The sequence below is a fragment of the Pseudomonas sp. v388 genome (assembly GCF_003935425.1).
Lineage (GTDB): Bacteria > Pseudomonadota > Gammaproteobacteria > Pseudomonadales > Pseudomonadaceae > Aquipseudomonas.
This window is the reverse complement of sequence record NZ_RHQN01000008.1, coordinates 226823-284153: the sequence shown is the minus strand read 5'-3', so window position 1 is coordinate 284153 and position 57331 is coordinate 226823. Positions and strand designations below refer to the sequence as shown.

The 57331-nt window shown below is 62.3% G+C and carries 50 protein-coding genes and 1 tRNA gene (2 of these 51 cut by a window edge); 31 read left to right on the top strand and 20 right to left on the bottom strand.

From position 1 onward, the window contains the following. On the top strand, positions 1–1835 hold the 3' portion of the coding sequence (locus EGJ27_RS19685) for a response regulator (protein ID WP_371920874.1). It extends 181 nt beyond the left edge of the window; 1835 of the gene's 2016 nt are visible here — the last part of the coding sequence; the start codon falls outside the window, past its left edge; it ends in the stop codon at positions 1833–1835. Between the two features lie 22 nt (positions 1836–1857). Here the strand turns inward: EGJ27_RS19685 and EGJ27_RS19680 are convergent, their stop codons facing one another. The 5 genes from EGJ27_RS19680 to EGJ27_RS19660 all read right to left on the bottom strand — a co-directional run bounded on the left by EGJ27_RS19680 (position 1858) and on the right by EGJ27_RS19660 (position 8505). Continuing rightward, positions 1858–2235, bottom strand: coding sequence for a response regulator (locus EGJ27_RS19680; protein ID WP_125832404.1), 378 nt, complete (start codon positions 2233–2235; stop codon positions 1858–1860). Between the two features lie 98 nt (positions 2236–2333). Further along, a complete protein-coding gene (locus EGJ27_RS19675; protein WP_125832403.1) occupies positions 2334–3515 on the bottom strand; it encodes a hybrid sensor histidine kinase/response regulator in 1182 nt (393 codons plus the stop codon). Then, a complete protein-coding gene (locus EGJ27_RS19670; protein WP_125832402.1) occupies positions 3509–4123 on the bottom strand; it encodes a chemotaxis protein CheB in 615 nt (204 codons plus the stop codon). Before EGJ27_RS19670 ends, EGJ27_RS19675 begins: the two co-directional genes overlap by 7 nt. Further along, positions 4120–4941 (bottom strand): protein-glutamate O-methyltransferase CheR, encoded by an 822-nt coding sequence (locus EGJ27_RS19665; protein ID WP_125832401.1) that lies wholly within the window; start codon positions 4939–4941, stop codon positions 4120–4122. Before EGJ27_RS19665 ends, EGJ27_RS19670 begins: the two co-directional genes overlap by 4 nt. Before the next feature lie 48 nt (positions 4942–4989). Continuing rightward, positions 4990–8505: a response regulator gene (locus tag EGJ27_RS19660; protein ID WP_125832400.1), complete on the bottom strand. Its 3516-nt coding sequence runs from the start codon at positions 8503–8505 to the stop codon at positions 4990–4992. A 348-nt stretch (positions 8506–8853) separates the two neighbouring features. On the opposite strand from EGJ27_RS19660, the gene EGJ27_RS19655 reads away from it, so the two are divergent. Both EGJ27_RS19655 and EGJ27_RS19650 read left to right on the top strand, forming a co-directional pair. After that, positions 8854–9213, top strand: a complete 360-nt coding sequence (locus tag EGJ27_RS19655) for a response regulator (protein ID WP_125832399.1) — start codon at positions 8854–8856, stop codon at positions 9211–9213. A gap of 46 nt (positions 9214–9259) precedes the next feature. Next, positions 9260–10531, top strand: coding sequence for a glycosyltransferase (locus EGJ27_RS19650; protein ID WP_256672888.1), 1272 nt, complete (start codon positions 9260–9262; stop codon positions 10529–10531). Between the two features lie 60 nt (positions 10532–10591). On the opposite strand, the gene cobF is transcribed toward EGJ27_RS19650, so the two are convergent. Further along, entirely contained in the window at positions 10592–11350 is a 759-nt protein-coding gene (cobF, locus tag EGJ27_RS19645; RefSeq protein ID WP_125832398.1) for a precorrin-6A synthase (deacetylating), read from the bottom strand. A gap of 75 nt (positions 11351–11425) precedes the next feature. Here cobF and EGJ27_RS19640 point away from each other — a divergent pair, with 75 nt between their 5' ends. The 8 genes from EGJ27_RS19640 to EGJ27_RS19605 all read left to right on the top strand — a co-directional run bounded on the left by EGJ27_RS19640 (position 11426) and on the right by EGJ27_RS19605 (position 20942). Next, the gene (locus EGJ27_RS19640) at positions 11426–12331 is read left to right on the top strand and encodes an AraC family transcriptional regulator (RefSeq protein WP_125832397.1); all 906 of its coding nucleotides are present in this window, start codon (positions 11426–11428) and stop codon (positions 12329–12331) included. Between the two features lie 240 nt (positions 12332–12571). Beyond that, positions 12572–13894: a sugar ABC transporter substrate-binding protein gene (locus EGJ27_RS19635; protein ID WP_125832396.1), complete on the top strand. Its 1323-nt coding sequence runs from the start codon at positions 12572–12574 to the stop codon at positions 13892–13894. 75 nt (positions 13895–13969) lie between these two features. Next, positions 13970–14902, top strand: coding sequence for a carbohydrate ABC transporter permease (locus tag EGJ27_RS19630; RefSeq protein ID WP_125832395.1), 933 nt, complete (start codon positions 13970–13972; stop codon positions 14900–14902). Between the two features lie 10 nt (positions 14903–14912). Continuing rightward, a complete protein-coding gene (locus tag EGJ27_RS19625; RefSeq protein WP_125832394.1) occupies positions 14913–15746 on the top strand; it encodes a carbohydrate ABC transporter permease in 834 nt (277 codons plus the stop codon). A 99-nt stretch (positions 15747–15845) separates the two neighbouring features. After that, positions 15846–16949: an ABC transporter ATP-binding protein gene (locus EGJ27_RS19620; RefSeq protein ID WP_125832393.1), complete on the top strand. Its 1104-nt coding sequence runs from the start codon at positions 15846–15848 to the stop codon at positions 16947–16949. A 20-nt stretch (positions 16950–16969) separates the two neighbouring features. Continuing rightward, positions 16970–18451: a mannitol dehydrogenase family protein gene (locus EGJ27_RS19615; protein WP_125832392.1), complete on the top strand. Its 1482-nt coding sequence runs from the start codon at positions 16970–16972 to the stop codon at positions 18449–18451. A gap of 31 nt (positions 18452–18482) precedes the next feature. Then, positions 18483–19970, top strand: a complete 1488-nt coding sequence (gene xylB / locus EGJ27_RS19610) for a xylulokinase (protein ID WP_125832442.1) — start codon at positions 18483–18485, stop codon at positions 19968–19970. A gap of 27 nt (positions 19971–19997) precedes the next feature. Next, complete coding sequence (locus tag EGJ27_RS19605; protein WP_125832391.1) at positions 19998–20942, top strand: carbohydrate kinase; 945 nt, start codon at positions 19998–20000, stop codon at positions 20940–20942. 134 nt (positions 20943–21076) lie between these two features. On the opposite strand, the gene EGJ27_RS19600 is transcribed toward EGJ27_RS19605, so the two are convergent. Continuing rightward, positions 21077–23962, bottom strand: a complete 2886-nt coding sequence (locus EGJ27_RS19600) for an EAL domain-containing protein (RefSeq protein WP_177523060.1) — start codon at positions 23960–23962, stop codon at positions 21077–21079. A gap of 330 nt (positions 23963–24292) precedes the next feature. Between EGJ27_RS19600 and EGJ27_RS19595 the strand changes: the two genes are divergently transcribed. Further along, positions 24293–24670, top strand: coding sequence for a hypothetical protein (locus EGJ27_RS19595; RefSeq protein ID WP_125832390.1), 378 nt, complete (start codon positions 24293–24295; stop codon positions 24668–24670). 152 nt (positions 24671–24822) lie between these two features. Here the strand turns inward: EGJ27_RS19595 and EGJ27_RS19590 are convergent. Both EGJ27_RS19590 and EGJ27_RS19585 read right to left on the bottom strand, forming a co-directional pair. Next, positions 24823–24899 (bottom strand) — tRNA-Val (locus EGJ27_RS19590). Positions 24900–25152: 253 nt separating this feature from the next. Then, a complete protein-coding gene (locus EGJ27_RS19585) occupies positions 25153–28623 on the bottom strand; it encodes an indolepyruvate ferredoxin oxidoreductase family protein (protein ID WP_125832389.1) in 3471 nt (1156 codons plus the stop codon). 171 nt (positions 28624–28794) lie between these two features. Here EGJ27_RS19585 and EGJ27_RS19580 point away from each other — a divergent pair, with 171 nt between their 5' ends. The 3 genes from EGJ27_RS19580 (at position 28795) to EGJ27_RS19570 (ending at position 31529) form a co-directional block, all read left to right on the top strand. Further along, positions 28795–29262, top strand: coding sequence for an Lrp/AsnC family transcriptional regulator (locus tag EGJ27_RS19580; RefSeq protein ID WP_125832388.1), 468 nt, complete (start codon positions 28795–28797; stop codon positions 29260–29262). Between the two features lie 492 nt (positions 29263–29754). After that, positions 29755–30288 carry a DUF4880 domain-containing protein gene (locus EGJ27_RS19575; protein ID WP_125832387.1) on the top strand — a complete coding sequence of 178 codons (534 nt, stop codon included), beginning with the start codon at positions 29755–29757 and terminating at the stop codon, positions 30286–30288. A gap of 104 nt (positions 30289–30392) precedes the next feature. Further along, positions 30393–31529, top strand: a complete 1137-nt coding sequence (locus tag EGJ27_RS19570) for a M14-type cytosolic carboxypeptidase (RefSeq protein WP_125832386.1) — start codon at positions 30393–30395, stop codon at positions 31527–31529. A 30-nt stretch (positions 31530–31559) separates the two neighbouring features. Here EGJ27_RS19570 and EGJ27_RS19565 read toward each other — a convergent pair whose 3' ends face one another. Continuing rightward, positions 31560–32771, bottom strand: coding sequence for an MFS transporter (locus EGJ27_RS19565; RefSeq protein ID WP_125832385.1), 1212 nt, complete (start codon positions 32769–32771; stop codon positions 31560–31562). Positions 32772–32905: 134 nt separating this feature from the next. On the opposite strand from EGJ27_RS19565, the gene EGJ27_RS19560 reads away from it, so the two are divergent. Further along, positions 32906–33457 (top strand): TetR/AcrR family transcriptional regulator, encoded by a 552-nt coding sequence (locus EGJ27_RS19560; protein WP_125832384.1) that lies wholly within the window; start codon positions 32906–32908, stop codon positions 33455–33457. A gap of 118 nt (positions 33458–33575) precedes the next feature. After that, positions 33576–34886: a leucine-rich repeat-containing protein kinase family protein gene (locus tag EGJ27_RS19555; protein WP_125832383.1), complete on the top strand. Its 1311-nt coding sequence runs from the start codon at positions 33576–33578 to the stop codon at positions 34884–34886. A gap of 105 nt (positions 34887–34991) precedes the next feature. Here EGJ27_RS19555 and EGJ27_RS19550 read toward each other — a convergent pair whose 3' ends face one another. Beyond that, entirely contained in the window at positions 34992–35696 is a 705-nt protein-coding gene (locus tag EGJ27_RS19550) for a YebC/PmpR family DNA-binding transcriptional regulator (protein WP_125832382.1), read from the bottom strand. Positions 35697–36025: 329 nt separating this feature from the next. Here EGJ27_RS19550 and EGJ27_RS19545 point away from each other — a divergent pair, with 329 nt between their 5' ends. After that, complete coding sequence (locus tag EGJ27_RS19545; RefSeq protein WP_158619370.1) at positions 36026–37939, top strand: type VI secretion system Vgr family protein; 1914 nt, start codon at positions 36026–36028, stop codon at positions 37937–37939. Here EGJ27_RS19545 and EGJ27_RS19540 read toward each other — a convergent pair. Both EGJ27_RS19540 and EGJ27_RS19535 read right to left on the bottom strand, forming a co-directional pair. Then, positions 37926–38699, bottom strand: coding sequence for an enoyl-CoA hydratase (locus EGJ27_RS19540; RefSeq protein ID WP_125832380.1), 774 nt, complete (start codon positions 38697–38699; stop codon positions 37926–37928). The two genes, EGJ27_RS19545 and EGJ27_RS19540, sit on opposite strands and share 14 nt — an antisense overlap. Before the next feature lie 95 nt (positions 38700–38794). Further along, positions 38795–39988 carry an acetyl-CoA C-acyltransferase gene (locus tag EGJ27_RS19535; protein ID WP_125832379.1) on the bottom strand — a complete coding sequence of 398 codons (1194 nt, stop codon included), beginning with the start codon at positions 39986–39988 and terminating at the stop codon, positions 38795–38797. Between the two features lie 207 nt (positions 39989–40195). On the opposite strand from EGJ27_RS19535, the gene EGJ27_RS19530 reads away from it, so the two are divergent. Then, the gene (locus tag EGJ27_RS19530) at positions 40196–40675 is read left to right on the top strand and encodes an LEA type 2 family protein (RefSeq protein WP_125832378.1); all 480 of its coding nucleotides are present in this window, start codon (positions 40196–40198) and stop codon (positions 40673–40675) included. A 13-nt stretch (positions 40676–40688) separates the two neighbouring features. Here EGJ27_RS19530 and EGJ27_RS19525 read toward each other — a convergent pair whose 3' ends face one another. Continuing rightward, the gene (locus tag EGJ27_RS19525) at positions 40689–40943 is read right to left on the bottom strand and encodes a hypothetical protein (RefSeq protein ID WP_125832377.1); all 255 of its coding nucleotides are present in this window, start codon (positions 40941–40943) and stop codon (positions 40689–40691) included. 162 nt (positions 40944–41105) lie between these two features. On the opposite strand from EGJ27_RS19525, the gene EGJ27_RS19520 reads away from it, so the two are divergent. Continuing rightward, positions 41106–41423: a YqjD family protein gene (locus EGJ27_RS19520; RefSeq protein ID WP_125832376.1), complete on the top strand. Its 318-nt coding sequence runs from the start codon at positions 41106–41108 to the stop codon at positions 41421–41423. Between the two features lie 57 nt (positions 41424–41480). Here the strand turns inward: EGJ27_RS19520 and EGJ27_RS19515 are convergent, their stop codons facing one another. After that, positions 41481–41858, bottom strand: coding sequence for a hypothetical protein (locus EGJ27_RS19515; protein WP_125832375.1), 378 nt, complete (start codon positions 41856–41858; stop codon positions 41481–41483). Positions 41859–42132: 274 nt separating this feature from the next. Between EGJ27_RS19515 and EGJ27_RS19510 the strand changes: the two genes are divergently transcribed. The 8 genes from EGJ27_RS19510 (at position 42133) to EGJ27_RS19475 (ending at position 49106) form a co-directional block, all read left to right on the top strand. Then, complete coding sequence (locus EGJ27_RS19510; RefSeq protein WP_125832374.1) at positions 42133–43200, top strand: M4 family metallopeptidase; 1068 nt, start codon at positions 42133–42135, stop codon at positions 43198–43200. A gap of 19 nt (positions 43201–43219) precedes the next feature. Then, the gene (locus EGJ27_RS19505) at positions 43220–43525 is read left to right on the top strand and encodes a protealysin inhibitor emfourin (protein ID WP_125832373.1); all 306 of its coding nucleotides are present in this window, start codon (positions 43220–43222) and stop codon (positions 43523–43525) included. A 266-nt stretch (positions 43526–43791) separates the two neighbouring features. Beyond that, complete coding sequence (locus EGJ27_RS19500) at positions 43792–44421, top strand: paraquat-inducible protein A (RefSeq protein WP_125832372.1); 630 nt, start codon at positions 43792–43794, stop codon at positions 44419–44421. After that, a complete protein-coding gene (locus EGJ27_RS19495; protein ID WP_125832371.1) occupies positions 44418–45038 on the top strand; it encodes a paraquat-inducible protein A in 621 nt (206 codons plus the stop codon). The genes EGJ27_RS19500 and EGJ27_RS19495 overlap by 4 nt, the downstream gene beginning before the upstream one ends. Next, entirely contained in the window at positions 45025–46698 is a 1674-nt protein-coding gene (locus tag EGJ27_RS19490; RefSeq protein WP_125832370.1) for an intermembrane transport protein PqiB, read from the top strand. Before EGJ27_RS19495 ends, EGJ27_RS19490 begins: the two co-directional genes overlap by 14 nt. Beyond that, positions 46695–47318: a membrane integrity-associated transporter subunit PqiC gene (locus tag EGJ27_RS19485; RefSeq protein WP_125832369.1), complete on the top strand. Its 624-nt coding sequence runs from the start codon at positions 46695–46697 to the stop codon at positions 47316–47318. Before EGJ27_RS19490 ends, EGJ27_RS19485 begins: the two co-directional genes overlap by 4 nt. Before the next feature lie 332 nt (positions 47319–47650). After that, entirely contained in the window at positions 47651–48100 is a 450-nt protein-coding gene (locus EGJ27_RS19480; protein WP_125832368.1) for a helix-turn-helix domain-containing protein, read from the top strand. 196 nt (positions 48101–48296) lie between these two features. Beyond that, on the top strand, positions 48297–49106 hold the full coding sequence (locus EGJ27_RS19475) for a class I SAM-dependent methyltransferase (RefSeq protein WP_125832367.1): 810 nt from the start codon (positions 48297–48299) through the stop codon (positions 49104–49106). 96 nt (positions 49107–49202) lie between these two features. Here EGJ27_RS19475 and araH read toward each other — a convergent pair whose 3' ends face one another. The 5 genes from araH to EGJ27_RS19450 all read right to left on the bottom strand — a co-directional run bounded on the left by araH (position 49203) and on the right by EGJ27_RS19450 (position 54662). After that, positions 49203–50168, bottom strand: a complete 966-nt coding sequence (gene araH / locus EGJ27_RS19470; RefSeq protein ID WP_177523059.1) for an L-arabinose ABC transporter permease AraH — start codon at positions 50166–50168, stop codon at positions 49203–49205. Between the two features lie 39 nt (positions 50169–50207). Next, positions 50208–51731, bottom strand: coding sequence for an L-arabinose ABC transporter ATP-binding protein AraG (gene araG / locus EGJ27_RS19465; protein WP_125832365.1), 1524 nt, complete (start codon positions 51729–51731; stop codon positions 50208–50210). A 77-nt stretch (positions 51732–51808) separates the two neighbouring features. Further along, entirely contained in the window at positions 51809–52813 is a 1005-nt protein-coding gene (locus EGJ27_RS19460) for a substrate-binding domain-containing protein (protein WP_125832364.1), read from the bottom strand. 127 nt (positions 52814–52940) lie between these two features. Next, entirely contained in the window at positions 52941–53759 is an 819-nt protein-coding gene (locus EGJ27_RS19455; RefSeq protein WP_125832363.1) for an SDR family oxidoreductase, read from the bottom strand. A gap of 30 nt (positions 53760–53789) precedes the next feature. Further along, positions 53790–54662, bottom strand: a complete 873-nt coding sequence (locus tag EGJ27_RS19450; RefSeq protein ID WP_125832362.1) for an SMP-30/gluconolactonase/LRE family protein — start codon at positions 54660–54662, stop codon at positions 53790–53792. 310 nt (positions 54663–54972) lie between these two features. Here EGJ27_RS19450 and EGJ27_RS19445 point away from each other — a divergent pair, with 310 nt between their 5' ends. The 3 genes from EGJ27_RS19445 to EGJ27_RS19435 form a co-directional block, all read left to right on the top strand. Further along, on the top strand, positions 54973–56121 hold the full coding sequence (locus EGJ27_RS19445) for an aldose epimerase family protein (protein ID WP_125832361.1): 1149 nt from the start codon (positions 54973–54975) through the stop codon (positions 56119–56121). Positions 56122–56241: 120 nt separating this feature from the next. Then, positions 56242–56583, top strand: coding sequence for a hypothetical protein (locus tag EGJ27_RS19440; protein WP_125832360.1), 342 nt, complete (start codon positions 56242–56244; stop codon positions 56581–56583). A 99-nt stretch (positions 56584–56682) separates the two neighbouring features. Further along, positions 56683–57331, top strand: the 5' portion of a protein-coding gene (locus EGJ27_RS19435) for a putative DNA modification/repair radical SAM protein (RefSeq protein ID WP_125832359.1). Its footprint extends 572 nt past the window's final position; only the first 649 of its 1221 coding nucleotides appear in the window; the start codon lies at positions 56683–56685; its stop codon lies beyond the right edge, outside the window.

Below are 57331 nucleotides of genomic sequence, written 5' to 3'. Positions count from 1 at the left end.
TCGAGCCACTGCGGGGTTATCTGGCCGCGCAGCCGGCGTGGTCGGACCTGCCTATCGTGCTGTTGACTCATCATGGCGGCAACGACCAGACCCCCATTGCGCATCTGGCCAACCTGCTGGGCAACGTGACCTTTCTGGAACGCCCCTTCCACCCGGTCACGCTGGTCAGCCTGGTGTCGACCGCCGTGCGCGGTCGCAGGCGCCAGTACGAAGCCCGTGCGCGCATGGAAGACCTGCTCGAAGGCGAGCGCCGCCTGCAGAACGCCCTCAAGGCCGGTCGCCTGGGCTCCTGGCAGCTGGAAGCGGACGCCCTGGAGCTGTCATGCTCGGCCATCAGCAAATCCCATTACGGCCGCGAAGACCATGAGCCGTTCGCCTATCACGACTGGCTTGCGGCGGTGTATCCGGAAGACCAGCCGCGCATGCAGTCGGCGTTGCAGCGCAGCCTGGACACCGGCATCGATTACGTCATCGAGTACCGTAACGTGTGGCCCGACGGTTCGCTCAACTGGGTGGACGTGCGTGCCCGGGCGATTCTCGGCAAGTTCGGCAAAGTCCTGGCGCTGGCCGGCGTGACCTCGGATATCACCGAGCGCAAGCAGGCCGAGGCACAACTGCGCAGCCTCAACGAAACCCTTGAGCAGCAAGTGGAAGAGCGAACCTCGCAGTTGCAGCACAAGGACGAGGTGCTGCGCCAGTCGCAGAAAATGGAAGCGGTGGGCCAGCTCACCGGCGGTATCGCCCATGACTTCAACAACATGCTGACCGGTATCATCGGCAGCCTGGAGTTGATCCGGCGGCGTCTGGCACGGGGCCGCACGGCAGACCTGGACAACCTGATCGACCTGGGCGTGACTTCGGCCAACCGTGCCGCCTCCCTCACCCACCGCCTGCTGGCGTTTTCGCGCCGCCAGTCGCTGGATTCCAAGCCGGTGGAAATGAATCATCTGATCACGGCGATGGGCGAGCTGATCCGGCGCAGCATCAACGAAAACATCAAGCTGGAAATGCACCTGGCCGACCAGCTGTGGACGGCAGTCGCCGATTCCAATCAGCTGGAAAATGCCCTGCTCAACCTGGTGCTCAACGCCCGCGACGCCATGCCCGGTGGCGGCCTGTTGCTGGTCGAAACCTCCAACCAGCGCCTGGACACCAGTTTCACCAACGCCCATGAAAACCTGTTGCCCGGCGACTACGTGCTGCTGAGCGTCAGCGACACTGGCAGCGGCATGCCGGAAAGCGTGATCAATCGCGCGTTCGACCCGTTCTTTACCACCAAGCCCATCGGTCAAGGCACCGGCCTTGGCCTGTCGATGATCTACGGCTTCAGCAAGCAATCCCACGGTCATGTGGCGATTCAGAGCGAAGTGGGTCGCGGCACGACGGTTCAGCTGTACCTGCCGCGCTTCCAGGGTGACGTGGTCGAAGACGAAGAGCATTTCCAGAGCAATGCGCTGCAGGCCAAGGAAGGCGAAACGGTGCTCATCGTCGAGGACGATCCGGCGGTGCGGGCGCTGGTCAGCGAAGTGCTGAGCGAGCTGGGTTATCTGTTCATCCAGGCCGAAGACGCGCTGAGCGCCATGCCGGTGCTCGAGTCGGAACAGCGTATCGACCTGATGATCAGCGATGTCGGGCTGCCCGGCATGAATGGTCGCCAACTGGCGGAAATCGCGCGCCAGTTACGCCCTGAACTCAAGGTGCTGTTCATTACCGGCTATGCCGAGCACGCCACCGTTCGCGGAGGGTTCCTCGACACCGGGATGCAGATGATCACCAAACCTTTTGCCTTCGATCACCTGACCGCCAAGGTCCGGGAGATGATCGAAGAAGTCTGAGGCCGGCGCCAGTGTCGCCGGCTCAGGCCAGCAGGTCCTGGATCTGCGAATGCAGGGTTTCCATGGTGAAAGGCTTGGCCAGGATCGGTGCCTTGGCGGCGATGGGGCTGCCCGACTCGACGATTTCCGCCGGATAGCCACTGATGAAGATGACTTTCAGCTCGGGCCGCAGCATGACAGCGGGCTCGGCAATCTGCACGCCGGAAATACCGCCCGGCAGGCGGTAGTCGGTGATCATCAGGTCAAGATGGGGTTTGGTCGCCAGAATCTCGAAGGCCTGCTCACCGTTCTCGGCTTGCAACACCCGATACCCTTCGCCCGACAGGTAGTCGGACAACAACATCAATATCAGTGGCTCGTCTTCGACGATCAGTACGACATTTTCTGCATCAGCACTCATTGAACTGCCTTTGATCTAAATAGCTGCCAATACGACCACGACCCGCATCGTAGGTTGCGCGTATTATCCGATAAATCCACAAACCTTGTAGGTTTGTCTTACAACGGCAGGCAGACCCTGAACGTCGAGCCGTTTCCAACCTCGCTTTCCACCTCGATGCGGCCGCCGTGGGCCAGCACGATCTGCTCGGAGATGAACAAGCCCAAGCCCAGGCCGGCCGCCACATGGTTGGCGGACACTCGCTCGAACTGCTGGAAAATGCGCTTCTGGTTCTCCGGCGTGATGCCGATGCCCTGGTCCGTGACCTCGACGCAGGCCCGGCCGGTCTCGGCATAGACGCGCACACTGATCGGCTTGTGTGCGCCGTAGCGCAGCGCATTGGTAAGCAGATTGGACACCACCTGCTCGATGCGGAATTCGTCCCACACGCCGATCACCGGCTCGTCGGCCGACAGGGAAATGGAAGACTCGGCCGCTGCGATCTGCGCCGCGTAGTTTTCCAGCAACTGACGGACCAGTTCACTGAGATCGAACGGATTGGTGCGGATCGACAGCTTGCCGGTGCGGATGCGCGAGACGTCGAGCATGTCTTCGATCAAGCGGATAAGGCTCTGGATCTGCCGTTCGTCCCGTTCGACCATGGCGTGCAGCTTGTCCATGGTGAACGCGGCGGTATTGTTCTTGGCCAGATGCAGCTTGCGCAGCTGGGTTTCCAGAATCAGGCCATTGAGCGGCGTACGCACTTCGTGGGAAACGATGGACATGAAGTCGTCGCGCATACGCACCGCATGTTCCAACTCGGCCTGGGTCGCCTGCAGGCGGTTCAGCAGAACTTCCTGTTCGCGGCGGCTGCGCTCCAGTGCCTCGACCTGCAACTTGACCGCCTTGCGCTGGCGGTACAGGTCGACAAAGACATTGACCTTACTCTTGACCGCATGGATATCCAGCGGCTTGTGCAGAAAATCCACCGCACCGCTTTCATAGCCCTTGAACGCATAGTTCAGTTCGCGCCCCGCCGCGCTGACGAAGACGATGGGGATGCTCTTGGTCTTTTCGGTGCTGCGCATCAGTTCGGCCAACTGGAAGCCGTCCATGCCGGGCATCTGCACATCGAGAATGGCCAGCGCGAATTCGTGCTGCAACAGCAACGACAAGGCCTCATCGGCCGACAGCGCCTTGAACACCGTGCGATCTTCGCGCTTGATCAGCGCTTCGAGGGCCAGCAGGTTTTCCGGCAGATCATCGACGATCAGCAGTTTTGCCTGGATGTCATTTAGCATGCGATTCGTTCCAGCTCGACCAGCAATTGGCCTATATCGTTCAAAGGCAGAAGGTAGTCCGGTGAATGCAGTGCCAGCGCGGCTTCGGGCATGGTGCGCGCCTGAGCCTGGGTCGGATCCTGGATCACGGTAAAACCGCCGTAGGTCTTGATCTGCGCCAGTCCTTGCGCTCCATCGTTGTTGGCGCCGGTCAGCAACACCCCGGCCAGCGCCGGCCCGTAGGCATCGGCGGCGGAGGCGAACAGAATGTCGATGCTGGGCCGCGAGTAAAACACCCGGTCTTCCTGGCTCAGGGAAAAGCTGCGGTCGTTCTCCACCGACAGATGGTAACCGGCCGGCGCGAAGTACAAGGTGCCCGGCTCGATGCTTTCCTTGTCGTTGCCCTCCTTCACCGGCATGCGCAGCCGACTGCCGAACACGTGGGCCAACTGGCTGCGGTGATCGTCAGGCAGATGCAGAACGGTAATGATCGGCAACCGGAACCCGATCCTGATGGCGCTGAAGATCTTCAACAGCGCTTCCACGCCGCCGGCCGATGCACCGACAACGATCGCCTCGACCCTGGGCAGCGGCTGTGCAGACGATTCCGGACTGAAAGATGTCCTCATGATTTACGGTAGATCCGTTCAGGCTTGACCAGGGTTTCGAACGCGCCGCTATAGGCCGAAAAATCCAGCGTTTCCTTGCTGCCCAGCGCCAGGAAGCCACGGTGGCACAGGGAGTCGTGAAACAGGCCGAAGGCGCGGTTCTGCAACTTCTTGTTGAAATAGATCAGCACATTGCGGCAGGAAATGAACTGGGTTTCGGAAAACACACTGTCGGTCGCCAGGCTGTGATCGGCGAAGGTCACGTTGTCCCGCAGCGTCCTGTCGAAGATCGCGTACTCATAGGCCGAGGTGTAGTAGTCGGAAAAGTCCCGCTGCCCGCCCGCGGCCAGGTAATTGTGGTGATACGCCCGCACGTTCTCCATGGAGAAAATTCCCTGCTTGGCTTTTTCCAGCGAGGTGGGATTGATATCGGTGGCATAGATGATAGTGCGTTCCAGCAGACCTTCCTCACGCAGCAGGATGGCCATGGAATACACCTCTTCGCCCGTGCTGCAGCCGGCGATCCAGATCTTGATCGACGGATAGGTGCGCAGCAGCGGCACCACTTCTTCGCGAATCGCACGAAAGTGTGTCGGGTCGCGGAACATTTCGCTGACCGGGATGGTGAGCAATTGCAGCAGCTGCATGAACATGGCCGGATCGTGCAGCACCCGCTCCTGCAAGGCGGAGATGGTGCTGCAATCGAACTGGCGCAGAGCATGCGAGACGCGTCGTTTGATCGACGCGCCTGAATAATCGCGGAAGTCGTAGCTGTATTTGAGGTAGATCGCCTCAATCAACAGCCGCAACTCGATGTCAGCGTTTCGATCCACGTGCATGCAGGACCCTGAAGTTGAGCAAAAGATGCTGGCTTTGGCCGCGAGGGTTCAAATACGTTCCATTTTTGGCAGCCAGACGCGTATCAATGAAAACAGCCGGTCCAGATCGATCGGCTTGGCCAGGTAATCGTTGGAGCCGGCCTGCAGGCAGCGCTCCTGATCGTCCTTCATGGCCTTGGCCGTCACCGCGATGATCGGCAGCTTGCGCCAGCGCGGGTCCTTGCGGATCTCGGCGGTCGCTTCATAACCGTCCATCTCCGGCATCATCACGTCCATCAGCACCAGGTCGATATCCGGGATCTCGTTGAGCCGGGCGATGGCTTCCAGGCCGTTGCGGGCAATTTCCACCACCGCGCCCTTGTGTTCCAGAGCACTGGTCAGGGCGAAGATGTTGCGCACATCGTCATCCACCACCAAGATCTTGCGCGCCTCGAACACCTTGTCGCGGCTGCGGGCCGTCTTGAGCATCTTCTGCCGTTCGTTGGAGAGCTGCGATTCGACCTTGTGCAGGAACAGCGTGACTTCGTCGAGCAGGCGTTCCGGCGAGCGCGCACCCTTGATGATGATTGAGCGTGAATATTTCATCAGCTCGGTTTCTTCATCGCGGGTCATGTTGCGCCCGGTGTAGACGATCACGGGCGGGAACGCGCAGATCTCTTCGGTGGACATGCGCTTGAGCAGCTCGTCGCCGTGCATGTCCGGCAGCTTGAGGTCGATGATCATGCAGTCGTAAACGTTGTCGCGCAGCAGGTCGAGACCTTCCTGGGCCAGGCCCACGGCGGTAATCTCGATGTCGTCGTCGCCGATCAGCCGCGCGATGCTGTCACGCTGCAGGGCGTCGTCCTCCACCAGCAGGATGCGCTTGACCTTCTGGGTCAGCTTGGCTTCCAGCTTGGCGAACACGTCCTTGAGTTCCTCGCGGGTCGTGGGCTTCACGGCGTAACCGATGGCGCCCATGTGCATCGCGGCTTCCTGGCGGTCTTCGACGGAAATCACGTGGACCGGGATATGCCGGGTCACCGCCAGTTCCTTGAGGCGCTGCAGCACGGTCAACCCGGAATGGTCCGGCAGGCGCATGTCCAGCAGGATCGCGTCGGGGGTGAACTGCGCCGCCAGGTTGAAGCCTTCGTCAGCGGCGTGCGCCACCAGGCACTGGTAACCCAGTTCGTGGGCCAGGTCGTAGAGAATGCCGGCGAACGCGATATCGTCCTCGATGACCAGGATGCGGCGCTTGCCGGACACCGGCTGGTCGCGGTCGTCGGCGACGGACGGCTGCGTTTCACTGCGCGGTGCTTCGTGCACCACCGGCGCCGGCACGACGGCGACCGGCACCCGAATGGCGGTGGCAACCACGGCCGGCGGCGGGGTCGGGACCGGCTCGGCGCCGGATTCGCCCTGTTCGACGTAGGTTTCAGGCAGAACCAGAGTGAAGATGCTGCCCTGGCCGGGCGCGCTGGTGACGCTGATCGAGCCGCCCAGCAAAGCCGCCAGATCGCGGGAAATAGACAGCCCCAGGCCGGTGCCGCCATAGCGGCGATTGGTGGTGCCGTCGGCCTGACGGAACGCCTCGAAGATGCTTTGCTGGTGTTCTTCGGCAATGCCGATACCCGAGTCGCGCACGGTGAACGCGATGCCCGCGCCCGGCTGCCGCGAAACGATCATGCTGACCGACCCGGTTTCGGTGAACTTGATGGCGTTGGACAGCAGGTTCTTGAGGATCTGCTCCAGGCGCTGGCGGTCGGTGTGCAGCAGGGTCGGCGCGCCGGGTTGCAGCTCGACGCCGAACTCCAGGCGCTTCTCGGCCGCCAGCGGCTGGAACATGCTGCGCAGGCCCTCCACCAGACGCGAAACGCTGCTGGTTTCCGGGCGCACTTCCAGCTTGCCGGCTTCGACCTTGGAGATATCCAGAATGTCGTTGATCAGGTTCAGCAGGTCGTTGCCTGCCGAATAGATCGACTCGGCAAACTTGACCTGCTCGCCGGTGAGGTTGTCGGTCGGGTTTTCGGCCAGCAGTTTGGCGAGAATCAACGAGCTGTTGAGCGGGGTGCGCAGCTCGTGGGACATGTTGGCGAGGAATTCGGACTTGTATTTGCTGGAGCGCTGCAGCTCATCGGCACGGGCCTGCAGCTCAACCTGAGCGATGCTCAGTTCTTCGTTGTTGCGGTCCAGCGCGTCGCGCTGATCGGCCAGGGCCTGGCTCTGCTCGGCCAATTGTTCGTTGGTCTGCTCCAGTTCGGCCTGCTGGGTTTCCAGATTGACCTGCGATTCCTTGAGGATTCGCGACTGTTCTTCCAGTTCTTCGTTCGCGGTGCGCAGCTCTTCCTGCTGAACCTGCAACTCTTCGTTGAGCTGCTGGGTTTCGGTGAGCACTTCCTGCAAACGCTGGCGATAGCGGGCCGCGTCGATGGACGTACCGACGTTGTCGGAAATCAGCTCGAGGAATTCCAGGTCGCGCTCGCTGAGCGGGCGCAGGAAACCCAGTTCGATCACGCCGTTGACCAGATCGTCATTGCTGGTAGGCACGACCACCACCGTGCGTGGCGAGCCATCGCCCAGGCCCGAGGCGACCTTGAAGTAATCGACCGGCACATCTTCCAGCGTGATCAGGCGATCCTGCTGGGCAGCCTGGCCGACGATGCCCTCGTCGCTGAAAATCGTCTGTTCCTGCTGTTCCTGTTCCCGCGAGAACCCGTAGGACGCCACCCGCACCAGGCTGCCGTGTTCCTGGCGAACATAGAGCGCGGCCACCACCGCCCCCAGATGGCTGGCGAGGAACTGCAAGGTGTTGCGGCCCAGCATATTGAGCGTCAACTGGCCCAGCACCTGGGCGGCGAGTTCGGTCTGGCCGTTGCGCAGCCAGGCGACCTTTTGCAGGCGCTCGGCATTGAGGTCCTGTTGCTTCATGTTTTCGCTGTAGGTGTCCGACAAAGACAGCAAATCCCTGCGGCCGATGTAGGCCAGGATGCCGCTGACCACCAGGACGAAAATCAGGTACAGCGTGACCGAGGTAATGGTCGTGCGGGTGACTTCGGCGTTGCGGTTGAGCCGCAGCTGCTGCTCCATCTCCACGGCCTGGTCGTAGTGCAGACGGATTTCATCGGTGATGCGCTTGCCGCGCCCGCTCTGCACGGAACTCATGTAGTCGCCGTTGCTGCGGCGCAGCTCGATCATCTCCTGGGCGAAGCGGTTCCACTCTTCCTGCAAAGTGAGCAGGCGTCTGAAACGATCCAGCTGAGTGGTGTTGTCGGCCACCAGCTCCTTGATGCCCGCCAGCTCGGCCATCAGCACCGGCTTGGCAATTTCGTAAGGATCGAGAAAATGCTGGTCGCCGGTCAGCAGGTAACCGCGCATACCGGTTTCCATGTCGATGGACAACTTCATCGCGCGATTGGTGTTATTGATCACGCGGTCGGTGTGTTCGACCCACTGGATCACGGACAGCAGATAGGTGATCAGCAGAATGAAAAATACCGCGCTCAACACACCGACACCTAGCGGTAAACCGACGTTACGCCCGAGCAGTTTACGGAAGCGTTTTTCATCGACAACAGACGTCCGATTCATGAAAAGTCCTTGGCGGGATGATCAAAACCAAGGAGTTTGCCGTAAATCGATGAAAAAGACTTCGATTTCCTACTTAGCATGTTGAAATTTCACACATAAATAGGCGATAAGCACCGCCCATTCGTGATCTGCCACCCGCCGATACCTTGTCGACTCGCCCACAGCGGCGTGGCGCTGGAGAAATGGAACTTCCGGGCATGTTTCATTTACTGATGCAGGACCCCTACAGAAAATCGGCGACCGGCATCAGCCACGGCCAATGACCGCGACAGGATGCGCACCGATTTGCAGTGCCTGCGCGGCTTCGTCGAGCAGCCGTTATTTATTTTGAGTGAGAGGAAATCAACCATGCCTGAAGCAGCCAGTACCATCCTGGTGGTTGAAGACGACAATATCGTGCGCATGCTGATCGTGGATGTGCTCGAAGAGCTGGAATACCAGGTGCTCGAGGCCGCCGACGCCGCTCAGGCCCTGGCATTCGTCCGGGCGCCGGACACCACCATTGATCTGATGATGACCGATCAGGGCCTGCCGGACATGAAAGGCACCGAGCTGGCCGGCCAGGTACGCGAACTGCGCCCGCAACTGCCGGTGTTGTTTGCCAGCGGCTATTCGGAGAACATCGACGTGCCCGACGGCATGTACTCGATCGGCAAGCCGTTTTCCATCGACGCTCTTCGTGACAAGGTTAAAAGCATTCTTGGTTAAGCCTGACCCGCAACACCCCGGCCAGACGCCGCGCCCGGCCACACGCCTGCTGATCATCGGCTACGTGTGGCCCGAACCCCGCTCATCGGCGGCCAGCGGCCACGTGATGCAATTGATTCGGTGTTTCCTCGAGCAGGACTGGCAGGTTACCTTCGCCAGCCCCGCCACCGAGGGCGAGCACAAGGCCGATCTGGCCGGGCTGGGCATCGATGAAGTACGCATCGAACTCAACAGCAGCAGCTTCGACGCGTTCATCAGCGACCTGCAACCGGACGTGGTGCTCTTCGACCAGTTCATGATCGAGGAACAGTTTGGCTGGAGGGTCGAACAGTACTGCCCGTCGGCCGTGCGAATTCTTGAAACATCCGACCTGCAAAGCCTGCGGCATGCCCGCCATCAGCTTCTCAAAAATCACCTGAGCAATACGCCCCAAGACGCTGATCTGGATGAGCTTTTTGCGCTGGATGGTCATGCACTGTTCAGCGCAATGGCCCCTGGCGATCTGGCGCAGCGGGAGATCGCCGCACTGTACCGCTGCGACCTGAATCTGATGACCTCCGATGTAGAGATCGACCTGCTGACCGGGCTGTTCGGCCTGCCGGCGTCGATCCTGCATTGGTGTCCGTTGATGCTCGACACCCTCCCCGAGCAGGTCGCGCCGTACCATCAGCGCGAGCACTTCCTGACCATCGGCAATTTCCGCCATGCGCCCAACTGGGATGCGGTGCTCTGGATGAAGACCGCCGTCTGGCCGCTGATCCGTCAGCAACTGCCCGGCGCGCAGTTTCATGTCTACGGCGCCTACACCCCGCCCAAGGCCACCGCGCTGCATAACGCGGCGCAGGGCTTTCACGTATTGAACTGGGCCGAGGATGCGCTGGCGGTGATGGCCGCCGCCCGCGTGTGCCTGGCGCCGGTGCGCTTCGGAGCGGGAATCAAGGGCAAGCTGATCGACGCGATGCTCTGCGGTACACCGTCGGTCACCACGCCGATCGGTGCCGAGGCGATGAACGAGCCAGGTCAGCCGTGGCCCGGCTTGATCGGCTCCACTGCGGCACAGATCGCCGAGTCGGCGGTGCGGCTTTATCAGGACCCGGCCCTGTGGAACCAGGCCCAGGCAAACGGCCTCGCCCTGCTCAACGCTCGCTATCGCCATGAACGGCACTGCGCCAGCCTGATCGAACGCATCGAGCAGGTGCGCCGGGATCTGCCCGGGCACCGACTCGGCAACTTCACCGGCACCATGCTGCGCCACCACCACCTCAAGAGCACCAAGTACATGGCGCAGTGGATCGAGGCCAAGAACCGCAAGGATTGAAACAGCGCTAACCGGGCAGGCGCGAGCCTGCCCGCGAACAGGCCGGGATGCCTGCCGAGCCTAGACAGGCTTGCGCAGCAGATAGGTGTCCATGATCCAGCCTTTGGCCAGCCGGGCTTGCTGCCGGCGATGTTTGATCTGTTCGCAGAGCTCATCGAGCTTGCCGGCCAGCAGGATTTCGTCCGGGGTTCCCAGGTAGGCGCCCCAGTAAATCTCCAGACCCTGGCCGAGGAACCGCTCGAAGGTGCAGTGCGCATCGAGCATCACCACCTCGTTCTGCAGCTCTGCCACCGGGCACTGCGCCAGCCTTCGGGCCGGGCTGATGCGCACCGGCTCGCCGATGCGATTGAGAGAAATGCGGTGCCGCGCCGCCAGCGCCTGGACACTGCTGATGCCGGGAATCACCTGATAATCGAACACCGCCCTGCCCCGCGCCAGGATTCTCTGCAGAATCCGCAGCGTACCGTCGTACAGCGACGGGTCGCCCCAGACCAGCAACGCGCCGGTTTCCTCCGGGCCGACGTGCTCGTCGATCAACTGCTCGTACAACCGTGAACGCTGGTCATGCCAGTCTTCCACGCCCTGGGCGTAGACCGGTGCCTGCGCGTCACGCTGCGGGTCGCGAATCTCGACCCAACGGTAATCCTGATGGTCGATATAGCGCCGACAGAGGTCCTCGCGCCAACGGCGCAGGTCATCGGCATCCGGCCCCTTGTCGAGCACGAAAAACACCTGGGTGCGGTTCAGTGCCTTGATGGCCTGTACCGTTATTTGTTCCGGGTCGCCGGCACCAATACCGATCAGCAGGATCTGTTTCATCGGACATACTCTCTGGGCACGGGTATGAGAAGTAAGGCACATTAGCCCACTGGCACTCTTCGAAACGGCCATACGATGATTAAAACAACAAAAGTCACCGACCCTTCCTATGAGCTGATGGACGACCACAACGGGTTGTCGATCATTTACCGCGAGCACGGTTTCCCCTGCCCGCTGGTGCGCTGGCACTTCCACAAGGAATACGAACTGCACCTGATCGTGGCCAGTTCGGGCAAGGTTTTCGTGGGCGACTATATCGGCAATTTCTACCCCGAAAGCCTGTTCCTCACCGGCCCCAACCTGCCGCATAACTGGATCAGCCAGCTTGAGGAAAACGAGGTGGTGGACAAGCGCGACATGCTGGTCAACTTCACCGACGAATTGTTCGAAAGCGGCAATCAGGTCTTCGCTGAACTCAAGACCCTCGCGCCGCTGCTGGAGCGCGCCCAGTACGGTATCGAGTTCCGTTGCAAACGCACCATTCGCCAGGCCATGAAGCTGATGCAGAAAATCGCCGACTCCAGCGGCATCACTCGCCTGGGGCATTTTCTGATCCTGCTGGAACTGCTGGCGACCAGCGACGACTTCCATCTGCTGTCCGCCACCGCAGCGCCGCAGCTGGCCGATGAGCAGAGCGTCGACCGTACCAACCGGGCGGTGGACTATATCTTCGCCAACTACAGCCGTGAATTGCCGCTGGAGGAAGTCGCCGATTACCTGGGCATGAAACCCACGTATTTCTCCCGGGTGTTCAAGCAGGCCACCGGCCGGTGTTTCGTGGAATTCGTCAACCGCTTGCGGATCAGCAAGTCCTGCGAGCTGCTGGCAGACGGCAACAAGCCGGTTACCGATGTGTGTTTCGAGTCCGGTTTCAGCAACATTTCCAACTTCAACCGGCGTTTTCAGCAGCTCAAAGGCATGACCCCTTCGCATTATCGGCGCCTGGCCGTCCAGCGTCTGACCGAGCAAAACCTGTACTGATTCGTCCTGCAGCCAGCCGTATCGTCTACGCTGAAACAGCGCCGAAGCCTGTCGCAGGGTCGTTTGCGGACATGGCCCGGTCCAGGGCCAGTGCAAGAAAGTATCAGTTGGAGTGCAGTGCAGGATTTGTCAATACGCCTGAAGGCCGGTGTAATCAGCCCACATCTTCCTCGCCTCCGGAAGAGACAAAAACAATAACCAACCTTCTATCGCTCATTGGGCATGGAAGAGGAGTGATCAATGAAGACCCCAGCAAGACTTCTGCTCGCAAGTTCCGTCCTCAGCACCTGTTTCCTGGCCAGCGCCACCGCCACGGCCGGCACCGTGACCATCGCCACGGTCAACAACAGCGACATGATCCGTATGCAGCGCCTCTCCAAGACTTTCGAGGAAAAGAATCCCGACATCAAGCTCAACTGGGTAGTGCTTGAAGAGAACGTGCTGCGCCAGCGCCTGACCACCGATATTGCCACCAAGGGCGGCCAGTTCGACGTGCTGACCATCGGCATGTACGAAGCATCACTGTGGGGCGCCAAGGGTTGGTTGCAGGAAATGAAAGACCTGCCTGCTTCCTACGAACTGGACGACGTATTCCCGTCGGTACGTGACGGCCTGTCGGTGGATGGCAAACTGTTCGCCCTGCCGTTCTACGCCGAAGCGTCGATCACGTACTACCGCAAGGACCTGTTCCAGAAAGCCGGCCTGACCATGCCGGAACGTCCGACCTGGACACAGATCGCCGAATACGCCGGCAAACTCACCGACAAGTCCAAGGAACAGTACGGCATCTGCCTGCGCGGCAAGGCCGGCTGGGGCGAGAACATGGCGCTGATCACCACCCTGGCCAACGCCTACGGCGCCCGCTGGTTCGACGAACAATGGAAGCCGCAGTTCGACCAGCCGGAATGGAAGAACGCGCTCAATTTCTACGTCAACACCATGAAGCAGTCCGGCCCGCCGGGCGCGTCGAGCAACGGTTTCAACGAAAACCTCGCCCTGTTCAACAGCGGCAAGTGCGCGATCTGGGTCGATGCCAGCGTCGCCGGCTCGTTCGTCACCGACAAATCCCAGAGCAAGGTCGCCGACAGCGTGGGCTTCACCTATGCGCCGACTGAAGTGACCGACAAAGGCTCGTCGTGGCTGTATTCCTGGTCGCTGGCGATCCCCACCAGCGCCAAGAACAGCAAGGATGCCGCGACCTTCACGCAATGGGCGACTTCCAAGGAATACGCCTCCCTGGTCGCCGAGAAAGACGGCGTGTCGAACGTGCCGCCGGGCACCCGCGCGTCGACCTACAGCGACGCATACAAGCAGGCTGCGCCGTTTGCCAACATCACTCTGGAGTCGCTCAAGGCCGTGACGCCCAAGTCGCCAACCCTCAAGCCGGTTCCCTATGTCGGCATTCAACTGGTGACCATCCCCGAGTTCCAGGCCATCGGCACCAGTGTCGGGCAACAGTTCTCGGCGGCGCTGATCGGCCAGACCAAGGTGGAAGATGCCCTGCGTGCGGCGCAGACCGCCACCGAGCGCGACATGAAACGAGCGGGCTACGCGAAGAAGTAACGCTCAGGACACAGGGCGGGTCGCTGCGGCGTCCCGTCCTCCCGTGCATCGCCGTAACCAGGTCTGGAGCTCCACATGAAAACCTCTGCCCTTCCCACCCGCACCGATGCTTCCGACGAGCCTGAATCGACGGTCGGCCGTCGCCTTAAACCCGGCTGGTTTCTGGTCAGCCCCTCGGTGGCGTTGCTGCTGATCTGGATGATCGTGCCGCTGGGCATGACCATCTATTTCTCGCTGATCCGTTACAACCTGCTGTCACCCGGCGAAAACGAATTCGTCGGCCTGGAAAACTTCGAGTATTTCGTCACTGACACCGGCTTTTTGCCCGGTGCCGGCAACACCCTGCTGCTGGTCGGCAGCGTGCTGGCGATCAGTGTGATTCTCGGCGTACTGATTTCAGCGCTGCTGGAAGCCAGCGAGTTCTTCGGCCGCGGCATCGTGCGCGTGCTGCTGATTTCGCCGTTCTTCATCATGCCGACGGTCAGCGCGCTGATCTGGAAGAACCTGATTTTCCACCCTGTATCCGGCGTACTGGCGGCGGTGTGGAAGTTCTTCGGCGCCGAACCCATCGACTGGTTCGCCCATTACCCGATGCTGTCGATCATTATCATCGTGTCCTGGCAGTGGCTGCCGTTCGCCATCCTGATCCTGATGACTGCCATGCAGTCGCTGGATCAGGAACAGAAAGAAGCCGCGCGCCTGGACGGTGCCGGTCCCATCGCGATCTTCTGGCACCTGACCCTGCCGCACCTGGCCCGGCCCATCGCCGTGGTGGTGATGATCGAGACCATTTTCCTGCTGTCGGTATTCGCGGAAATCTTCACCACCACCAACGGCGGGCCGGGTTTTGCCTCGACCAACCTGGCGTACCTGATCTACATCCAGGCGCTATTGCAGTTCGACGTGGGCATGGCCTCGGCGGGCGGTCTGATCGCCGTGGTCATTGCCAACATCGCGGCCATCATCCTGATCCGGATGATCGGCAAAAACCTCACCGACAAGTCCTGAGGACCCGGCCATGATGACCCTCAAGCAATCCCGCCGCGTACAGAGCGTGCTGCTCGGCACCCTGTCGTGGCTGGTGGCGGCGCTGATCTTCTTTCCGATCTTCTGGATGGTGCTGACCAGCTTCAAGACCGAGATCGACGCCTTCGCCACACCCCCGCAGCTGTTCTTCACACCGACGCTGGAAAACTACCTGCACATCCAGGAGCGCAGCGACTACTTCCACTTCGCCTGGAACTCGGTGGTGATTTCCTTCAGTGCCACGATCCTGTGCATGCTGGTGGCGATCCCCGCGGCCTACTCCATGGCGTTCTTCGAGACCAAGCGCACCAAGAGCACGCTGCTGTGGATGCTGTCGACCAAGATGCTGCCGCCGGTGGGCGTGCTGATGCCGATCTACCTGCTGGCCAAGACCTTCGGCCTGCTGGATACGCGCCTGGCGCTGATCATCATCTACACGCTGATCAACCTGCCGATCGTGGTGTGGATGATTTACACCTACTTCAAGGACATTCCCGGCGAAATCCTCGAAGCCTCACGGCTGGACGGCGCCAGCACGCGCCAGGAAATCTTTCGCGTGCTGATGCCGATCTGCAAGGGCGGACTGGCGTCCACGGCACTGCTGTCGCTGATCCTGTGCTGGAACGAAGCGTTCTGGTCGCTGAACCTGACCTCGTCGGGTGCCGCACCCCTGACGGCGCTGATCGCCTCTTACTCCAGCCCCGAGGGTCTGTTCTGGGCCAAGCTGTCGGCGGTCTCGACCCTGGCCTGCGCCCCGATCCTGATCTTTGGCTGGATCAGCCAGAAACAACTGGTGCGCGGCCTGTCGTTCGGGGCGGTGAAGTAAAGCACACGGCGGGAGCTGACCTTGTGGGAGCGGACCGCCGCCCGGTCCGCTCCCACCTACGAGTCACACAGAATCCAAGAACAAAAACTGGAGCCCGATATGGCTAACCTGACAATCAGAAATCTGCAAAAAGGCTTCGACGGCCACCAGATCATCAAAGGCATCGACCTGGAAGTGAAGGACCGCGAGTTCGTGGTCTTCGTCGGCCCGTCGGGTTGCGGCAAATCAACCTTGCTGCGGCTGATCGCCGGCCTTGAAGAAGTCACCTCCGGCACCATCGAACTCGATGGCCGCGACATCACCCAGGTGACGCCGGCCAAGCGCGACCTGGCCATGGTGTTCCAAACCTACGCCCTGTATCCGCACATGACCGTCGGCAAGAACCTGTCTTTCGCCCTGGACCTGGCCGGTGGCAACAAGGCCGAGATCAAGAAAAAGGTCGATGAAGCGGCGCGCATCCTGGAACTGGGGCCATTGCTGGAGCGCAAGCCCAAGCAACTGTCCGGCGGCCAGCGCCAGCGGGTGGCGATCGGCCGGGCCATCGTGCGCAATCCGAAGATCTTCCTGTTCGACGAACCGCTCTCCAACCTCGACGCCGCACTGCGCGTCCAGACTCGCCTGGAATTGTCGCGCCTGCACAAGGAGCTGCAGGCGACGATGATCTACGTGACTCACGACCAGGTCGAAGCCATGACCCTGGCCGACAAGGTAGTGGTGCTCAATGGCGGCAAGGTCGAGCAGGTCGGCTCGCCGCTGGATCTGTACCACCACCCGGCCAACCTGTTCGTCGCCGGCTTCCTGGGAACGCCGAAAATGGGCTTTCTCAAGGGCAGGGTCAGCCGTATCGACATCCAGGGCTGTGAGGTCGAGCTGGACGCCGGGACACGCATCCACCTGCCGGTGAGCAGTGCCACCCTGAGCGTCGGCGACGCCGTCACCCTTGGAATACGCCCCGAGCACCTGAACATCGCCCAGAGCGGTGATTGCCAGATGCAGGTGGTGGCCGATGTCAGCGAGCGGCTGGGCAGCGACACCTATTGCCATGTGCGCACCCGCTCCGGCGAAGCCTTGACCATGCGGATTCGCGGCGACCTTGCCAGCCAGTACGGCGAGACCCTCAATCTGCACCTCGATAGCGCCCATTGTCATTTGTTCGACGCCCAGGGCCTGGTGATCGCCAAAGCCTTGCAGGTCGCCGCCTGAGCATTTCGGAGAACCGTTTCATGAAACTCGACAAACAGAATCTCGCGAACCTGAGGTCGGACATCGCCCTGCCCGCGTACTCCCCGACCGAAACCCGCCAGGGCATCGCCCATATCGGCGTCGGCGGATTTCACCGGGCGCATCAGGCGTTCTATACCGATGCGCTGATGAACACCGGGCAAGGCCTGGACTGGAGCATCTGCGGCATCGGCCTGCGCCCCGAAGACCGCAACGTGCGGGACGCGCTGGCCGGCCAGGATTACCTCTACACGCTCTTCGAGCTGGGTGATACGCCGGACACCGAAACCCGCATCATCGCCTCGATCAGCGGCATGCTGCTGGCCGAAGACGATCCCCAGGCGCTGATCGACAAGCTCGCCAGCCCCGAGATCCGCATCGTCTCGCTGACCATCACCGAAGGCGGCTACTGCATCGACGACAGCAACGGCCAGTTCATGGCGCACCTGCCGCAGATTCAGCACGATCTGGCCCATCCGGACCGGCCGACCACGGTGTTCGGCTTCCTGTGTGCGGCGCTTGCCCGGCGCCGTGCCGAGGGCACGCCGGCGTTCACCCTGATGTCCTGCGATAACCTGCCGCATAACGGCGCAGTGACGCGTAAAGCACTGCTGGCCTTCGCCGCGCTGCTGGACGCCGACCTGCACGACTGGATCGACGCTAACGTCAGCTTCCCCAACGCCATGGTCGACCGCATCACCCCCATGACCAGCGCCGCCCACCGCCTGAAGCTGGCCGACGAGAAAAACATCGACGATGCCTGGCCGGTGGTCTGCGAGCCGTTCGTGCAGTGGGTGCTGGAAGACAAGTTCGTCAGCGGCCGCCCTGCCTGGGAACAGGTCGGCGTGCAGTTCACCGACGACGTGACGCCTTACGAAGAGATGAAAATCAAGCTGCTCAACGGCAGCCACCTGGCGCTGACGTATCTGGGTTTTCTCAAAGGTTATCGCTACGTCCACGAAACCATGAACGATCCGCTGTTTGTGGCTTACATCCGCGCTTACATGGACCTGGACGTCACGCCGCAACTGGCCTCGGTGCCCGGCATCGATCTGGAAGGCTACAAGGACACACTGATCGAGCGGTTCTCCAATCAGGCGATTGCCGACCAACTGGAGCGGGTGTGTTCGGACGGCTCGTCGAAATTCCCGAAATTCACCGTACCGACCATCAACCGCCTGATCGTGGACCAGGGCAATCTGGAGCGCGCGTCGCTGGTCGTGGCGGCCTGGGCGCTGTACCTCAAGGGCGTGGACGAAACCGGCACCACTTACCGGATCCCCGACCCGCGCGCCGACTTCTGCCAGGCGCTGGTGGCCGACGACGTGCTGATCACCCAGCGCCTGCTGGAAGTCGAGGAAATCTTCGGTCTGGCGATTCCAAGGTCGGCAGAGTTTGTGGCGGCGTTCGAGCAGAACCTGAACAACCTGCGGGAGCTGGGCGTGAGCGGCACGCTGGAAAAACTGTTGGCGAAAAGCCTTTGAGGTGCTTATGAGTTCTGCGAACTCGTCCGCCCTGTTCCTGGGTATCGATTGCGGTACCCAAGGCACCAAGGCCATCGTTCTGGACGCCGAACGCGGACAGGTATTGGGCGAAGGCTCGGCGCCCCACACCCTGATCAGCGACCACCACGGGCGCCGCGAGCAGGACGTGGGCGAATGGATCGCCGCCCTTGAACACGCCACCCGCGCAGCCCTGGCCATGGCCGGCGTTTCCGGGCAGGACATCGCCGGTATCGGTGTGTCCGGCCAGCAGCACGGCCTGGTCCTGCTGGATGATCAAGGCCAGGTGCTGCGCCCGGCCAAACTCTGGTGCGACACCGAAACCACGCCTGAAAACCAGCGCCTGCTGGAGCATCTGGGCGGTGAACGCGGCTCGCTGGAGCGGCTGGGCGTGGCCATCGCACCGGGGTATACCGTTTCGAAACTGCTATGGACCAAGGAGCAGCATCCGCACCTGTTCGAGCGTATCGACAAGATTTTGCTGCCTCACGATTACCTGAACTACTGGCTGACCGGACGCTGCTGCACGGAGCCTGGTGATGCGTCCGGCACCGGCTATTTCAACGTACGCACCCGGCAATGGGACCTGGCGCTGCTGGAACATATCGACGCCGACGGACGACTCGGCCGGGCGCTGCCCGAGTTGCTCCAGGCCGATGAAGCCGTGGGTTGCATTCGGCCCGAGGTCGCCAGTCTGTTGGGCCTCAATCCCGATGCACGAGTGTCCAGCGGCGGCGGTGACAACATGATGGGCGCCATCGGCACAGGCAATATCCAGCCGGGGTCGATCACCATGAGCCTGGGCTCATCAGGCACGGTCTACGCCTACGCCGACCAGCCGCAGGTCAGCGAACATGCCTCGGTGGCGGCTTTCTGTTCGTCGTCGGGCGGCTGGCTGCCTTTGATCTGCACCATGAACCTGACCAATGTCACCGCCACGATCCGCGAGCTGCTGGCGCTGGATATCGCAGGTTTCAACCGGGCGCTGTCCGGGGCGCCCATAGGTGCCGAAGGCGTGCTGATGCTGCCGTTCCTCAACGGCGAACGAGTACCTGCACTGCCCCACGCCACCGGCAGCATCCTGGGCCTGGACAGCAGCAACCTGACCGGGGCCAATCTGTGCCGGGCTGCGGTGGAAGGCACGACCTTCGGCCTGCGCTACGGGCTGGATCTGCTGCGGGCCAGCGGCATTGAAAGCCAGAGCATTCGGCTGATCGGCGGCGGCTCGAAAAGCGCGATCTGGCGCCAGATCGTCGCCGACATCATGGACACGCCGGTGGTCTGCCCACGCTATGCCGAAGCGGCGGCTCTGGGCGCCGCTATCCAGGCTGCCTGGTGCTGGTCGGGCGGGCACGGCGGCCGGCTCGACCTGCAGGCCCTGTGCGAGCGGTGTGTCCGGCTTGAGCCTGACAGCGAAACACGCCCCATTGCCGAGAACGTTGCGGCCTATCGGGACGTCTATCAACGGTATCGCGAGCAGGTGCAGGCGCTGTTGCCCTGATCTGCCCCCTATTTTCATGGAGCCTGTATGTTTCTCGTCTGCGGCGAAGCCCTGTTCGATATCTTCACCCGCCCCGACAACGGCGGTTCTCTCAACACGCTGGGCCTGGACGCCATCGCCGGCGGTTCGCCGTTCAATGTAGCAATCGGCCTGCGGCGGCTGGGGGTCGATTCGGCATTCTTCGCCGGGCTGTCCAGCGATTATCTGGGCCGCCGGTTGCGGGCGGTGCTGGATCAGGAGCAGGTCACGCCCGACTACCTGATCGACTTCGATGCGCCGACGACGCTGGCGATGGTCGCCGTGGCCGCCGACGGTTCGCCCAGCTACAGTTTTCGCGGCGATGGCTGTGCGGATCGGCAACTGCGCCTCGAACACCTGCCGCAGCTGGATGCCTCGGTGCGCGGAATTCACGTGGGATCGTTCTCGCTGGTGGTGCAGCCGATTGCCGACACGCTGCTGGCGTTGGTGGCCAGGGAAAGCCGGCAGCGCTTGATCAGCCTGGACCCGAACGTGCGGCTTAACCCGGCGCCGGACATTCAACGCTGGCGCAGCCAGGTTGCGGCATTTGCCGAGCATGCGCATCTGATCAAGGTCAGCGATGAGGACCTGCATCTGCTTTACCCCGATGTGGACCCGCAACAGATCGCCAAGGGTTGGTTGGGCAAACGCACTGAACTGGTGGTGGTCACTCGCGGCACCCAGGGCGCCAGCATTTTTACCCGCCACCACGGCCACTGGTCGATACCGGCGCGGGCCGTGCAAACCGCCGATACCGTCGGTGCCGGGGATACCTTCCAGGCGGCATTGCTGACTTTCCTGAGCGAGCGTCAGCTGGACACCCCGCAAGAACTGGCCGCGATGTCCCGAGAATCCCTCGACCAGATGCTGCACTTCGCCGCCGAAGCGGCCGCGCTGACCTGTACCAGAGTCGGCCCGGACCTGCCCTATCGCCATGAGCTGACATCAATGTAGGAGCGAGTGCTCGGGAAGACTGACTTCCAGGCAACGCACTTGGGCGGCCCTATTGGCCTCTTTGCGAGCAAGCTCGCTCCTGCGGTCCCAGCACAAGATGTTGTAGGGCCGAGCCTGCTCGCGAAGACTGACTCCTACAGGTCCTGTATCAGCCCGGCGAAGTCGAGACGTTCCTGGGGCATGGGCCTGGCGAAATAATAACCCTGGGCCTGGACCGTGCCGATTTCGCGCAGCAGCTCCAGGGTAGCCTGGTCTTCGACGCCTTCGGCCACGACGGTCAGGTCCAGGGACTCGGCCATGCGCACGATAGCGCGGACGATGGCCCGGCTGCGGGCGCTGGTGCTGAGTTCGAGGATGAACGACTTGTCGATCTTCAACCCACTGAAGTGGTACTGGTGAACGTAGCTGAGCGACGAAAACCCCGAGCCGAAGTCATCGAGCACCACCGACATCCCCTTGTCCGCCAGCGTGCGCATGGACTGCCGGGCCTGTTCGGGATCGGCCACCAGCGCGCCTTCGGTCAATTCCAGGCACAGCCGTGACGGCGATACACCGTGCTCGGCCAGCATCGTCAGCACTTCGGAGGCAAAGTCGGGCCGGGTGATGCTGTAGCTGGAGCAGTTCACGTGCACCGGCGGCCAGTGGGCGTTGTCCGGCTCGGCCAGAATCGAGATGACCCGTGCCAGCATGTAGACGTCCAGCCGCCCGATCAGACGCAGCCCCTCCAGCGCCGGCAGAAAACTGCCCGGCGCGACAATCCGGCCGTCCGGCTGATGCCAGCGGATCAAGGCTTCGAGAGCCAGCAGCTCGCCGGTCTTGACGCAGACGATAGGCTGGAAGTACGGCACCAACTCATCGGTGCGCTTGAGGGCGTTACGCAACGCGGCTTCCTGCTCCACCAGGTCCGACACCTCGCGGCGCAACTCCTGGTTGAACACCGCAAAGCTGTCCCGCCCGCCATTCTTGACCCGGTACATGGCCGCATCGGCGTCGCGCAGCAGGTCGGCAGGCTCGTGATGAAACTGCTGGTCGGCACCGACGATACCGATACTGCACGAGGAAAAAATCGAATGCCCGTCGATCAGGAACGGCAGGTCAAAGGCCGCCAGGATCCGCTCGGCAATCCCGACCCCGATATCCAGTGATGCGCCGACACTCAGCACCGCGAATTCGTCGCCGCCCAGGCGCGCCAACAGATCGGATTCGCGCATGCAGCTGCGCAGTCGTTCGGCGGCCTGGATCAGCAGAATGTCGCCGCAGTGGTGACCAAGGCTGTCGTTGATGATCTTGAAGCGGTCCAGATCGATGAACATGACAATCAGCGGGCTGCCGTGCAGGCAGAAATCCAGCCAGGCCGCGGCGAGCCGTTGTTGCAGATGGGTCCGGTTGGGCAGTTCGGTGAGCGAGTCGTGGAAGTTTTCGTGCTGCAGCTTTGCGTTGGCGTGGTCCAGTTCCCTCGTGCGGTCCTGGACCCGCGCTTCGAGCTGCAGGTTGGCGGTATGAATCGCCTGGGCTGCGCTGCGCCGCGACAGGGCCGTGTCGATATGCCGGGACACGAAGGTCAGCAGCTCCTGATCTCGCTGGGTGTAGCGCACGTCCTGCGAGTAGCTCTGCACCACCAGCACGCCGCGCACCTCGTCTTCCTCGAACAACGGAATGCCCAGCCAGGAAGACGAGCGGGCGTACTCCAGCTGCACTTCGATCTCGCCTTGCCGTTCGAGCGCCAGGGCATTTTCGCGGTCGATCAGGCAGGGACGACGCTGACGGATCACGTATTCGGTAAAGCCGCGCTGGCCGCGCCGCGAACGGGGCGCTGAGGCGGTGCGTTCGTCGACGTAGTACGGAAAGGTGACTTCGCCGGTGACGCTGTCGTACAGCGCAATGTAGAAGTTCAGAGCCACCAGCAATTCGCCGACGATCATGTGCAGGCTGTGGAACAGCTCGGCCATGTCACCGGGCTGGCTGGACAACTCCGTGATCTGGAACAGCGCACTTTGCAGGTGCTCGGCGCGCTCGCGGTCAGCCACCTCCTGGCGCAGCGCATCGTTGGCCGCCGACAATTGCTGGGTGCGCAGCAACACGGTCTGTTCCAGATCGGCGCGGTGCAGCAGGCGGTCCAGCGCCATTGCCACGTGCCCTGAGACGACGCCAAACAGAACGCGGTCCTCGACGCTGTAGACCCGGGACTTGTCGTAGACCTGCATGGCGAGCATGCCGAAGACATCGTCCGAGGCATTCTTGAGCGGCGCGCCCATCCAGAATTCCGGGCGCCGACCGACGCAGAAAAAGCGCTCCTGCGCCTGGGCCTGTTCGATGGCGGCGGCATCGACGAACAGCGGTTCGCCGCTGACCAGTACCTGACCGGTCATCGACAGACGGCTGCGATCCAGGTACTCGAAGGTTTCCGGTTCCATGGCCTCGGCATCGGCCCGGTCGACGTAATACGGATAGGTGATCTTGTCCAGCGACCTGTCGTACAGCGCCAGGTAAAGGTTCTCGGCGTCGATCAAGGTCGCCAGCTGGGCGTGAATGCCCCTGAGAAAGGTGCTGCGGTCGCGGGTCGAGCTGGCCAGGTAGCTGATTTCGTAGAGCACTTTCTGGGTGTTCTGCGCCCGGGCGAGCGCCACGCTTTGCAACAGGGAACCGAGCCGCAGGGCCAGTTCGGCCAGCGCCGGGTTGTCGGCCTCGGCCTGCGGGGCCAGGATCCAGCCCAGTGCGGCCTCGCCCTTGCCGGCGACCCAGCGACCTAACCCCCGCTTCGCGCAGAAGGCTTCGAAGCTCTGTTCGGCGATGTGCTCCGGCCAGTCCCCCGCGACATGGCCCTGCCCCAACAGGCAGCGCAAGTGCCCGGCGCCGTAGGCCGCCCAGCGAACCGACGGCAATTGCGGCCGGCAGGCGTCGAGCAGCTCGTCGATCGTGGTGTGCTGGGAACAGATTTCGGGGCTGGCGTCTGCGGATGTACTCGGGTCATGTTCATCGGTAGATGAGTGTGCGTCTGAAATCGCGGGCGAAACTTTCATGTAAACACCAACTCCATAAACCGACTGCGGCTATATTCCTGCGCAGCACATCGTGCTGGCAAGCAGGAACTGCGCCAGTGTCGCGATTGGGCCGTTGCCTTGCCGTTCCTTGTATCACGAACGGCACAGCTGGCACGCCGGTGAAGCGCGCCCCGTTCGCGGTCGCCTGACCGGATGGGAACACTGGTCGCATGATCATGTCGGTAACCTCCCGGAAATAAAGGCAAACCGTTCGTCTCGACACCCCCTGCAGCTCGTCTCCCGGCCATTGACATGCCCCGTTTTGGGGCGCGCAATGGTCGCTCCGGTTGAAACGGCGGAGAAACGCACATGGCTAAGATCAAGGTTTTAGCGGGTGATTTTCTTCAAGGTGATGGGGAGTATCGTTCTGGCACCATTACTCTTGTAACACCCCTTTTCCCATGGCCAGGTGTCAGCTTGAGACAGACCGACATCAGGAACATGGAAATTGCCAGCGAAGCATCAAGCACGAAAATGGAAGACGCCCTGGGGCTTGGACTGGCCGGAGCGCTCATGCTCGGACCGGTAGGCGCAGCCGCAGGCCTCATGTTCGCCGGCGAACAGAAGGAAATTACCTTCATGGCGACGCTCAAGGATGGACGCAAGTTATTGGCTGCAACGGACGACAAGACGTATCAGAAAATCGCCATGCACGTGACGACCCCTGAGTTTGCCAAAGACCTGTGAATGCCTCTTTGAGCGCCCGGCACCCCACCGGGCGCTTTCGCTTGGCTGTGGAGACGACGCCGTCGGAGGCTGAAGACTGAAGTACTCCAGAACGCAAAAAGGCCCACCTTTCGGTGAGCCTTTCCAGACCGCCCAGCAGAGCGGATTTTGTTTGGTAGGCGCGATTGGACTCGAACCAACGACCCCCACCATGTCAAGGTGGTGCTCTAACCAACTGAGCTACGTGCCTGCTGTGGGTCGGCATTCTACGGATATTGAAATGTGTGTCAATGGCTTTTTTCGCAGTAACCCTCTGAATATGCGAATTTTTATCGTGTCGCCTGCGTCCCAGCGTCCGTGAAGAGGTCGCTCAGGCCAGCGGCGCGTGGGAGCGGACTTGTCCGCGAAGAGGCCGAGATAGCCGCCGTATCTTCATCGCCTGAAAGTACGTCTTCGCGGTTAAATCCGCTCCCCCTGGTTGAGCAGGCCCGGTGGAGACCCGTTCAAGCCGCTACCTCATACAACTTCGGTGCCGCCGCTTCACCTTTTTCGAGGCTGTGACGCAGTACCTGGGCCTGCAGCGCCGCCGCATTCATGGCGCGTTCCTTGACATGGCCGTAACCGCGGATGCGCTCCGGCAGGCGCGCCAGGTTCAAGGCAGTGTGGCGATTGGCTGAATCGAGCTTGCGCAGGATCAGCTCGATATCGTCCACGTAACGCGCAATCAGCTCACGCTCCTGACGTCGCTCCACACTGCGCCCGAAGGGGTCCAGCGGCGTGCCGCGCAGGAAGCGAAATTTTGCCAGTACGCCGAAGGCCTTGAGCATCCATGGGCCGAAACTGCGCTTGCGCGGTTGATCGTGGCCGGTCATCCAGGACGGCGCCAAGTGAAATTCCAGCCGGTAGTCGCCCTCGAAGCGCGCCTCGAGTTCCCGAGTGAAATCCCCATTGGTGTAGAGCCGCGCCACTTCATACTCGTCCTTGTAGGCCAGCAGTTTGAAGTAGTTGAAGGCCACCGCTTCGGTGAGCGCCAGCGGCTGGCCGGGAAACAGTTGCGACTCGGCCTCCTGCACCCGCTGCACCAGCCGTGCATAGCGTTGTGCGTAGGCGGTGTTCTGATAGTGACCCAAGGCTTCGATATTGCTGCGCAGACGCTGATCCAGGTCGGGCTGAACGGTTTCATCGCGCTGCTCGCCGCCTTTGGCAACCGCTTCGACGGCGGCCAGGTCATGGGCCGCACGGCGCCCCCAAAGGAAAGCCTGTTGATTGAGACTGACCGCCACCCCGTTGAGCTCGATGGCCTTTTCGATCGCCGCCGAGGTCAGGGGGATCAAGCCCAATTGATACGCATAGCCAAGCATGAACAGGTTGCTGGCGATGCTGTCGCCCATCAGCCGGGTGGCCAGGTCGGTGGCCTCGACAAAATGGGTCTTCTCGACGCCGATGGCATCGATCAGGGTCTGCTTCATGGCCTGGGCGGGGAATTGCGCATCGGGGTTGCGGGTGAATTCGGCGGTCGGGGTCTGCTGGCTGTTGACCACCGCGTGGGAAATCGCGCTATCGAGCTTGGCGACTGCATCGGGACCCGACGCCACCAGCAGGTCGCAGCCCAGCAGCAGGTGCGCTTCACCGGCCGCGATGCGCACGGCGAACAGATCCTGCTGGCGCGCCGCGATGCGAATATGGCTGACAACCGGGCCGAACTTCTGCGCCAGCCCGGCCTGGTCGAGCACGCTGCAGCCTTTGCCTTCCAGATTGGCAGCAAATCCGAGCATTGCCCCGACCGTGGTCACGCCGGTGCCACCCACGCCCGGCAGCAGGATGTTGTACGGCTTATCCAACGCCGGCAGTTGTGGATCGGGCAGCCGGGCGAAAGCGTCCACCTGCCCCGGCAGCGACGGCTTGCGCAGCTTGCCGCCATGCACGGTCACGAAGCTTGGGCAGAAGCCCTCGACACAGCTGAAATCCTTGTTACAGGCGCTCTGGTCGATTTCCCGTTTGCGACCTTGGGCCGTTTCCTTGGGCAGGACCGACAGGCAGCCGGATTTGACCCCACAATCACCACAGCCTTCACAGACCGCGGAGTTGATCATCACGCGCTTTTCCAGATCGGGCATGCTGCCGCGCTTGCGGCGACGGCGCTTCTCGGTGGCACAGGTCTGCTCGTAGATGATCACCGAGACGCCTTTGAACTCCCGCAGCTCGCGCTGCACCTCGTCCAGATCGCGGCGATGGTGGAAGGTGGTGATCGGCGCGAAGGTGGTCTTGTCGGTGTGTTTGTCCGGATCGTCGGAAACCAGGGCGATCCGCTGCACGCCTTCGTTGAACACCTGGCGGCTGAGCTGATCGACCCGCAGCACGCCGTCGATGGGCTGGCCGCCGGTCATCGCCACGGCGTCGTTATAAAGAATCTTGTAAGTGATGTTGACCCCGGACGCCACGGCCGCCCGCACCGCCAGGTGACCGGAGTGGAAGTAGGTGCCGTCGCCCAGGTTCTGGAACACATGAGGGGTTTCGGTGAACGGCGCCTGACCGATCCAGGTCACGCCCTCGCCGCCCATTTGCGTGAAGGTGTCAGTTTGCCGATCCATCCAGATGGTCATGTAGTGGCAACCGATGCCGGCCAGGGCGCGACTGCCTTCCGGTACGCGGGTCGAGGTATTGTGCGGACAGCCGGAACAGAAGTGCGGCGTGCGCTGGGTGGTGAACAGCGGTGCCTGCAGGGCTTTTTCCTTGTCGCTGAGAAAGCGCAGGCGCGCTTCGATCTGCGGGCTGCTGTAGAACGGCGCCAGACGCCGGGCGATGACCCGGGCGATCATGGCCGGGGTCAGCTCGCCCAGGTTGGGCAGCAGCGACTCACCGTGCTCATCGAATTCCCCGACCACCACCGGGCGGCGATCCACCGGCCAGTTATAGAGTTGACCGGTAAGCTGGTCCTCGATGACGCTGCGCTTCTCCTCCACCACCAGAATTTCGTCCAGCCCTTGGGCGAAATCGTGAACGGAGACAGGCTCCAGCGGCCAGCTCATGCCGACCTTCAGTACCCGAATGCCGACCTGAGCACACAGGTCCTGATCGATGCCCAGCTCTTCCAGCGCCTGGCGCACGTCCAGATACGATTTGCCGGTGGTGATTATGCCCAGGCGCGGCTGCGGGGAATCGATCACCACCTTGTTGAGCTGGTTGACGCGCGCGAACGCTCGTGCGGCGTAGATCTTGTAAGTATTGAGACGCGCTTCCTGAGCCAGGGGCGGATCGGGCCAGCGAATGTGCAGGCCGCCTTCGGGCAGCTGGAAATCCTCGGGGATCTGGGTCTGGACCCGCAGCGGATCGACCTCCACCACGGCTGAAGAATCGACGTTCTCGGCGATGGTCTTCATCGCCACCCAGCAACCGCTATAGCGGGAAAGCTCCCAGCCGATGATGCCGTAATCGAGGATTTCCTGGACGTTGCTGGGGTTGAGCACCGGCATCATCGAGGCAATGAAGGCGTGCTCGCTCTGATGCGCAATGGTGGAGGATTTACAGCCATGGTCGTCGCCGGCCAGGACCAGCACGCCGCCGTTCGCTGCGACGCCGGCCGAGTTGCCGTGCTTGAACACGTCGCCGCAGCGGTCGACCCCTGGCCCCTTGCCGTACCACAGGGCGAACACGCCCTCGTATTTGCCATGGGGGAACAGGTTGACCTGCTGACTGCCCCACACCGCCGTGGCCGCCAGCTCTTCGTTGACACCCGGCTGGAAATGAATGGCGTTCTGCCGCAGGTATTCCTTGGCATCCCACAGGCTCTTGTCGAGGTTGCCCAAAGGCGAGCCGCGATAACCGGAGATGAAGCCGGCGGTGTTCAGACCCCGCGCTTCATCGCGCTGCTTTTGCAGCATCGGCAGGCGGGTCAGCGCCTGAGTCCCGGTCAGATACAGGTTGCCGGTGGCGAGACGGTACTTATCGTCCAGACGAATATCAGCCAAAGACATACGGATACCTCTGTTGTTTTTATTAGCGGTTAACCACGCGCCGAGACGGTCCACCCGGCTTTCCTGACATTAGACTGCCTGTAGTAAAGCGGCTTTTTCTTTCTAAATTCGGGCAGATCTGCTGAGATTGAACATGCTTGTTTCGATAACAATAAAAAACAGGGTCAATTCATGCAGCCAAAACTCAGCCCCATCGATCGCAAGATTCTGCGCCTGCTCCAGCACGACGCCGACCTTTCGGCGGCGGAGATCGCCGAGCGTGTCGAGCTCTCGCAATCCCCTTGCTGGCGGCGTATTCACAAACTTCAGGAAGAAGGGCTGATCGAGCGCACGGTGGCGCTGCTCAATGCGCGCAAACTGGGGCTGGGCATGACTGTCTTCGTTGATATCAAGCTGTCCGGGCACGGCCGGCTCTATCTGGCGGAATTCGAGAAAGCCATCCTTGGCCATCCGGAAGTCATGGAGTGCTACACCATGGCCGGCGGTATGGATTTCATGCTCAAGGTGGTTGCCCAGGATATCGCCAGCTATGAGCGCTTCCTGCGGGACCACCTGTTGCAACTGCCCCACGTGCAGGAGGCTCACTCCAATATCGCCATGAGCACGGTCAAGCACACCACGGAACTGCCGCTCGATTAGCGATACGGGGGACGCGCAGACGCGCAGAATCGATCCAGCGGACTTGCTGAGGGATGAATTCTTTCAATCGGGGAGAGAAAAACGTTTGACTTGCAAATGATAATGATTACTATTGCATCAGCCGGTCGCGAGACCGGCTGGATAAACCAGGAGTCTTAGGTCGGCTCCCGGATTATCTCCTCATCAGGCTAATCACGGTTTTTGACCCGGCTCTTTGGCCGGGTCTTTTTTTTGCTCTGATTGTTGCTTTGGTCCAGCTATCGCTGCTTCAGGCTAATGAAGACTGTGTTGTATCGATGGCGCGCATCATAACAAAACAGCTTGAAACATGACTATTTTTTACCACTCAAATGGCCACCACCCCGATATAAATGGCAATAGGTGTGGATTTTCACTTGAGAATGATTCTCGTATTCACTACTCTGTAGCTGTCATGGACGTTATCTATCGGCTCAAGGAAGAATTTCTATGGAAGACCCGCGGGAGAACATCATGAGTCGCCATCTTACGCCTCTGTTGCATCTGCCCTCCCTCGCAGCACAGGCCCCGGCAGCGCCGCATGTGGTCGAGCTGAGTCGCAGCCTGGCGAAACTGTCCCGGCGTACTCGCCAGGTGTTTCTGCTCAGTCGTCTCGATGACTACTCCTACACGCAGATCGCCAGCCTCCTGGACATCGATATCGCCAAGGTCGAACGCGCCATGGCCCGTGTGTTGCGTCATGCCCAGCGCCACGACTTGCTGCCCGACAGCCCGGTTCAGGACCAGGCCAATCGCTGGTATGTCCATTTGCAAAGCCCGGCGGCGACTGCCAGCCAGCGCATTGAATTTCGCCACTGGCTGGACGCCGACCCGGCGCATCTTTCAGCCTTTCAAGTCAGCGAAAGCGTCTGGCGCCAGCTTCGCGCGCCGGCCGCGCTGCTCGGCGCGTCCGGGTGGCACCACCGCAAAAGGCGCGCCGGGTTGCTCTGGTGCGTGCTGGCCGCTTTCGTCTGCAGCCTGATGATGACTGCCCAAGCCTTCAGCTGATCGGCACGCGATGCCGCGACCGGGCATTGCAGGCCCTCGATCTCATCGGCGTTCGGTGTAAAGTAGCCGCTTCATGCGGCACTTAACGCACACAGGAACGCACCGTGACCCTCACCATCAGCGCCGACTTCGACAGCGGCAACATTCAGGTTCTCGACGCCGGCGACCGGAGCCGCATCCGTCTGGCCATCCGCCCGGACATTCAAAGCCCGCATTTCCAGTGGTTTCACTTCAAGGTCGACGGGCTTGCCGTCGGTGCGCCTCACCATTTCAGCCTGGTCAACGCCAGTGAATCCGCGTTCAAAAACGCCTGGACCGGCTACCACGCGGTGGCGTCCTACGATCACCAGACCTGGTTCCGGGTGCCGTCGAGCTTTGACGGACAAGCGCTGAACTTCAGCCTTGTGCCTGACCAGCCTCAGGCCTGGTTCGCGTATTTCGAGCCGTACAGCCGCGCACGCCACGAGTGGCTGGTGGGGCAAGCACTGCAACAGCCCGACATGCAACTGCTGGCGACCGGCAAGAGTGTCGAGGGCCGCGACCTGCCGTTGTTGCGCAAAGGCGACGGGGCAGCAGGCAAACGCAAAATCTGGATCATTGCCCAGCAGCACCCCGGCGAACATATGGCTCAATGGTTCATGGAAGGCGTGATCGAACGCCTCAAGCAGCACGACGATCCGCAGATCGAACGCCTGCTGGCCGGCGCCGACCTGTACCTGGTGCCGAACATGAACCCCGACGGCGCGTTCCACGGCAACCTGCGCACCAACGCCTGCGGCCAGGACCTCAATCGCGCCTGGCAGGACAGCAGCGAAGAGCGCAGTCCAGAAGTGTTTTTCGTCCAGCAGCAGATGGCGCGGTATGGCGTGGACATGTTCCTCGATGCCCATGGCGACGAGGAAATTCCTTACGTGTTCACTGCCGCCTGTGAGGGCAACCCCGGTTACACCTCACAGCAGGCACAGCTTGAAGCGCATTTCCGGCAGCGGCTGGGGGAAATCACCGTCGACTTCCAGAGCGTCTATGGCTACGAACGCAGCGCACCCGGGCAAGCCAACATGAACCTGGCGTGCAACAGCGTCGGCGAGCGTTACAAATGCCTGTCCTTGACGCTGGAAATGCCGTTCAAGGACAACGATAACGCGCCTGACCCGCAGACCGGCTGGAACGGCAAGCGCTCTGCCCAGCTCGGCAAGGATGTGCTGACAGTGCTGTCGGAAATGGTCCCGATCCTGCGTTGAAACCCACCGCAGCCAATGAAAATGCCCACCTCACGCGTGGGCATTGTTCTGTCGGCCGGCACGTCGAAGCAGCAGCCCGGCCAGCGCCAGCAAGGCCAGCACGACGATCACCAGCCCGTACACATTGCTGGTCGCCAGCAGGCCGAACGTCCTGGCGCTGTAACCCGCCGCCAGGGCCGGCAGGCAGAACGCCAGGTAACTGAGCACCAGAAACGTCGACATCAAGCCGGCTCGTTCATGGGCATGGGCCAGCGGCATCAGCATGCGCAACGCGCCCAGAAAGCCTGCACCAAAGCCGACCCCGGCCACCACGGCGCCGGCAAAGAACACGATCAGCGTGCCGCTGTTGACCGCATACAGGATCACGCTGACGCCCAGGGCCAGGAACACCGCGCCGACCCACAAACCCAGTTCGGGCGCACGCTGGCGCAAGGTGAAGATCGACACCGCCCCGCTCAGGGTCAGCGCCGCGACCGCGATCCCGCCATGCAGCGGCGAATCCGAACCGGTGGCGGCAGCCAGCAGCGATGGGCTCAAGGACAGGAAAAAACCGCCCAGCGCCCAGGCCGCGATATCCACCGGCAAAATCAACCACAACATGCGCCGGGCCTGCACCGGGACGGCCAGAGAAGGTTTGAGGGACTTCAAGGCGCCCGGCATGCGGCTGACCGTTTCCGGGGTGCGCCACAGATAGATTGCCTGAAACACGAACGCCGCCAGCAACACCCAATACGCCAGCAGCAGAGGCAACGGTGCGTAGCTGATCAATAGCGCAGTGCCCAGCGCACCGACCGCCATGCCCAGCATCGGCGCGATACTGTTGATCAACGGGCCTTGATCCCGGTCGGTGTCCAGCAGCGCCGCTCCCAGCGCCCCGGCGGCCAGCCCGGTCGCAAAGCCCTGCACCAGCCGTGCCCAGATCAGCCAGTGAGCATCGCTGGCACAGATGAACAGCAGCATGGAACCGATCTGCAGCAGCAAGGCGGCGAAGATCACCGGGCGCCGACCCAGATGGTCCGACAGCGAGCCACCGGTCAGCAGCGCCACCAGCAGGCTTCCGGCATACACGGCGAACACCAGCGCCAGCGTACCGGAGGAGAAGCCCCACGCCAGCTGGTACAAGTGATACAACGGGGTCGGCGTGCTGGAGGCAGCAAAGAAACTCACGGTCGTGAATGCCAGGAAGCCCAGCGCCCCGCGCTGCCGCACCGCGCTGGATGGGTACTGCACTGAATCGGACATGGGTAGACTCTCCTCACAGGCAATGGCCTTGCCGACAATCACCAGATGTATGATCTGCAAAAGCTAAATCTTAGCTTTTTGAAGTGTGCAACCTGACGGCGCTTAAAGCAAATACTTTGTGTTAAGGTCCCCGCATGACCATCAAAGAACCCCTCCGCACGGGCGGTCGCAGCGCTCGTGTGCAGCAATCCATCCATCGCGCCGTTCAGGAACTGTCCGCCGAACAGCCACGTTCGGAACTCAGCGTGCCGCTCATTGCCGCCCGTGCGGGCGTGACGCCCTCGACCATCTATCGGCGCTGGGGTGACCTCACGACGCTCCTGGCGGACGTGGCGGTGGAACGTTTGCGCCCCGACGCCCCCATCGACCGTGGCAGCCTGGAACAGGACCTGCTCACCTGGAGCGAGATGTACCTGGACGACATGTCCTCGACGCCAGGCCGGGAAATGATGCGCGATGTCGCGGCCAGCCAGAGCGGCTGTCAGGGCAAATGCGCAATCATCATTCGTGAACAGTTGCAGACCATCATTGATCGCGCTCTGACCCGAGGTGAATCCTCACCCACGGCGGATCAGCTGCTGGACGCCATCGTCGCGCCGACGATCTATCGCATCCTGTACTCCGAAGCGCCGCCGACACTGGATCAGGTGCATGAATGGGTCGCAACGGTCATTGGGCGCGCTTGAGTCCGCCTTCGCCAGCCAGCCGGCTGCCCAAGAGGCACCGGGGCACAAGTTTGCCGACGACGACTGATGCATAGCCGCTATCATTGCGGCTTTGCGCGCTTACTGGCCCGATCTGACCATGCACACACTCGCAGACCTACGCGCCGGCAAGCTGGCCGGCATCACCCGACTCGACCTTTCTTGCGGCCTGAGCGAATTCCCCAGGGAAATCTTCGACCTGGCCGACTCGCTGGAAGTGCTTAACCTGAGCGGCAACGCGCTAAGCGCCCTGCCTGACGACTTGCACCGACTGGGCAAACTCAAGGTGCTGTTCGCGTCCGACAACCTGTTCACCGAGCTGCCCGCCTGCCTGGGGCGGTGCGAGCAATTGCGTATCGTCGGCCTCAAGGCCAACCGCATCGCGCACGTCCCGGCCCAGGCCTTGCCGCCCAGGCTGGGCTGGCTGATCCTGACCGACAACCGCATTGCCTCGCTGCCCGATGAACTGGGCCGTCGGCCTGAGCTGCAAAAACTCATGCTGGCGGGCAACCGGCTCACGGCCCTGCCCGCCAGCCTTGCCGACTGCCACAAGCTGGAGCTGATCCGCATCTCTGCCAACCGGCTCGACGTATTGCCGCAGTGGCTGCTGAACCTGCCGGCGCTGGCGTGGCTGGCCTACGCGGACAATCCGTTGTGCGGCGAACTGATCGACGGACCCATCCAGCCCGTTGCCTGGCAGGATCTGGAGCTGGGCCGGCGCCTGGGCGAAGGGGCATCCGGCGTCATTGAACAAGCCCGCTGGCGCACCGGCGATACGGACCGGCAAGTCGCCGTCAAGCTGTACAAGGGTGAAGTGACCAGTGACGGCTCACCGCTCAACGAAATGGCGGCGTGCATCGCGGCCGGCGAACATCCACAGTTGATCGGCGTGCTGGGCCGGATTGCCGACCACCCGCAGGGTCAGCAAGGGCTGGTGATGGAGTTGATCGCACCGGCCTTCACCAACCTGGCGGGGCCGCCAAGCCTGGAGTCCTGCACCCGGGATATCTATCCGCAGGGTTTGCGCCTTGAACTGCCGACCCTGCTGCGGCTGGCGACGGGCGTGGCCTCGGTGACCGCACACCTGCACGCCCACCACATCACCCACGGCGACCTGTACGGGCACAACATTCTCTGGCAAGCCGACGGCCGCTGCCTGTTGGGAGATTTCGGCGCGGCAGCATTTCACCCCGATGCCGCCACGGACCGGGAAACCGGCGCGGCGTTGCAACGCATCGAGGTGCGGGCCTTCGGCATATTGCTGGGGGAATTGCTGGAGCGCTGCGACGTGCAGCCGGGCGAAGCATCGCTCATCGCCGCGCTGCATCGGCTGCAGGAACAGTGCACCCAAGCCACCCCGGCCCAACGCCCGTCAATGGGCGATGTCCGGGACCAACTGCACGCCCTGTAGGTGCCAGCTTGCTGGCGAAGCGATTGCCTGGGCGCAGCGGGTGCGCCGCCTGGAAACCGTCTTCGCCAGCAAGCAGGCTCCAGCGGTTCATCGCAGGCAGATCAATCAGCCAGCCAGACCCACGTAGACGTTCTGCACGTCATCATGGTTGTCGATCGCTTCCAGGAAGGCTTCGACTTCGGCCATCTGCTCGTCGGTCAGGCCGTCGACGGTGCTTTTCGGGCGATAGCCCAGCTGCGCCGACTCCACGGTAAAGCCGAACTCAGGCAGCTTCTTGCACACCGCGTCCATGTCGGTCGGCTCGGTGAGGAACAGCGTCGCGCCCCCTTCGCCCGCTTCGCAGTCCTGGGCACCGGCTTCGATGGCGGCCTCGTCCGGATCGGCGTCAGGCGAGGTTGGCACCGCTTCGATCATGCCCTGGTACAGAAAGTCCCAGGATACAGAGCCGGCGGCGCCGAGCTGGCCCTTGCGGAACAGCACGCGAATTTCCGACACGGTGCGGTTGATGTTATCGGTCAGGCACTCGACGATCACCGGTACGCGATGCGGGGCAAAGCCTTCGTAGGTGAGGCGTTCGAAGGTCACGCTCTCGCCCAGCAGACCGGCACCCTTCTTGATGGCGCGTTCCAGGGTTTCGCGCGGCATCGACGCCTTTTTCGCCTGCTCGACGACCAGGCGCAGACGCGAGTTCATGTCAGGGTCGGCACCTGAGCGCGCAGCGATCATGATTTCCTTGGACAGCTTGCCGAAGATACGCCCCTTGGCGTTGGCTGCCGCTTCTTTGTGCTTGACCTTCCACTGTGCGCCCATGTTTTGCTCTCTTGATCCGTAGCACCCCGCCGCCGCCCCCTGCAAGGCAAGCAGGTGGCGGCAATGGCGAGGCGCTGAAAAATGGTTGCCGATGACGACGCGTCGGCGCCGCGCGCATTTTATACGCGCTGGCGGCAGATGAAACCCCCACGGTGCGCTGATCGCGCAAACGCGCGCGGCGGCCGAGGCCTCTGATCGGTGTTTCCACGCTCTATTTTGTAGTCCTTTTCTGAAAAATCCTGCAAGCATGCCGCTGGCCCTTCGCATTTCGTACCCTGCGCACCTTGAATTCCGAGGTGGGAGAACCGCGCATGGGCCACGACCAGCCAATGCCCGTCACGTTGGCGATTGCCGATTGCAGGACGGACCTGAAGGTCATCAGCTTCAAAGGCCAGGATGGCCTGAACGAAGTCTATGGGTACGACATCGATCTGATCAGCACCGACCCGCACCTGAAGATTGCCCAGTGGTCGGGATGCAATGCGTTCCTGTGTTTCGGCGCGCCGGACCATGGCGTTCATGGTCGGGTATGCGCCGCCTCGCAGCGTTATGCGGGCACCTGCCTGAGTCATTACCGCCTCAGCCTGCGGCCGGCCCTGCACCTGCTCGCCCAGCGCCGTCGGCGTCAGGTGCACCGCAACCTGAGCGTACCGGCGCTGATTGCCCGACTGTTGGAAGAACACGGCATCGAAACCTGCGACTACCGCTTCGATCACCTGGTGGGGCTTTACCCGCCCCAGCCGGCGCGGGTGCAGTACGACGAAACCGACCTGCATTTTCTCCAGCGTCTCTGCGAGGAAGAAGGCATCCACTTCCGTTTCGAGCACAGCCGCAGCCGACACGTGCTGGTGTTTGCGGATGACCCGGCAAGTTTCCCCGAGCATCTGCCGGCGCTGCACTTCGACCCCGAAAGCGGCTCTGGTGACGGGACGCCGACGCTCAGGCACCTGGCGCAGGTCTGGTCGTTGCCTGAGGCGCGGGGCGACCGGCCGATGCATATTGCGCACGCTGAGTCTGCACCCCGACCGCGCTTCAGGGACGAGCATCAAGGGCGCGCCATTAACCAGCCGTTCGACGAACCGGCGCAGGCGCAATCCGGTCTGCAGCGCCAGCGCAGCATCCGCGACCTTGAACGGCTGCGCAGCGAACGGCGTCGGGTACAAGGCCGTAGCAATCGCAGCGACCTGCACAGCGGCCGGATCGTGCTGGTGCTGGACCACCCTGACGCAGTGCTCAACGACCAATGGCTGGTGACCGGTGTCCGGCACGCGGCCAGGCAACTGCAGGTGCTGGAAGGTTTCGATCCTCACGATATTGCAGCCATCGTCGCCAGCGACCTGGTGGACGCCCCGCGCCAGGGTCAGCCCACGCTGGCGCACGGGTATCGCAACGATTTCGATGCGCTGCCCTGGGCGACGGCCTTCCGCCCGCCGCTCAAGCGCCACCGGCCACGGGTGCGCGGTGAACACAGCGCAACGGTGGTGGCCGGTGGCGTCGACCCGCAAGGTCGGGTGCTCATCCGCTACGACTGGGAGCCTGCCCATCCGCCGCGGACCGGCCTGCATGCCCATGTGTTGCGCGGCAACCAGCCCGGCCTCGACCCCCTGCTGCCCGGCGCACGGGTGCTGGTCGCCCACTTCGACGGCGATCCGGACCGACCGGTGATCTGCGGCCTGCTGTCCGGCCCGGCACACGGCGGCGGTCTGCAGCTCCATCTGGACGGTTTGCCGGTCGACACGACACCGCCGAGCCTGGAACTGGGCGCGGGCCAGCGGCTGGCCGTGCAAACCCGGCAGGCACTGACCCTGCACGGCGAACAGGCGATTCTGGAATTGAATGAACAGTGGATCGCGATACGCGGGCCACGCACCGTACACGCCTCACCGCTGACAGACAGTGTCGATGGCCAAGCCACAGGCGAGGATCTGCAGCTGACCGCAAAGCCGGGCTTGCAGGGTCTGCCGCTCGAGCATTGCGTCTGGTACATCGTGCGCATGGCCCAACCCGGACTGGAACATCTGCCACGCCTGAACCCGGACCATATTCTGTACGAGGGCGTCACCGACAAGGACGGTTATCTGGGTCTGACCAGGCAACAGCTCAGGCAGCTGGCGAAGCTGTACAACCTGACGCCGCACACGCTGTGCCTGGTTTATCCGGGCCATTGCCTGACCCTGCACGCCTGGTTCCAGCAGAACTGGACCGAGCAGCAGCGCCGGGCATTCAGGGTCAGCGGCCTTTGAACGCCGGTTCGCGTTTGGCGATAAAAGCGCTCATCCCTTCCTTCTGGTCTTCGCTGGCGAACGCCGCATGGAACACCCGGCGCTCGAAGCGTATGCCTTCCGCCAGACTGACCTCGAACGCGCGATTCACGCTTTCCTTGACCATCATGGCGACCGGCAGCGATTTGGCGGCAATGGTCGCCGCCACGGCCAGGGCTTCGTCGAGCAACCGGTCCACCGGAATGACCCTGGCTACCAGACCCGCCCGCTCCGCTTCCTCGGCATCCATGAGCCGACCGGACAGGCACAGCTCCATGGCCTTGGCCTTGCCGACCGCGCGGGTCAGACGCTGGGTGCCGCCCATGCCCGGCAGCACCCCGAGGTTGATTTCCGGCTGGCCGAACCGTGCGTTGTCACCGGCCAGGATGAAGTCGCACATCAGCGCCAGTTCACAGCCGCCTCCCAGGGCAAACCCGGCCACCGCTGCGATCATCGGCTTGCGCCGCGCCGCCACCCGGTCGCTCTCGACGAACAGGTCGTCCAGGTAAATCTGCGGGTAAGTCAGGTCGGCCATTTCCTTGATGTCTGCGCCTGCGGCGAACGCTTTGCTGGAACCGGTCAGGACAATGCAGCCGATGCCTGGGTCGCGCTCGAAACCGTCCAGCGCATGATTGAGTTCGTCGATCAGCTGCGCGTTCAAGGCATTGAGCGCTTTGGGACGATTGAAGGTCACCAGCGCGACTCGTCCTCGACACTCCGACAGAATCATCTCGTATGTCATTGATGGATATCCTTATTCAACGCTTCAAGCGACGTTATCCCTCTTCAGGACTGTTCTGGAGAACGCCGCCAGGTCTCTGTTTTACAAAGGCTTGGTCAAAGCAATTCGATGGCCATGGCTGTCGCCTCGCCGCCGCCAATGCAGATGGCGGCCACGCCGCGCTTGAGCTGCCGGCGCCGCAAGGCCGAGAGCAGGGTCACCAGGATTCGCGCGCCCGACGCACCGACCGGATGCCCCAGTGCGCAGGCACCGCCGTGAACGTTGACCTTGTCGTGAGGCAGTTCCAGGCGCTTCATCGCCACCAGCGGCACCACGGCAAACGCCTCGTTGATTTCGAACAGGTCCACATCGTCCACCGACCAGCCGGTTTTGCTCAGCAGTCGTTGCATGGCGCCGATGGGTGCGGTGGTGAACAGCCCCGGCTCATCGGCGAACGCGGCATGGCCGACGATCCGGGCCAACGGCGCAAGCCCACGGCGTTGCGCCTCGGACTGGCGCATCAACAGCAGCGCCGCAGCGCCATCGGAGATCGAGCTGGAATTGGCCGCCGTCACGGTACCGCCGTCACGAAAGGCCGGCTTGAGGGTGGGAATCTTGTCCGGCCTGCCCTTGGGCGGTTGCTCGTCCTGGCTGATCCGGCGCTGTTCCTTGCCGACCGTGACGTCCACCGCCACGATCTCGTCGTCGAACCAGCCCTGGGCGATGGCGTCCTGGGCGCGGGTCAACGAGGCCAGGGCAAAGGCATCCTGCGCTTCACGGCTGAAATCATTCTGCTGCGCGCATTCTTCAGCGTAGGTGCCCATCAGGCGACCCGGCTCGTAAGCGTCTTCAAGGCCGTCGAAAAACATGTGGTCGAGCACTCTGCCGTGCCCCATGCGATAGCCGCCCCGGGCGCGATCCAGCAGGTACGGCGCGTTGGACATGCTTTCCATGCCCCCGGCGACCACCACGCCGACGCTGCCGGCCATCAGCAGGTCGTGGGCAAGGATCGCGGTCTGCATGCCGGAGCCGCACATTTTGTTGACCGTGGTGCACAAGGTCACAGTGCTCAGACCGGCACCGAGTGCTGCCTGACGTGCAGGCGCTTGCCCCAGTCCGGCGGGCAACACGCAACCGAACAGCACCTCCTCGACGTCCTGCGGATCGATGCCGGCGCGCTCAACGCAGGCGCGAATCGCCGCCGAACCCAGCCGGGTGGCGCTCAGGCTCTGCAGTTCGCCCTGAAAGCCGCCCATGGGGGTGCGGGCAGCGCTGACAATGACAATCGGGTCTTGCTGATCAAGGGACATGATTTATCTCCTGAAGATTGTTGTTATTGGAGTCAGGTTGATCATCCTTCCGGGCGCGGCGCCAGGCAATGGTCAGATCAGGCAGATTAGCGGGTATTTGAGCGAGGATGCCTGTGAAGGCCATCGGCCGACTGGCGCGACCGGCCGAATCTACGGCCACGGACGTGGTCTGAGCCGGTATCACTGCCCAGCCCGCGGAGCCTTGCCATGCCCAGACATCCGATTCGCGCCCTGTGCGCCGCCGCCCTGCTGCTGGCATTGAGCGCCTGCGCCCTGCTGCCCAATCGCGACCCGCTGAGTATCAATGTGGTGGGGATCGACCCGTTGCCGGGCCAAGGGATGGAAGCGCGCATGGCGGTCAGGTTGCGCTTGCAGAACCCCAACGAGACGGCCATCGATTACAGCGGCGTCGCGCTGGAGCTGGAGGTCAACGATCGGCTGCTGGCCTCCGGGGTCAGCGACCAGCAAGGCCGCATCGGCCGTTTTTCCGAAGCGGTGCTGGTGGTGCCGGTGAGCATCTCGGCCTTCGCGGCGTTGCGCCAGGCAGTAGGCCTGACGCAGAGCGGCCGCCTGGACAATCTGCCCTACACCCTGCGCGGCAAACTGGCTGGCGGGGTCTTCGGCACCCTGCGCTTCGAAGACAGCGGCACTCTGAGCCTGCCGCAGGGCTATGGCAGCCACTGGTAGTCAGGTCGGCGGGCTAGCGGGCCGCCGCCATCAGCCGATTGACTTCACTGCGCACCATGTTGGCGTATTCGGGCGGGCTCATGCCGTCCAGTTCCGAACGGACCCATTCAGACCATTTGCCCTTGCGCTTGGCCCGCTCGCCCATCAGCCGCGCGGCCTCGCCCTTGGCCTTGCCCAGATTGCTCTGCCACAGGTCGAACAAGCGGGATTTTTCGTCTTCGATAGCGGCACGTTCAGGAAGCGGCCGATTGGCCAGATTGAAACTCATAGCGATCACCTACTGCTAAAAAACCGGCTGCATCTTACACCCGTGCGGGCCACTGCCGGATGGAAACCTGAACCAAAACGCTGCGGTGTCGACAGCCGTGCAACTTTTTCGGCACCGCTGAACTCCATTGGTCACTACTGCCGTCAATTGAAGGAAAACACCATGACCCGTAAAACCACCGCCCAGACCGCCGCCGATCAGATCAAGGACCAGGCGTTCAGCGAACTTCAGGCATTGATCGAAGAATCGGACAAATTGCTCAAGGACAGCTCCACCCTGGTGGGCGAAGAGGCGGAAACCCTGCGTGCGCAGGTCAGCCTGAAACTGCGTCAGGCGATGGAGTCGGTTGCCAGCGTGCGCGAGCGCACCAAGCCTGTGGTCGAAGCCACCGAAACCTACATCGGTGTACACCCATGGCAGACCGTTGCCGCGTCGGCCGGATTTGGCCTGGTGGTTGGCTTGCTGCTGGGCCGTCGTTGATCGGCCGCCGCTGAGGCCAGGCAAATGCGGACCGTGAAGGCCCGCATTTGCGAGTGTCTACTCGTTGCGCTGAATCACCGATGGCGACGTGAAGCGGTGCGATTTCGCCACCTTGGCCTGCAAGGCGACCAACTGCTCCTGGGCCTGGGCGTCACTCTCATAAGGGCCAAGCAACATCTGTTGCTTGCCGTCGATGACCACGATCACCGGCGCATAGCCGCGTTCGAGCAACCAGGCGCTGGTGTCGCTGACTGCTTCCCTGGAGTTCATCTGGATGAACCATTTCGGCCCGGCCACCTCGGAAACAGGGACCTGCGGCGCCGCCGTGCTCTGTGAAGCCTGCTGCGGCGAGGGCTGAGACTGTGCAGATTTGGAACCGCCTGCATCGCATCCGGCCAGTGCCAGTACTGCCATGATCATTACCGTCTTGCGCACGAAAGTCTGCTCCTGGTTTGAAGTGGCGCGAGTCTAGCACCGCCGCCCGGCGCTGTGCCCTGCTGCGTCGTGGTGACGCACGGCCAGTCCGGCCATCACGGCGCCACGCAGCCCCGAAGGCCGGGGGTGCGACCCTGGCGGCGATCCTGTAATCAAATATTTCATTATCAGGAAAACCGGCGATGAACGCCGACACAGTCATGAACCCGCTTTATCACCGGCTATGCTGACGGCTGGCGTTACTGCCGTGGTGTTGAATAACAGGAGTCAGTCAATGTGCAGTCGCAATCCGCTTCATTGCATCATTCCGCCCTATATCCTGGAGCATATGGCGCTTTCCGGCGAAGGGCCGCTGAGTGCCCGCGCCCTTGCCAACCTCACCAGCAGCTCGGCCTTCGTCGCCTCACGCCTGACCGCCCGCGTCATGCCGACCATGCTGGCGGTGCAATCGCCGGATGGCGGCAAGCACCGCATGGTCTATGACGCGCAAGGCACCGACAACCTGCCGGGCACGCTCAAGCGTTCCGAAGGCGAGCAAGCGACCGGCGATGCCGCGCTAGACGAAGCCTTCGACGGATCGGGTGACGTCTACGACTTTTATCTGGAACTGTTCGAGCGCAATTCCCTGGATGACGCCGGCATGAGCCTGGTGTCCACGGTGCATGTGGCGGAGGTTGGCTTCGACGGCGAGGCGGTGCCGCTCAATAACGCCTATTGGAACGGCAGCCAGATGGCCTACGGTGACGGCGACGACATCGTGTTCAAGCGCTTCACGGGCAGCCTGGAAGTGATCGGTCACGAATTGACCCACGGCGTCCAGGCCTTCAGCTCCAACCTGGAGTATCAGGGGCAATCCGGGGCCCTGAATGAACACTTCGCCGATGTGTTCGGCATTCTGGTCCGCCAGTGGAAAGACGGCACCAGCGCCGAGCAGTCCAGCTGGCTGATCGGCAGCGAGCTGCTGGTCCCGGCCCCGACACGACGCGGGATTCGCGACATGGAATTCCCTGGCACGGCGTACACTGACGACCCTGAGCTGGGCGACGATCCACAGCCGGCGCACATGGCCGACCTGTACACCGGTGCCAAGGATCGCGGCGGCGTGCACATCAACTCCGGCATCCCCAACCGCGCGTTCGTCCTGGCTGCCAAGGCACTGGGCGGCAATGCCTGGGACATCGCGGGCCGAATCTGGTATGAAACCATGCTGCAACTGCCGGCGGACTGTCAGTTCGTGGAGTGCGCCAGGACCAGCATCAAGGTGGCCGGCGACCCGCGCTTCGGTGCAACGGCGAAAAAGGCGGTCCAGGCGGCTTGGAAAAAGGTCGGCATGACCGTTTGAACCACAAGAGGCCTGCCCCATGAAAGTCTGTCTAGTGCAATCCGGTGGTTTCGTCGGCGCCATCCGGCGCTGCGAGGTCGATACCACCACCCTGGAAGCGCCGGAAGCCGAAACGGTCCGGCGGTTGGTGGAAGAAAGCGGATTGCGCCAGTCCGGGCAGGCGTTGTCGGACCAGGCAGCCGACCTGAAGCAGTACGAACTGACCATCGAGGATGAGACTCGCGCCATCTGCCTGACCTTCGATGACCACAACGTGCCCCAGTCCGCCAGGCAACTGCTGGGCTACCTGCAAAAACGCGCGATGCCGGGAAAAAAAACCTTGTAGGGGCCAGCCTGCTGGTGAAGGGCCTGCCCCGACGGTACCTCCACCGCGTCGGCACCGCGCTATTCGCCAGCGAGGTGGCTGCTGGGGAAATCGCAGCGACTTCGACATAATGGCGCAATGACACTGGAACGACCGCGTTCGCCTGCGGTCCATCCTTCATCCGGCCGTGCCTGGCCGTGACACATAAAAAAATGCCTTCGTAACGTGAAGCAGGTATCGTTCCGTGCCGCGCGGCAGCACAACCCACAACAGCATCAACGGCGTCCATGACCACTGAGCATTCCCCAGCCCATTCTCAAGGCCTGATCATTTGCGAGCATTGCGACTCGCTCTATGAAGCAGTGCCGCTCAAGCCCGGTGAGTCGGCCCATTGCCTGCGTTGCCACGCCTTGCTGGGGCGCGGGCACCGGCTGAGCATCGAACAGCTGCTGGCGCTCACCGTGGCTGCGGCGCTGCTGTTTCTGTTCGCCAACCTGTTTCCGGTGATCAGCATCAATATGAAAGGCCTGACCAACGAAGTGACGCTGTGGCAATCGGTCGAAGCCCTGGCCCAGGGGCGCATCACGCTGATCGCGCTGGTGGCCGGACTGTCGATCATCTTTGCCCCGCTGTTGCAGATCGCCCTGCTCTTCTGGGTGCTGTTGCACGCTCAGCAAGGCGTCGTCGCTCCGGGCTTCAAGACGTGCATGCGAGCGCTGGAGCACCTGCGGCCCTGGAGCATGCTGGAGGTGTGCATGCTCGGCATCCTGGTGGCGATCATCAAGCTGTCGGGGATGCTCGATGTGCACCCCGGCGTCGGCCTGTGGGCCATGGCCATGCTCATGGTGCTGATTCTGCTGATCGCCAACCGCGACATTCGCCGCCTGTGGGATGAACTGGGAGTACGTCCTTCATGAACGGCGTTCCCTTTGCAGGCGAAAGCCGGCTGTGCCTGTGCCATATCTGCGGCTATGCCTGTGATGAAGGCGTCAGCCAGTGCCCGCGCTGCGATTCGGCTGTGCACCGACGCAAGCCCGACAGCATCAGCCGCACCTGGGCATTTCTGATCGCCGGGCTGATTTTCTACATTCCGGCCAACGTCCTGCCGGTGATGTACACCACGCTGCTGGGCAACAGCAGCCAGAACACCATCATGAGCGGCGTGATCGAGTTCTTCAAAAGCGGCTCGTGGGACATCGCGGTACTGATCTTCATCGCCAGCGTCGTGGTGCCCTGCGTGAAATTCCTGGTGCTGGGCATGTTGCTGATTACCTGCCAGCGGCGCAGTCGCTGGGCAATGGTCGAACGCGCCAGGCTCTATCGCTTCATCGAACTGATCGGCTACTGGTCGATGCTCGATGTGCTGGTCGTGGCGCTGGTGGCGTCTCTTGTGCAGTTTCGTGAGCTCAGCACCATCGAGCCGCGTATCGGCATTCTGTTTTTTGGCTTGGTAGTGGTGATGACGATGTTCGCCGCCATGAGTTTCGATCCCCGGCTTATCTGGGATGCAGAGGTTGAAGATGTCCGACAGTAATTCCCCTTCGACGCCTGCGCGTCCTGAAGTCAAACGGCGTCGTGTGCGCGTCTCGCTGATCTGGCTGGTGCCGATCGTGGCGGCGGTGATCGGCCTGTCCATGGCTTTTCACGACTGGATGAACCTCGGCCCGCGGATCACCGTGAGTTTCCTGACGGCCGAAGGCCTGGAAGCCAACAAGACCCAGGTCAAGTACAAGAACGTGGTGATCGGCATGGTCACCGAGATCAGCCTGAGCGACGACCGCACCCACGTGCTGGCCACCATCGAACTGAACAACAGCGCGGGACCGTTCACGCGGGTCGACAGCCAGTATTGGGTGGTGCGCCCGCGCATCGGCGCCCATGGCGTGTCCGGCGTGGATACGCTGTTGTCCGGCGCGTTCATCGGCGCCGACGCCGGCAACTCGGAAGACACCAAGACCGACTTCACCGGCCTGGAAACCCCGCCGCCGGTGACCTTCGGCGAAAAGGGCAAGCGTTTCACGCTGCACACCGACGACCTCGGCTCGCTGGACATCGGCTCGCCGGTGTACTTCCGCCGTATCCAGGTTGGCCAGGTGGTGTCCTACAACCTGTCCCAGGACGGCAAGGGCGTCGATCTGCAGATTTTCATCAACTCGCCCAACGACCAGTTCATCACCACCGACACCCGTTTCTGGAACGCCAGCGGCGTCGATGTCACGGTCGGCGCCACCGGCCTGAAGGTCAATACCCAGTCGCTGACCTCGATCCTGTCCGGCGGCATCGCCTTCCGGGAACCCAACTGGAGCCCGGACGCAGTGCCCGCCGAGGAGAACGCCGAGTTCAAGATCTTCGACGATCAAGCCACTGCCATGGCGCCGCCCGACGGCGAGCCTATTTACGTGCGCATGCGCTTCAATCAGTCGCTGCGCGGCATGGCAGTCAATTCGCCGGTGGAATTCGTCGGCGTCAATATCGGCCGCGTGGTATCGGTTGACTTGGACTATGACCCGGCCACCAAGACCTTCCCTGGCATTGTCGGCGCAGTCATTTACCCCGACCGATTGGGCATCGCCCAGGCCAAGATCGAGGAACTGGCCGGCACCGGCAGCGAAGAGGAGAAATCCGCCAGGGTGCTGGGCATGTTCGTCAACGCCGGGCTGCGCGCCCAGGCCCGTACCGGCAACCTGCTCACCGGCCAGCTGTACGTCGCGCTGGATTTCGACCCCAAGGCGAAAAAGATCGCCTTCAATCCCAAGGCACGCCCAATGGAAATCCCGACCGTACCGGGTAGCTTTGACAAATTGCAGGAGCAATTGCAGGCGTTCGTCGACAAGGTCAGCCGCTTGCCTCTCGATGAACTGGCCGGCAACCTCAACGGCAGCCTGAGCGAGTTGCAGAAAACCCTCAAGCAGGTCAACGGCACAGTGCTGCCGCAGATGCGTGGCACGTTGCAGCAGGCGCAGAAAACCCTCGGCACGGCCAATGACGCACTGGGCGAAGATTCTCCAGGGCGCCAGCAGTTGGGCCAGGCCATGGAAGAAGTGCAGCGTACCGCACGCTCGGTGCGGGTACTGACCGACTTCCTCAGCCGTCATCCCGAAGCGCTGATTCGCGGCCGCACCAGCGAGGCGGCGCCGCGCTCGTTCAACGCTCCCTCGTCGTCCCGTGCCATTGAACTGGAACCCAACCCATGAACCTGCGCCTTACCTCCATCCTGTTGGCCGCCACCCTGGGCCTGGCCGCCTGTTCGTCACCGCAGACCCGCTACTACACGCTGATCGCCCCGATGAGCGAGGCCGGGTCTTCGTCCGGGCAACCGGCTGCGTTCCAGTTCGAGATGCTGCCGGTGCTGATGCCGGTCCAGGTCGACCAGCCGCCGCTGGTGGTGCGCCAGGGCAACGGCAGCCTGGGTATCCTTGATACCGAACGCTGGGGTTCGCCGCTGGGTGACGAATTCCACGACGCACTGACCGCCCAGCTTGAACAGCGCTTCGGCGGCCGTGACATGGCCGGGCTGCCCAAGGACAGCGGGCGCCCGGTCATGTCGGTGCGCACCGACGTGCGTCGCTTCGAATCGGCACCGAACAACTATGCGTTGATCGACGTGGTGTGGACGCTGAGCCTGCGCAACGGCGACGCGGTGGCCGGCAGCAAGCGCGCCAACCTCACTTGCAGCAGTGTCATCAACGAGCCGGCCGGTGAAGGCATGGACAACCTGATCGTCGCCCACCAGCGGGCTGTCGCCAAACTGGCGGACGCCATTGCCGATACCGCCGACCGATGGAGCCGCAACACCGGCGCACGCTGTCGCTGAACCGATTTGGCCCTGATCCGGCGTCAGGGGGGAACGGCGTCTTGACCTGAAACTGGCGCCGCCTGTCGCCCGCTTGGCGCGAAGGACTCTCATCAAGGTCAAAGTAGTAGCTAAATCGGTACAAGTTCGTACAACTCCGTACCACTTCATCGTTGCGTTTGGGTACAATGTGCCATCATCCAACAGGGTGCCGGGCCGATTGTGTAGACATGTTGTAGGCGCACCTTTTCCCTCTGTCGCAGGCTTTCAAGTCGGCGCCGGGTGCGCCTGTTCTTCCCTTGAAGTCGATGTTGCCGGCGTGCGGCCGACGAGCAATTTTTCAGGAGTGACGAATGACTGGTATAGGCCCCCGGCTCAAGCGAGAAAGGCTGAGGCTGAAACTCTCACAAAGCGCAATGGGCGCCATCGGTGGGGTCGAGACCAACGCCCAGGGCAATTACGAGAACGGTATCCGCTCGCCTCGGGCCGACTACCTTTCCCGCATCTCCGCCGCAGGTGTCGACGTCACCTATGTGGTGACCGGCTTTAGCCGGGAACGCTCGATCTCTTCCAATGAAACGCTGCCCCTCGACAGTCCGGAACTGCTCAACCTGGCCATCAATCGCCTGCACGGCAGCCTGCACGAAGTGACCCAGAATCTTTATCACATGGCTCGCCTGGTAGATGCGCGCAGTCAGGGCGCCGATGCCGACAAGTCGCAACTGGAACACATCAAGGTCGATGCCGAAGCCATCACCATCGCGGCCGTGCGGTTGATCTACATGACGTCACGGTTGATCTGAGCCCTTTCGGTCAGCCGCGTGGCGGCCGATACGGCGCCTGCGCCCAATGCGACTATGCTCAAGGGTTGTCAAGCGAGCGCTCCCGACGCCGGGCCTTTTCGTCCAATCCGTGATGAGCCTTGGACGCCTCACACCGTTGCCCGACTTGCAGTGCAGGATCCTCGCATCCTCAATCTGCCACGACAGGTAACGACTCATGAACACCCTGGATCTTCAAGCGCTCAAGGAGCGCCAGCGCGAAGCCTGGAGCAGCGGCGACTACGCCCTGATCGGCACCACCCTGGCCATCACCGGCGAACTGTTGGCCGAGGCCTGCGACCTGCGTTACGACGAAACCGTGCTCGACGTCGCGGCCGGGAACGGCAACGCCACGCTGGCGGCGGCGCGACGGGGCTGTGTGGTCACCTCCACCGATTACGTCTGCGGGCTGCTGGAACGAGGTCGGGAACGCGCCCGGGCCGAGCATTTCGATGTGACCTTCCTGGAAGCCGACGCGGAAAACCTGCCTTATGAGGACGCCAGTTTCGATGCGGTGTTGTCGACTTTCGGCGTCATGTTCACGCCTGATCAGGTCCGCGCTGCGGCACAGCTCTCCCGGGTTTGCCGTCCGGGCGGTCGCATCGGCCTGACCTGCTGGACGCCGGAGGGCTTCATTGGCCAGATGTTCAAGGTGCTGGGCCGCTACGCACCGCTGCCCGCCGGGGTCGCTTCGCCCTTGCAATGGGGAGTCGAATCCCACCTGCAGAAATTGTTCGGCGCCGATGCCCACGCCATCGACACGACACTGCGCCAGTTCAACTTCCGCTATCGCTCGCCCGAGCACTTCGTGGATATCTTCCGTCGCTGGTACGGTCCGGTGCACAAGGCGTTCGGCAGGCTGGAGGAAGAACAGGCCAGTGCATTGCAGACCGAGCTGATCGAACTGATTTCGCGCATGAATCGAGCCGGGCCTGACTCGTTGGTGGTGCCGTCGGATTATCTGGAGGTGGTGGTTCGCCGGGCTTGACGGGCTTGAGTTCGCCTTCGCCAGCAAGCGGGCTCCTACAGGCATTCGATGCAATTGTAGGTACCCGCTTGCTGGCAAAGCGGCGAGCCGGGACTGTCAGCGGCGTTTCATGCGGTCGATGATGACCGCCAGCAAAAGAATCGTGCCGCGAATCACATATTGGTAGAAGGTGTCGATGTTCTTCAGGTTCATGGCGTTTTCGATGATCGCCAGAATCAACACCCCGGCGATGACGTGGCGGATCATGCCGATCCCGCCGCTGAGCGAGACGCCACCCAGCACGCAGGCGGAAATCACCGTCAGCTCGAAGCCCTGGCCGATCATCGGTTGGCCCGAGGTCATGCGCGAAGCGAGGATCACCCCGGCCAATGCGCCGATCAAGCCGTGGACGGCAAAGATGATGATCTTGGTCCGATCCACGTGTACGCCCGCCAGCAACGCCGCTTCCTGATTGCCGCCGATGGCCATGGTGTTGCGGCCGTAAGTGGTGTAGTTGAGCAGCCAGCCGAAAAACACGAAGCAGGCGATGGTGATCAGGATCGGCACCGGCACGCCGTACAGCTGGCCGTTGCCGAACACGAAGAAGTCTTCGTTGGACACCCCGACCGCCTTGCCGTTGGAGAAGATGTAGGCCAGGCCGCGCACGATCTGCATGGTCGCCAGGGTCGTGATCAGCGCGTTGATGCGCAGTTTGGCGATCACGATGCCGTTGATCAGGCCCACCACCACACCCATCGCCAACGCTGCGCTCACGCCCAGCACCACGCTGTCGGTGTCACGGATGACAATGCCGGCGATGACCCCCGCACAGGCGATCACCGAACCGACCGACAGGTCGAAGTGGCCGGACGCCAGGCAGTACAGCATGGTGCAGGCGGCAATGCCGACGGTGGAAATCGCCAGCCCCAGGCCGCGCATGTTCAATGGCGACATGAAGTTATCGATGAATACGGCACAGAGCACAAAGATGCACAATGCCGCCAGCAACATGACCCATTCATCGACGAACCGGCGCAGGTTCAAGCCCTGGCGGGGAGCCCGCAGGCTGGTTTCGGTAGACATACGCACCTCTTTCTTATTGTTCATGGTCGCAGACCGTGTTTAGCCGCGCGTGCGTGGCAAAGCCAGTTGCAAGAGTCGCGACTCGTCAGCCTCGTCGCGGTTGAGTTCACCGGTGATGGCGCCTTCGCTCATTACCAGAATCCGGTCCGAAATCCCCATCACTTCCATCAGGTCGCTGGACACCACGATCACTGCGATGCCCTGTTCGGCCAGGTTATGGATGATCTGGTAGATCTCGGATTTGGCGCCGATGTCGATGCCACGGGTCGGTTCGTCCAGCAGCAACACTTTCATCGGCATCGACAGCCAGCGGCCGAGAATGGCCTTCTGCTGGTTGCCGCCTGACAGGTACATGATCTGTTGCTCGGGATTGGGCGTCTTGACGTTCATCGACTGAATCTGTTCGCGCGCGTTGTCGCGCTCCCAGCGGCCCTGAATCAGGCAGCCCAGGTTCACATGGCGAGGCCGCGCGCCAATGTTGATGTTCTCCGCGACACTGGACAGCGGCACGATGCCTTCCTTCTTGCGGTCTTCCGGGCACAGCAGTATTCCGGCGGCAATGGCGTCGCGGGGAGACTTGAGGTTCAGCGCCGCGCCGTCCAGCTGCAAGGTGCCGGCCTTGATCCGCTCCAGCCCCGACAACAGGCGGAACAGCTCGGTCCGCCCGGCGCCCACCAGGCCGAAGAAGCCCAGCACTTCACCCTTTTGCACGGCAAAACTGACCGGTTCCTGCAGGCCCGGCCCCAGCAGGCCGGTGACCCGCAGGCTCGGGCCTTGATGCGGACGCGCCCGGTAATTGTAGATGTCCTGGATATCGCGGCCGACCATGCAGGTCACCAGCCGGTCGTGATCCAGGTCCGCCATCTGCTCGAAGGTGCGCACGAAACGCCCGTCCTTGAATACCGTGACCGCATCGCAGACGCGAAAGATCTCCTCCATGCGGTGCGACACGTACAGGATCACCCTGCCCTCGTCTCGCAAGCGGACGATGATCGCCATCAACCGATCGATTTCCCGCGCCGAGAGGCTGCTGGTGGGTTCATCGAAGGCGATGACGTGGGCATTGCGCGACATCGCCTTGGCGATTTCCACCAGCTGGCGCTGTCCCAGGGACAAATCGCCCAGCCGCGTGCCCGGATCGATTTCGTCGGCCAGGCCCTTGAGCAATTGACCCGCGCGCCGCAGCAATGCGCCGCGGTTGATCAACCCGAAACGATTGGGCATATGGCCCAGCAGCAGGTTTTCAGCCACGGTCATTTCCGGCACCAGATGCAGTTCCTGGTGGATCACCGCCACGCCTGCCGCGATGCTGTCGGCGGTGGATTTGAAGTGGTGAGTCTGTTCACCGATCTGCAGGGTGCCGCTATTGGGCTGGTAGGAACCGCCCAGGATCTTCAGCAGCGTGGATTTGCCCGCACCGTTCTCGCCCATCAGGGCATGCACGCTGCCCGGCCGCGCTTCGAAACTGATGTCGGACAATGCCTTCACACCGGGAAAGCTCTTGCCGATGCCGTTGAAGCGCAACGCACCGCCCGCCGGTTGTAACTCGATAGCCTGTTGCATGACTCTTCCTCTTCGCCTGGCCCTGCTGGCATGAGTTCGCAGGAATAAGGGGCCTGGAGCCAGGCCCCTTGCTTACCTCACTTCCACAGACCGATCTTGGTCAGCACTTCCTGGAAGTTGGCGCGAGTGATCAGTGTCACGTCGTCCATCGCGGTGTACTTGGGCGGCTCCTTGCCGGTAGTGACCCACAGGAACATCTGGTAGGCCGTGTCGTAGCCTTCCTTGTCCGGGCTGGGCAGCATCGAACCGTGGAAGCCGCTCTGCTTTTTCTTCAACTCATCGATCGCGTCAGTGCCATTGATGCCGATGCCGATGACGTTGGCCGGGGCAAAACCGTTGGAGGCCGTGGCGCGCACGCCGCCGAGCACGGTGTTGTCGTTCATGCCGCCGATGATCAGGTTTTTGGCACTGCCCGGCAATTTCGGAAGCGCCGAACTGGTGGCGTCCATGCTGCCCGGTACGTCGAGGGTTTTCTGCGCCGTGAACAGGATCTGGTTTTCCGGCAGGCCGGCTTTCTTCAGCGCATCCACCGAACCGTCGGTGCGCTTCTTGCCGGTATCCAGTTCGTTGTAGGTGTTGATGATGGCGTAGGTTTCTTTCCAGTCCCAGTTGCGATTCTTCGCCTCGGCGGCCATGGCCTCGCCCTGTTTCTGGCCCACCTCGAAGGCCGCCATGCCCAGGTATGGCACGTCTTCCATGAAGTTGCCCTTGGCATCGACGAAACGGTCATCGACCGCCATGACTTTCAGCCCGTTGGCCTTGGCCTTGGCGACAATCGCCGGGCCCAGGGATACATCCGGCGGGCAGATCACGAAGCCCTTGGCGCCATTGGCAGCCAGGTTATCGATGGCGGCCAGGGTTTTCTCGCCATCGGGAACGGCGATCTTGAGCACTTCGAAACCATGCTCCCGGCCGGCTTTCTCGGCAAAGGCCCATTCGGTCTGGAACCAGGGTTCTTCGGCTTGCTTGACCAGAAAGCCGATCTTCACTTTCTCGGCGGCGAACAGGGCGCCACTGCTGCCCAGAATGGCGGTGGTGACAGCGGCACAACACAGGGAACGAATCCCGTGACGACTCAACATAGCTAACTCCTTATTGTTATTGAATAGCTACAGCGTTCAGCGGTGAGAGGACGGGTGTCGCTCGTCGCCGACCGCAACCCGTGAAATAGTCATACCATATTGCGAAAGGCGGCAATGTAACCGAGTGTCACTCGTGGTAGAGCACTGATCGGCCGCCGTCGATCATGATGCAACTGGCGTTGATGAAAGGTGCTTCATCCGTGGCCAGAAACAGCGCCGTCATTGCCACCTCGACCGGCTGACCGATCCGTCGCGGCGGATGCAGATCAAACGCACGCTGCCGCTCGGCCTGAGGATCATCGAAGCCATTCCAGTAATCGACGTTGAGCTGGGTTTCGATATAGCCCGGCGCAATGGCATTCACGCGAATGCCCTTGGGTGCGTATTCGATGCCCAACGCCCTGGTCAACCCCAGCAGGCCATGCTTGGCCACCGGATACGGAAAACAGCCTGGAATGATGTGACTGGAATGGGTCGAGGCGATGTTGATGATGTTGCCCGCGCCCTGCTCGATCATTCTCGGCAGCACGCTGCGACAGCCGTACCAGGCGCCGTCCAGATCGATGGCGAAACAGCGTTTCCAGTCTTCATCGGTCATTTCCAGTGGATCGCGGAACACGTTGACCCCTGCGCAGTTGATCAGCACGTCGACGCGGCCGAAGTGCTCCAGCGCCAGATTGACCATGGCACGCCAGTGATCCTGGCGAGTGACGTCGACGGTGACGGCCTGGACCTCGGCGCCCTGCTCTCGCCAGCGCGCAGCCAGGATTTCCGCCTTGTCGCCCTGCACATCGCTGATCACCAGCCGGGCCTGCTGAGCCTGGAAGCAGGCGACAATGGCTTCGCCGATGCCTTGTGCCGCACCGGTCACCAGCACCACCTTGCCCTTGAGACGCTCGCCGCGTACCGGTTCGGGAGCCGGCGGCAAAGTCAGGGGTAATGCCATGTTCGTTCCTCCTGGAAGCAAGCCACTCGTTCAGCCGGCGAAACGGCGGCTGGGCAAGCCGCTCACCCCGACCTGCGCCTCGAGCACCGCGCCGTCGAACGTGCCATGAGCATCGGCGGGCGCGGCGCTGGTGACGTACAGGGTTTGCAGGTCGGGTCCGCCGAAAACGCAACTCGTCGGATGGCTGACCGGCAGCTCGACGACGCGGTCCAGGCTGCCATCCGGCGCAAAACGCAGCAAACAGGCGCCGCCCCATCGGGCGTTCCACACATAACCATCGGCGTCCATGGCCGAGCCGTCCGGCGAACCGCGTGACTGCCGGTCGGCCCAGATCGAGCGCTCGCCTAGACTGCCGTCGGCCTGCAGCGGATAACGATAGATGACCTCGTCCAGTGTGTCGGCGCAGTAGAGTTCGTCCCCCGCCGCGTTCCACAGTAACGTGTTGACGATGCCCTGGCCTTCCAGCAAGCGGGTCACGCTGCCGTCGCCCTCGACACGGGCCAGCGCGCCGGAACGCCGGGTCAGCGGCAAGTCACCGCCGTGGGCATCGAGGTTGTTCTGCATGCTGCCGACCCACAGCCGGCCCTGGTCGTCGCAGCGGGCTTCGTTGGCGCGATTGCCCGGCGTCGGGTCGGCCACGCACAGGCGTTGCAGGCTTACCGTCGGGGAATCCAGGTCGAGGCGATAGACACCGCTGGCCAGCGTCACCAGTGCGTCGCCACGCTCGGTAGGAATGAATGCGGAAACCGGCTCAGGCAGACGCCATTGGCGGTATTGGCCCTCGACCAGTCGGCAAGCCAGACGTGCGGCGATGTCGACCCAGTACAGGGTTTGTTGCGGGCCGTCCCAGAACGGGCCTTCGGCCAGCATGAAACGGTGCTCGGAAACCGGCGACCATTGCATGGTGATGTCCTTTTTTATTGTTGTAGGGCACGCGTCATCGTCCCCGTTGGCGGCGACTTGCGTTCATGCCGGCGTTGCCACGGCACCATTACGGCGAGCCGTTGCCGAAAACCTTGGCCGGGCTGCAAACGCTCGGACTACTAAATAGTATTACGATTTATTTTTCAAGCAGCATTTAATCGACTATAAATCCTTTCATCGGATGAAATCCGATCAAATAGTATGACCAATAAGTCAGGCGCGCCTGCACCCTGCGCGTTCAGGGCGATGCGCCGGCCTTTCACAACAACAATAAAAGCGGGTAGAACAGATGAAAAAGCAGGTTCTTATCAGCACTTTCGGACTGTCTTTGATGATCGCCACCCTCACCGCCCATGCCGCGGCCCTGTCCAGCGAACGCAGCACCTTCGGCACCTTGCCCGATGGCACTGCCGTGGAAAAATACACCCTGAGCAATAGCAACGGCCTGCAGGCCAGCATCATCACCTACGGCGCAACCCTGCAGTCGTTGCTGATGCCGGACAAGAACGGCAAGGTCGAAGACGTCGTGCTGGGTTTCGATGACGTCAAGGGTTACCAGGACAACGGCACCGTGTATTTCGGCGCGACCATCGGACGCTTCGGCAACCGGCTGGCCGGCGGCACGTTTGAACTCGACGGCAAGACCTATCGCGTGCCGCTCAACGACAAGACCAATGCCCTGCACGGCGGCAGCCAGGGCTTCGACAAGCGGATCTGGAAAGCCGAGAGCATTCGTTCCGACGACGCGGTCGCGGTGAAACTGAGTTACCTGTCGCCCGACGGCGAGATGGGCTTTCCCGGCGCGCTGCTGACGGAAGTCACCTACAGCCTCAACGACCGCGACGAGCTGAAAATCGATTACCGGGCCACCACTGATAAACCGACGGTGCTCAACCTGACCAATCACAGTTACTTCAACCTGGCCGGCGCCGGCAACGGCGACATTCTCAAGCAGGTCGCCACCCTGCACGCTTCGCACTACACGCCGGTCAACGAGAAGCTGATTCCGACCGGCCAACTGCCCGCTGTTGCCGGAACGCCGCTGGACTTCCTCACTCCCACCGCGTTCGGCAAGCACATCAAAGACAACCATCCGCAACTCAAGTTTGCCGAGCCTAAACAAGGCGGCTTCGACTTCAACTGGGTGCTGGACACCCAGGGCGACGTGACCAGACTGGCCGCCGAAGTCAGCGATCCGCAGTCGGGCCGCCGCCTGCAATTGTTCACCACCGAACCGGGCGTGCAGCTCTACACCGGTAACTTCCTGGACGGCAGCATCCATGGCAAGGGCGGCAAACAGTATCCGCACTGGGGCGCGTTTACCCTGGAAACCCAGCACTACCCGGACGCCCCCAACCAGCCTGGCTTCCCCAGCACTCGCCTTGATCCGGGCAAGACTTACACCCAGACCACCGTGTTCAAATTCCTCAGCAGATAATGCGTTCTGTCGCACAGGCCACGATTCGTGGGCCTGTGCGCTGAAAAACGTCTTAAGCTGAACCGGTCGACATCTGAGCAGTACGACATCCCACACCTCCAGCTACCTGAGGATGATGACATGTCCACTCAGTTCTCCGATCACGACACCCTCGAACGCGTCAAAGACCCCTCTGCCGCCACCCGCTCCGCCCCTCGACACCCTCCGGCCGTGGATCACGCTCGCCTGGCGGCGCAATGGCTGGCATGCGAAGAGTGCATTGCCGCATTGAGGGTTGCCGATCCCGGCCGCGGACGCTTCAGCCCTTTGCGCGAAACCATCGAACCCGACGCGCCGCAACACTGGACGCCCACCGCGAGGCGCAACCAGACCATTGACCAGTTGTGCAGAGACCACCGCTTGCTGCTGGCCATCCACGCCGAGCGGGTCATCTGGCGACGCCCTTACAGCCCGCGGGATTGACGCCTGCCATTCATCGGCCACCAGGGCTGCGACAGCGCTGACGCTTGTAGTGACGCATGCGACCCTATACTGTACATGCAAACAGTAGCGGGTATTTTCATGCAGCTTATCGACAAGCTCAGCATTCTGGCGGACGCCGCCAAGTACGATGCTTCGTGCGCCAGCAGTGGCGCGCCGAAACGCAGTTCGCAAGGCAAGTCGGGGCTGGGCTCGACCAATGGCATGGGCATCTGCCACAGCTATACGCCGGACGGCCGCTGCGTGTCGCTGCTGAAAATCCTGCTGACCAATTTCTGCCTGTACGACTGCCAGTACTGCGTCAACCGCCGCTCCAGCGACGTGCCGCGCGCGCGCTTCAGCCCCGAGGAAGTGGTGACCCTGACCCTGGACTTCTATCGGCGCAACTGCGTCAGCGGGCTGTTCCTGAGTTCCGGCATCATTCGCTCGGCGGACTACACCATGGAGCAGTTGGTGGAAGTCGCCAGGCTGCTGCGCGAGGTCCACGAATTTCGCGGCTACATCCACCTCAAGACCATTCCCGACGCCGACCCCGCGCTCATCGAAAAAGCCGGGCGCTACGCTGACCGCCTGAGTGTCAACATCGAGCTGCCCACCGACCAAAGCCTGCAGACCCTGGCGCCGGAAAAGGACGTCGCCTCGATCAAGCAGGCCATGCGCACTATCTATACCGGTGAAGAAACGGTGCGCAACGAACCGCGCTCGCCACGCTTCGCCCCGGCCGGGCAAA

Coding starts and splice junctions, on each gene's coding strand:
- araG (WP_125832365.1), bottom strand. CDS start 51,731: ATGCAACAGGCTATCGAGTTACAACCGGCGGGCGGTGCGTTGCGCTTC.
- EGJ27_RS19660 (WP_125832400.1), bottom strand. CDS start 8,505: ATGAATCGGACGTCTGTTGTCGATGAAAAACGCTTCCGTAAACTGCTC.
- EGJ27_RS19445 (WP_125832361.1), top strand. CDS start 54,973: ATGAAAAAGCAGGTTCTTATCAGCACTTTCGGACTGTCTTTGATGATC.
- cobF (WP_125832398.1), bottom strand. CDS start 11,350: ATGAAACAGATCCTGCTGATCGGTATTGGTGCCGGCGACCCGGAACAA.
- EGJ27_RS19450 (WP_125832362.1), bottom strand. CDS start 54,662: ATGCAATGGTCGCCGGTTTCCGAGCACCGTTTCATGCTGGCCGAAGGC.
- EGJ27_RS19675 (WP_125832403.1), bottom strand. CDS start 3,515: ATGCTAAATGACATCCAGGCAAAACTGCTGATCGTCGATGATCTGCCG.
- EGJ27_RS19560 (WP_125832384.1), top strand. CDS start 32,906: ATGACCATCAAAGAACCCCTCCGCACGGGCGGTCGCAGCGCTCGTGTG.
- EGJ27_RS19625 (WP_125832394.1), top strand. CDS start 14,913: ATGATGACCCTCAAGCAATCCCGCCGCGTACAGAGCGTGCTGCTCGGC.
- EGJ27_RS19500 (WP_125832372.1), top strand. CDS start 43,792: ATGACCACTGAGCATTCCCCAGCCCATTCTCAAGGCCTGATCATTTGC.
- EGJ27_RS19550 (WP_125832382.1), bottom strand. CDS start 35,696: ATGGGCGCACAGTGGAAGGTCAAGCACAAAGAAGCGGCAGCCAACGCC.
- araH (WP_177523059.1), bottom strand. CDS start 50,168: ATGTCTACCGAAACCAGCCTGCGGGCTCCCCGCCAGGGCTTGAACCTG.
- EGJ27_RS19585 (WP_125832389.1), bottom strand. CDS start 28,623: ATGTCTTTGGCTGATATTCGTCTGGACGATAAGTACCGTCTCGCCACC.
- EGJ27_RS19680 (WP_125832404.1), bottom strand. CDS start 2,235: ATGAGTGCTGATGCAGAAAATGTCGTACTGATCGTCGAAGACGAGCCA.
- EGJ27_RS19580 (WP_125832388.1), top strand. CDS start 28,795: ATGCAGCCAAAACTCAGCCCCATCGATCGCAAGATTCTGCGCCTGCTC.
- EGJ27_RS19595 (WP_125832390.1), top strand. CDS start 24,293: ATGGCTAAGATCAAGGTTTTAGCGGGTGATTTTCTTCAAGGTGATGGG.
- EGJ27_RS19510 (WP_125832374.1), top strand. CDS start 42,133: ATGTGCAGTCGCAATCCGCTTCATTGCATCATTCCGCCCTATATCCTG.
- EGJ27_RS19670 (WP_125832402.1), bottom strand. CDS start 4,123: ATGAGGACATCTTTCAGTCCGGAATCGTCTGCACAGCCGCTGCCCAGG.
- EGJ27_RS19620 (WP_125832393.1), top strand. CDS start 15,846: ATGGCTAACCTGACAATCAGAAATCTGCAAAAAGGCTTCGACGGCCAC.
- EGJ27_RS19495 (WP_125832371.1), top strand. CDS start 44,418: ATGAACGGCGTTCCCTTTGCAGGCGAAAGCCGGCTGTGCCTGTGCCAT.
- EGJ27_RS19480 (WP_125832368.1), top strand. CDS start 47,651: ATGACTGGTATAGGCCCCCGGCTCAAGCGAGAAAGGCTGAGGCTGAAA.
- EGJ27_RS19605 (WP_125832391.1), top strand. CDS start 19,998: ATGTTTCTCGTCTGCGGCGAAGCCCTGTTCGATATCTTCACCCGCCCC.
- EGJ27_RS19665 (WP_125832401.1), bottom strand. CDS start 4,941: ATGCACGTGGATCGAAACGCTGACATCGAGTTGCGGCTGTTGATTGAG.
- EGJ27_RS19635 (WP_125832396.1), top strand. CDS start 12,572: ATGAAGACCCCAGCAAGACTTCTGCTCGCAAGTTCCGTCCTCAGCACC.
- EGJ27_RS19615 (WP_125832392.1), top strand. CDS start 16,970: ATGAAACTCGACAAACAGAATCTCGCGAACCTGAGGTCGGACATCGCC.
- EGJ27_RS19600 (WP_177523060.1), bottom strand. CDS start 23,962: ATGAAAGTTTCGCCCGCGATTTCAGACGCACACTCATCTACCGATGAA.
- EGJ27_RS19530 (WP_125832378.1), top strand. CDS start 40,196: ATGCCCAGACATCCGATTCGCGCCCTGTGCGCCGCCGCCCTGCTGCTG.
- EGJ27_RS19565 (WP_125832385.1), bottom strand. CDS start 32,771: ATGTCCGATTCAGTGCAGTACCCATCCAGCGCGGTGCGGCAGCGCGGG.
- EGJ27_RS19525 (WP_125832377.1), bottom strand. CDS start 40,943: ATGAGTTTCAATCTGGCCAATCGGCCGCTTCCTGAACGTGCCGCTATC.
- EGJ27_RS19545 (WP_158619370.1), top strand. CDS start 36,026: ATGCCCGTCACGTTGGCGATTGCCGATTGCAGGACGGACCTGAAGGTC.
- EGJ27_RS19655 (WP_125832399.1), top strand. CDS start 8,854: ATGCCTGAAGCAGCCAGTACCATCCTGGTGGTTGAAGACGACAATATC.
- EGJ27_RS19460 (WP_125832364.1), bottom strand. CDS start 52,813: ATGTTGAGTCGTCACGGGATTCGTTCCCTGTGTTGTGCCGCTGTCACC.
- EGJ27_RS19475 (WP_125832367.1), top strand. CDS start 48,297: ATGAACACCCTGGATCTTCAAGCGCTCAAGGAGCGCCAGCGCGAAGCC.
- EGJ27_RS19455 (WP_125832363.1), bottom strand. CDS start 53,759: ATGGCATTACCCCTGACTTTGCCGCCGGCTCCCGAACCGGTACGCGGC.
- EGJ27_RS19490 (WP_125832370.1), top strand. CDS start 45,025: ATGTCCGACAGTAATTCCCCTTCGACGCCTGCGCGTCCTGAAGTCAAA.
- EGJ27_RS19640 (WP_125832397.1), top strand. CDS start 11,426: ATGATTAAAACAACAAAAGTCACCGACCCTTCCTATGAGCTGATGGAC.
- EGJ27_RS19555 (WP_125832383.1), top strand. CDS start 33,576: ATGCACACACTCGCAGACCTACGCGCCGGCAAGCTGGCCGGCATCACC.
- EGJ27_RS19535 (WP_125832379.1), bottom strand. CDS start 39,988: ATGTCCCTTGATCAGCAAGACCCGATTGTCATTGTCAGCGCTGCCCGC.
- EGJ27_RS19575 (WP_125832387.1), top strand. CDS start 29,755: ATGAGTCGCCATCTTACGCCTCTGTTGCATCTGCCCTCCCTCGCAGCA.
- EGJ27_RS19505 (WP_125832373.1), top strand. CDS start 43,220: ATGAAAGTCTGTCTAGTGCAATCCGGTGGTTTCGTCGGCGCCATCCGG.
- EGJ27_RS19520 (WP_125832376.1), top strand. CDS start 41,106: ATGACCCGTAAAACCACCGCCCAGACCGCCGCCGATCAGATCAAGGAC.
- EGJ27_RS19440 (WP_125832360.1), top strand. CDS start 56,242: ATGTCCACTCAGTTCTCCGATCACGACACCCTCGAACGCGTCAAAGAC.
- EGJ27_RS19540 (WP_125832380.1), bottom strand. CDS start 38,699: ATGACATACGAGATGATTCTGTCGGAGTGTCGAGGACGAGTCGCGCTG.
- EGJ27_RS19630 (WP_125832395.1), top strand. CDS start 13,970: ATGAAAACCTCTGCCCTTCCCACCCGCACCGATGCTTCCGACGAGCCT.
- EGJ27_RS19485 (WP_125832369.1), top strand. CDS start 46,695: ATGAACCTGCGCCTTACCTCCATCCTGTTGGCCGCCACCCTGGGCCTG.